Raw genomic sequence first — 56,362 nt, 5'->3', positions numbered from 1 at the left:
GGTGGGCTGCCTGGCGACCGAATCCCTGCGGGCCGGAGGCACACCCCGGCAGGTGCCGCCGCTCGACCCGGACCTGGTGGCGTACTTCGACCGCGGCCAGCGACCCGCCGGGCACCGGTGAACGGCCCGGCGACGCCGGTCGGCCCGGGCGCTGTCCGGCGGCATTTGTCCAAGAGTTCCCCAAGGGCGGGCCTGCCTCCGGCCCACGGGCCCGCAGCGCCCTAGCTTGGGCCCGCATGAGCGTCCTTGCTGAGCGTCACCGGGCCGCCGGGACTCCCGGGCGGCGCGGACTCGTGCGGGGCGCCCTGACCGGTGCCGTGGCCCTGTGCGCCGGGCTGGCGTCCGGGGCCGGCTCCACGGCCGGCGGCGCCCGTACCGGTCTGCACGGCCCGCGGCCCGCCACGCCCGAGGCGGCGCTGCGCGAGCTGTCGGCCGGCAACATCCGCTGGCGCACCTTCCACGAGCGGCATCCCGACGCCACCCGGACCGTACGGCAGGCGCTGGTCGGGGGGCAGCACCCGTTCGCCGTCATCCTGGGCTGCGTCGACTCCCGCGTCCCGCCGGAGCTGGTCTTCGACCAGGGGCTCGGCGATCTGATGACCGTACGGTCGGCCGGTGAGGTCCTGGACGACGCGGTACTCGGAAGCATCGCGTTCGGGGTCGTGGAGCTGGCGATCCCACTGGTCGTGGTGCTGGGGCACCAGTCCTGCGGGGCCGTGACCGCCGCGGTCCGCGCCGCCGAGGGACTGGAGCAGCTGCCCGGACACCTGCGCTACCTGGCGCAGCAGATCCGTCCGGCCGTCGACCGCAGCCTGCGCCGGGAGGCCCGTGTCGACGCGGCGGTCACCGAGAACGTCCGGCTCGTACGCTCCCGGCTGGCGGCGGAGCCCGATCTGGCCGCCCGGGTCGCCGCCGGGAAGCTGGCCGTGGTCGGCGCCCGGTACGAACTCACCAGCCAGCGGGTGCGCCGGATCCGCTGAGGCCCGCTGTCGGCCGGGGTCAGGTCTCCTCGGATTCCGGCAGGGGCTGCTCGGACCAGATGACCTTGCCCTCCGGGGTGTACCGGGCGCCCCAGCGGCGGCTGATCTGGGCCACCAGGAAGAGGCCGCGGCCCCCCTCGTCCGTGGTCTTCGCGTAGTGCAGCCGCGGCGAGCTGCTGCTTCCGTCGAAGACCTCGCAGGTCAGCACCCGGTCGTGCAGGAGCCGTACGCGGACCGGCTCGGCGCCGTGCCGGATCGCGTTGGTGATGAGCTCGCTGAGCACCAGCTCCGTGCCGAAGGCCAGCTCCGACAGGCCCCATTCCGCCAGCTTCTCCACGGCGACGGCCCGCATGGCCCCGACCGCGCTCGGCTCGAACGGGACCTCCCATTCGGCGATGCGGTCCGCCGGCAGCGCCGACGTCCGCGCGACCAGCAGGGCCACGTCGTCGCGCGGGCGCACCGGCAGCAGCTCCGCGAGGACCGCCCGGCAGGTCTCCTCGGGCTTGCGGTCCGCGTGGGCCAGGGCCGAGCGGAGCAGCGCGAGCCCCTCGTCGATGTCGCGGGTGCGCTCCTCGATCAGCCCGTCGGTGTACAGCACCAGCTGGGTGCCCTCGCTCAGGTCCAGCTCCGCCGACTCGAACGGGAACCCGCCGAGCCCCAGCGGCGCCCCCGCGGGCAGCTCCGGGATCTCCACCGTGCCGTCCGGGCGCACCACCGCCGGCGGCATGTGGCCCGCCCGGGCCACCGTGCAGCGCTGGGTCACCGCGTCGTACACGGCGTACAGGCAGGTGGCGCCGATCAGGCCGCCCTCGACCCCGCCGCCGTCCACGCTCTGGTCGATGTACTGGACGAGATCGTCGAGGCGGGCGAGGAGCTCGTCGGGAGGCAGGTCCAGGGACGAGAAGTTCAGCACGGCCGTTCGCAGCCGGCCCATTGCGGCGGCGGCGTGCAGCCCGTGCCCGACGACGTCGCCGACGACGAGGGCGACACGGCTGCCCGGGAGCGGGATCACGTCGAACCAGTCGCCGCCCACCCCGGACTGCGCGGGCAGGTAGTAGTGCGCGACCTCCACGGCGCTCTGCGCGGGCAGATCGCGCGGCAGGAGGCTGCGCTGCAGGGTCACGGCCAGTGCGTGCTCGCGGGTGTAGCGGCGCGCGTTGTCGATGCTGACCCCGGCCCGGGCGACGAGCTCCTCCGCCAGCGACACGTCCTCCTCGTCGAACGGCTCCTTCTCCGACCGCCAGAAGTTGACCACGCCGAGGACGACCCCGCGGGCCTTGAGGGGCGCCGTGATCAGGGAGTGGACGCCGTAGTCGATGATGGCCTGCGCCCGGGGCGGGTCCTGGGCCTGCCAGCCCGGCGCATCGGTCAGATCGGTCACCAGCTCGGCCCGGCCGCTGTTGAGCCCGCGTGCCTGCGGCGTCGAGGGCAGGAAGTCGATCAGCCTGCCCTTCGGGTAGAGCGGGACGTCGTCCCGGATGCCGCTGACCCCGGTGCGGCGCAGGTCGGCCGCGACGGCGGTGGGCTCGTCGCCCAGGAGTACGGGCGCTGCCAGGTCGACGGTCACGAAGTCCGCGAACCGGGGTACGGCGACGTCCGCGAGCTCCTGGGCCGTCCGCTCCACGTCCAGGGTGGTGCCGACGCCCACGCCCGCGTCGTACAGCAGCCTGAGCCGTTTGCGGGCCGCCTCGGCCCGGGTGCTGAGCACCTGCATCTCGGTGGAGTCCCGGATGGTGACCGCCGTGCCCTCGGGCCTGCCGCGGGGGCGGGTCGCGCGCTGGTTGACGACCAGCAGCCGGTCCCCGGCCTCGTGCACCTCGTCGGTGGTCTCCCGGCCGGACAGCAGGAGGTCGGCCATCTGCCGGTCGAGCCCCGACAGCTCCCGGATGTGCTGCCCCTCGGCGTCGGGCGGGAGCCGCAGCAGCCGTTTCGCCTCGTCGTTGGCGAGGAGGAGCCGGCCGCCGCCGTCGGTGATCAGCACCCCCTCGCGTACGGAGTGCAGCACCGCGTCGTGGTGCTCGTACATCCGGGTCATCTCGAGGGGGCCGAGCCCGCGGGTCTGCCGTCGCAGGCGCCGGCTGATCAGCGCCGCGCCGGCGGTGGCGAGGGCGAGCCCGGCCGCGCTGGTGCCGAGGATGAGGGGCAGTTGCCGCTGGAACACGCCGGTGACGTTCTTCACCGTGAGGCCGGCCGACACCAGTGCCACGACCGGGCCGCCGTCCTTGTAGGGGTCGGCGAAGACGGGAACCACGGCCTGGATCTCCTGGCCCAGGGGTCCCTTCACGCTCTCGGTGTACACCTGGCCGGCCAGTGAGGGCGCGATGGTGCCCACGAACTGTTTGCCGATGCGGTCGGGGAGCGGATGGGTGTAGCGGATCCCCTGGTCGTTCATGACGACGATGAAGTCCACTCCGGCATCCTTGCGCGTCACCTCGGTGAGCGGCTGGAGGATCTTGGAGGGGTCGGGGGTGAGGAGCGCCGGACGCAGTCCGAGCGAATGGGCGAAGGTCTGCGCGACCGCCACGGAGCGGGTCCGGGCCTCCCGGTCCACGTCGTGCCGGGACTGGAGTACGAGGGCCAGTACCGCCCCGGCGGCGAGCAGCACCACGATCGCCACCTGAAGGACGAATACCTGTCGGGCGACGCTGCGCGGGCGCTTTTTGCTCAGTGACCGCACCGACGTCCCCGGCACGGGTTGCAAGGATGGGTCACGAACCATTTGTAGCACTGTCGGTGGTCCGCAGCCGGGAGAGCCGCGAGCGCCGTGCGGGCGCGCCGTCAGTCGGTCCGGCTCTCCCGCCAGGTTCTGAGCACCTCGTCGACGTCGAATTCGGTGAGCTGGAGGGGTGGCCCCGGCGGCGGCATGCGCAGGGCAGCGCGGATCTTCTCGTTGATCTCGGCGAGGACCGCCCGCGCCTGGCGCTCCGAGGGGGCCGCCCGGACCGCCTCCAGGGCGTCCTCGGCCTCCTTGCGCAGGGCGAGTGCCGGCGGCAGGGCCGCGAACCCCTCGCGGTGCATCTTGTCCCGGATCCACCACAGCTCGTCGTACGGGGCGTCGATCGAGGCCAGCGGCTTGCCGTAGCCCGGCAGCTTTTCGAACTCGCCGCGCTCGGCGGCCTCCCTGATCTGCCGGTCCACCCAGGACTCGAAACTGACGCCCGGTGGCTTGCGCTCGGTCACGGCTGCCTCCTCGACGGCCTCCTCGGCGGCCTCTGCCGATCAGCGTATCGCCGGGCGGCCAGCAGGCGGCGGGCCACCGGCGATCACCGCAAAAATTATCTTGACGTCAAGATTAACCTCGGGCAGGCTACCGCAAGGTATCTCGATATCGAGATACTTTCGCGGGGGTGCGGAGGGCCGGATGATCTGGCGGGGCGGTGCGGGGAACCGGAAGGACCGGCGGGACGGAGCCGGACTACTGGCGCAGTTGCGCCGCCCGCCCGGCGGCCGGGACGCCCGGATCATGCTGTTCGCCCAGCTGCTGGACCGCACCGGGACCGGGGTCTGGGCCGCCTCCTGCGTCCTCTTCTTCACCTTCGTGGCCGGCCTGGACGCCCGGCAGCTGGGCCTGCTGCTGGGCGCGGCCGGCGTGGCGGGCATCGCCGGCTCCCCGCTGGCCGGCCACTTGGCCGACCGCTTCCCCGTGCGCACGCTGCTGATCGCCAGTCACCTGCTGCGCCTCGGGACGATCTGCGCGATGCTCGTGATCACCCGCTTCGAGGTGCTGCTGCTCGTGGTCGCCGTCACCTCCCTCGGTGAGCGGGCGTCCAAGATGCTGGAGATGCTCTTCGCCACGCGGGCGGCGGGCGAGCAGCGCGCCACGTACCAGGCGCTGTCGCGCAGCGCGGCGAACGCCGGCTACGCGCTCGGCGCGGGCATCGCCGCCATCGGTCTCGCCGTGGGCACCCGCGAGGCGTACCACGCCCTGATCCTCGGCAACGCGCTGTCGTTCCTCGCGGCCGCGGCGCTGGTGTGGCGCACCCGGGAGCAGGACGGGCGCGGCCCCGGCCACGGGAGTGCCCGGGCGTCCGCGGGGACCGAGGACGCGGCCGCCGCGGGCCCGACGGCCGTCGCGAGCCCCTGGCGGGACCGCGGCTACCTCCGGTTCGTCCTGCTGGACATCCCGATGTGCCTGGACGACTCGATCCTGGGGGTGGGGCTGCCGCTCTGGCTGGTCGACCACACCGACGCGCCGCACGCCGTGGTGCCGGCCTTCCTCTTCGTCAACACCGTGCTCGTCGTGGCCCTGCAGCTGACCGTGTCGGCGAGGGTCCGGCGGCCGCGCCAGGCCGCCGGAGCCGTCGGGCTGTACGGGCTGACGACGCTCGCATGCTGCACGCTGCTGGCCCTCACCCCCGAACACGGCGCCTGGGCCGCCTCGATCACCCTGGTGGCCGCGGCCGTGCTGGTCACCGCGGCGGAGCTGATCCGCTCGGTGAGCTCCTGGGAGCTGGCCGTCTCCCTCGCGCCGCAGCAGGCGAGTGCCGCGTACCTGGGGGTGGCGGGCATGTCCCAGTCCATCCAGAAGTCCGCCGGGCCGCTTCTGCTGACCGGCGCGGTGATGACGGCCGGGCCGGCGGGCTGGCTGGTGCTCGGGGCGGCGGTCGCAGGGCTGTCCGTCGTCCAACGGCGGGCCAGCCTGCGGCGGCTGGACGCCCTGCAGGCCGCCGCCCCGGCCGGCTGCCGCTCGGCGGCGGTGTCCTGACCTCCTGGCCCCTCCGCTCCCGCCGGGTCCCCGGCTGACGGGACCCCGTCTTCCCCGTCCCAGATTCCCCAGTCGACGGGACAAGTTCCCCTATCTCTCGGGAACGGCAGAAATCTAGCCTCGCTACTGCCTGTCCGCGACTGGGATCACTGTGATCGAGGGGGAAGTGTGACTGTTCGGGAGGTCGGTGTTCTGGCGATCGGTGCGGGTCCGGCGAATCTGGCGCTGGCGGTGGCCATCGAGGAGTCGGGTTCGGCCGAATTGGCGGACGGCACGCTGCTGTTGGAGCAGAGTCCGGACGTCACATGGCAGCGTGATCTGCTGATGCCGTGGGCGCGCAGCCAGGTGTCCTTCCTGAAGGACCTGGTGACGTTGCGGAATCCCTCGAGCAGGTTCACGTTCCTCAATTTCCTGCACGAGCAGGGGCGGTTGGACGAGTTCGTGAACCTGGGGACGTTCCACCCGTTCCGGTGGGAGTTCTCGGACTACCTGCAGTGGGTCGCGAAGTCCCTGGAGCGGGTCGAGATCCGGTACGGGGCGCGGGCGGCGCAGGTCGATCCGGTGTGCGGGCCGGACGGGGCCGTCTCCGGGTGGAGCGTGCTGCTGACGGACGGGGACGAGATCCGCTGCCGGGACCTCGTCGTCGGCGGCGGCCGCGACCCGCGCGTACCCGAAGTGTTTTCCGGTCTTCCGCACGACCGGCTGATTCACAGTGCGCAGTACCGGACGCGGATTGCGGGGATTCCACGGGACGAGCCGGTCCGGGCGGTGGTGGTCGGCGGGGCGCAGAGTGCGGCGGAGATGTTCTACGCGCTGCACGAAAATCTGCCGCAGAGCCAAGTGACGATGCTGGTGCGGTCGATCGGCCTGCAGACCTACCAGACCAGCAAATTCGTGAACGAGTTGTTCTTCCCTTCCTTCGTGGACGAGTTCTACGAAAGTCCGGCGGAAGTAAGGGCGCAGCTGCTCGACGAAATGCGCTTCACGAATTACGCCGGGCTGGCACCGCCGTTCCTCGACGAGCTGTACACGATGCTCTACCGGCAGAAGACGCTCGGCCCGCAGCGCTCCGAGGTCCGGGCGATGACCGAGGTCGTCGGGGCGCGGCTCGAGGACGGGGAAGTGGTCCTGGACCTGCGGGACCGGATGAGCGGCAAGACGGAGCCCCTGCGCTGCGACCTCGTCCTCCTCGGCACCGGCTACGACCCCCGTAAACCCGCCCTCGTACGGGAGCTGGCGGCCCGCGTCGGGATCGACGAGGTCGCGGTGAGCCGCGCCCACCGGGTGGAACTCGGGGAGTCCGCCTGGGGCGCCGTCTACCTCCAGGGCGTCAACGAGGAGACCCACGGCATCGCCGACTCCCTCATCAGCGTCCTCGCCCACCGCTCCCAGGACATCCTCACCGACCTGCTCTCCCGCCGCGCCGGCGCCGAATCCAGGAGCGCCTGATGCAGCGGACACTCGTGATCGCCCCCGGCCCGACCGCGAACGGCGATCTGCACCTGGGCCACCTGGCCGGACCGTTCCTCGCCGCCGACGTCTGCGCGAGGTACGCCCGCGCCGCGGGCCACGACGTGCTGTTCGGCACGGGCGTGCACTTCACGCAGAACTACATCGTGACCACCGCCCGCAGACTGGGCGTACCACCCGAAGAGCTGCGCGTCCGGTCGGCCGGGCAGGTGGAGCAGACCCTCGCGGCCATGGGCATCCGGCCGGACGGGTTCGTCCGCTTCGGCGACCGGTACGTCAAAACCGTCCGGACCTTCTTCGAGCGCCTGCACAGCAGCGGCGCACTCCGGCTGCAAGGCGTCAGGTTCCCGTACGCACCGCGCACCGGCGAGTACCTCACCGACGCCTACGTCCGCGGCGGCTGCCCGGTGTGCCTCGCCGACGGGTGCGCCGGGCTCTGCGAGAACTGCGGGCACTGGATCGCATCCGGCGACCTGATCGAGCCGCGCTCGACCCTGCACCCCGAGGACCCGGTCGAACTGCGCGAGCAGCAGGTCCTGGTGCTGCCGCTCGAAGACCACCGCGAGGCGCTCGTAACCTACTTCGCCCGGCAGAGCGCGACGATGCGCCCGCGCCTGGCGCAGATGATCGAGGAGATCCTCGCCCGGCCGCTCCCGGACTATCCCGTAACCCTCCCCATCGCGTGGGGCATCCCCGCACCCTTCCCTGAGGTCGCGGACCAGGTGATCTACGCGGATGCCGAGACGATCGCCTGGAGCATGCACTGCACCGCGCTCGCCGCCGAGGAGCGCGGCGAAGTGCTCGCGGCCGACGACGAGTTGTGGTTCTCCGAGGCCGGCAACAAGGTCGTGTACTTCTTCGGCTCGGACGCCGGCTTCGCCTTCGCCGTCGTCGGGGCGGCGATGCTGGAGGCGCTGGGCGGCTACACCCTGCCCGAGCACTTCGTCACCAACGAGTTCTACGAGCTGGACCACGACAAGTTCTCCACCAGCCGCGGCCATGTCGTATCGGGCCGGGAACTGGCCGCCGAGGTGCCCAGGGACGTCATCCGCTTCTACCTCGCCGCGACCAGCCCCGACTTCCAGCGCACCAACTTCACGCGCGAGGCGCTGACCCGGGTGACCGGCGAACGGCTCGTCGGGCCGTGGAACCGGGTCGCGGACAAGGCCGGCAGCTGGGCAGGCCGGGGTCCGTTACCGGTGTCCGGGCGGTCCCGGGAGGCGGCCGCGCGCCTGCTGGAGCGCTTCGCCGCCGCCTACGACGTCCGCCGCTTCAACCTGACCGCGGCCGCGTTCACCCTGTCCGAGCAGCTGGCACGGCTGGACCGGTGGGAGGTGGGACCGGCCGACGCCGGCGACTTCTGCCACGAGGTCGACGTGTTCCTGCGCTGCGCGGCGCCGCTGCTGATCGACCTGGCCGAGGCGGGCCTCCCCGACGGCGCGATCCCCGCCGAGCCGCACGCCACGGAGTTCACCCCCGTACGGCTGCCGCGCCTGGCGGAGCCGGGACGGTGAAGGCGGCGCCTTCCGGCCGGCAGGCCGGGGCCGGGGCCGGGGCCCGGGCCGTGGGCGGGGCCGCGGGCGGGGCCGCCGTCGTGGTCGTCGGAGCCGGCGTCACCGGGCTGCTGACCGCCGTGGAGTGCGCGCTCGCCGGCCACCGCGTGACCGTGCTGGACAGGGGACCGATCCCCAACCCGCACGCCAGCTCCTTCGACCAGCACCGGGTCGTCCGCACCTTCGGCCCGGACGACCCGGACGCCACCCGGCGGATGACGGCCGCCCACCGCCGATGGCAGGACCTGGAGACGCTGCTCGGAACCCGCTTCCACCGCCGGGTCGGAGTGGTCACCGCCTGGCCCCGGGAACGCCTCGCCGCGCTGGCCGCATCGGCCGCCGAGGCGGGGGTCTGCGTACGGACGGTGGAACCGGAGAAGCTGCCGCACCTGGAGTTCCCGCCGGACTCGGCAGGGCTCCTGGACGTGGACGGCGGGGTGTTGCTCGCGGAGCGGGTCCTGCACGCCGCCGCCCGCCGGCTCGACGGGCATCCGGCGGTGACCTTGCGTCCGTACACCGCGGTGACCGGGATCGACACGGACTCCGGGAAGGTACGGCTCGCCGGCGGCGAGCGGCTGGGCGCCGACCTGGTCCTGGTCGCGGCCGGCCCGTGGACGCGCGACCTGGCCGGGCCGCCGGTCGTCCTGCACCGCCAGACCATGGTCTACCTGCATCCGCCGGCCGACGCGGCGCGGTGGTGGGAACGCGCACCCGCGGCCGGCGGACTCGGCGCGGACGGCCGGGCCTGGGCGGTACCGCCCGGTGACGGCACGCTCCTGAAGATCAGCTCCGACGCGGTCTGCCGCACGGTGGACACCACCGAGGACTGCGCCGCCGAGGACCAGGAGCCCTGGGCCGAGCGGCTCGCCGCGGCGGCGCCGCTGACCGGCCTGCACCGCTACACCGTGGCCGCCGTGAAGCCCTGCCACTACGCGGCCGACGCGGACACCGGCGGCGCACTGCTCGTCCGCGTGGGTCCCGCCGTCTGGTCGCGGGCGGCGTGCGGCGGATCCGGATTCAGTGCGGCCCCGCTCGTCGCGGACCGCATCGTCGATGTCTTGAGGGAAGGGGCGGCATGACGGAGGATGCTCCGGTCCGGGTGTTCGACGCGCTGAAGGCGACTCCGACACCGGTCCGATATCTCCTCGGCGGCGTACTGGTCAACCAACTCGGGGCTTTCGTCCAGACGTTCCTCGTGCTGTACCTGACCTTCCGCGGCGCGTCGGTCAGCGTGGCGGGGCTCTCGCTCGTCGCGTACAGCATCGGTTCGGTCTTCGGCACGATGCTGGGCGCCGAGACCACCCACCGGTTCGGCCCGCGGGTCACCATCATGGCGGCGATGGGGGCATCGGCCCCGCTGGTGGCGTCGATCTCCTGGCTGAGCGGGCCCGGGACGCTGTGGGCGCTGCTGGTCGTGGTCGGGCTCGCGGGCCTGTTCACCCAGGCGTACCGGCCGGCGGCCGCCGTGATGCTCAGCGACCTGATGCCGGAGCGGTACCAGGTCATGGCGTTCTCGATGATGCGCATCGCGCTGAACATCGGCGCCGCCCTGGCCCCGCTGGTCGCCGCGCTGGTCATCCTGGTCGACTGGGACCTGCTGTTCTGGATCGACGGCGGGACCGCGCTGGTCTACGCCCTGCTGGCGTTCGCCCTGCTTCCGAGGAAGGCCGTGGAGGGGGAGGCGGAGCCGGAAGCCGAGGCCGCGGGCGGAGCCGCACCCGAAGCCGCGGCGTCCGGACCGGCCGCCGACGGCCGTTCGGCGTACGCCACGATGGCCCGCGACCGGAAGTACCTGCTCTACCTGGGCGCCATCCTGCTCGGCTCGCTCACCTACGCGCAGGGCCACATCGCCCTGCCGCTGGAGCTCGCCGCGGACCACTACCCGACCGGCTTCTACAGCACCGTGCTCACAGTGTCCTCCGTCGTACTGATCACCTGCGAGCTCAAGATCACGGCCTACCTCAGCAGGCTGCCGAAGCACGTACGGGTGATCACCGGCCATCTGGTGGAGGCCGTCGGCCTCGCGGTCTACGGGCTGACCTCCCGGTCCGGTGCGTTCACCATCACCGGTGCGGTGCTGGTCGTCTGCGGGATCATGATCGCCGCGCCGAGCATGTTCGCCCACCCGGCGACGTTCCCCGCGGCGGTCAAGGCCCGCTACATCGGCACCATGCAGGCCGTGGGCGGAGCGGCCTCGGCACTCGCGCCGCTGTTCGGCGTCTTCCTCTGGACCAGGCTCGGCGGCGGGTTCTGGCTGCTGTGCGGCGTCGTGACCGCCCTGGCCGGACTGCTCGCCCTGGCCGGTGTGAAACAGCCGCCCGAGCCCTCTCCTACGAAGGACGCGGACGCCGGCACCGAAGGAAAGCCCGAAGTCGTCGGAGGCACGTCATGAACGAGCAGCAGCCCGGCCCGGCCGCCGGGCCGGTCCTGATCGTCGGGTTCGTCGGCGTCACGCTCGCCGCCATCGGGGAGTTCCAGCCGGACGACTCGGTGATCTACATCGAAGAGCCCGATGTCGTCCGCAAACGGCACGTGCACGAGCAGCTCGACGGGGTGGCGTTCGTCCGCGGCCTGATCGAGTGGGAGTACCACCTCGAGGGCAAGGCCGACGAGTTCCACAACGCCCACCCCGGCCTCGCACCCGCCGCGGTCGTCCCGGCGATCGAGTACGCGACCCCGTTCGCCGCGCGCCTCGCGGAGCGCTACGGTCTGCCCGGAGCCGGCCTCGGAGCCGCCCGGATACTCCGCGACAAGGCCCTGCTGCGGCAGGTCAGCGCCTCGGCCGGGATCGCCAACCCGGCCGGTGTCCGGGTGGACGGGCCCGCCGCCGTACGGGACTTCCTGCGCGGCCAGGCCGGCCCCGTCGTGCTCAAACCCGCCAACCGCCAGGCCGCCGTGGGCACCCGGGTGATCCACGACCCGGCCGAGGTCGAACAGGCCTGGGCGGACTGCCTGGTCCAGGACGAGGGCGTCTTCGTGCCCGACCGGCCCATGGAACTGTCCATGCTCGCCGAACAGTACGTCGAGGGCCCCGAGTTCAGCGTCGAGATGCTCGTACGCGACGGGCACCCGCTGTTCGTCAACGTCACCGGCAAACAGCTCTTCCCCGGACCCCACCCGGTGGAGATGGCGCACACCGTCCCGGCGGACATCCCCGAGGACCTCGCGGAGGCGCTCGGTGCGCAGACGGCGCGCGTCGTCGGGGCCGTCGGCTTCCGCCACGGGATCGTCCACTGCGAATGGATCGTCTCGGACGGAGTCCCGTACCTCGTGGAATGCGCGGGCCGGCTCGCCGGCGGTGGCATCGTCGACACCATCCAGCTCGCCTACCCCGTACAGCTCATGCGCAGCTACTACGCGGTGATGAAGGGCGAGGAGCCGCCGGCCGAACTGCCCCGGCGCGCCAAGGGCGGCGCGGCCGTACGGTTCCTGGCCGCCGGGGCGGGCCGGGTCACGGCCGTGCACGGCGTCGAGGACGCCCGGCAGGTCGACGGCGTGTTCCTGGTCGCGGTCACCGCCGGGCCGGGCGACCGGTTCACCGGGCTGCGCCACTCCTGGGACCGCGCCGGGATCGTCATGGCCACCGCGGACAGCTCCGCCGAGGCACTGCGGCGGGCCGAGGCCGCCGCTGCCGCAGTCCGGATCGACATCGAGGGGGAAGCATGACGGTACGGGAGGTCGGTGTCCTGGCGATCGGCGCCGGTCCGGCGAATCTGGCGCTCGCGGTGGCCATCGAGGAATCGGGCTCGGCCGAACTGGCGGACGGAACCCTGCTGCTGGAGCAGAGTCCGGACGTCAAATGGCAGCGCGACCTGCTGATGCCGTGGGCGCGCAGCCAGGTGTCCTTCCTGAAGGACCTGGTGACGTTGCGGAATCCCTCGAGCAGGTTCACGTTCCTCAACTTCCTGCACGAGCAGGGGCGGTTGGACGAGTTCATCAACCTGGGGACCTTCCACCCGTTCCGGTGGGAGTTCTCCGACTACCTCCAGTGGGTCGCCACCTCTCTGCAGCGGGTCCGGATCCGGTACGGGGCCCGCGCCGCGCAGGTCGACCCGGTCGTGGAAGCGGACGGCTCCCTCTCCGGGTGGAGCGTGCTGCTGACCGACGGGGACGTGATCCGCTGCCGGGACCTCGTCATCGGCGGAGGCCGCGACCCGCGGGTGCCGGACGTCTTCGCCGGCCTGCCGGCCGACCGGCTGATCCACAGCGCCCAGTACCGGACCCGGATCGGGCTGCTCCCGAAGGACGAACCGCTGCGCGCCGTGGTGGTCGGCGGGGCCCAGAGCGCCGCCGAGATGTTCTACGCGCTGCACGAGAACCTTCCGCAGAGCCGCGTGACCATGGTCGTACGCTCGGTCGGGCTGCAGAACTACCAGACGAGCAAGTTCGTGAACGAGCGGTTCTTCCCCTCGTTCGTGGACGAGTTCTACGACAGCCCAGCGGAGGTCCGGGCGCAGGTCCTGGACGAGATGCGGCTGACGAACTACGCCGGGCTGGCACCGCCGTTCCTCGACGAGCTGTACACGATGCTCTACCGGCAGAAGGCCCTCGGCCCGCAGCGCTCCGAGGTCCGGGCGATGACCGAGGTCGTCGGGGCCCGGCTCGAGGACGGGGACGTCGTACTCGACCTGCGGGACCGGATGAGCGGCAAGACGGAGCCGCTGCGCTGCGACCTCGTCCTGCTCGGCACCGGCTACGACCCCCGCAAGCCCGCCCTCGTACGGGAGCTGGCGGCCCGCGTCGGGATCGACGAGGTCGCGGTGAGCCGCGCCCACCGGGTCGAGCTCGGCGAGTCGGCCCGGGGCGCCGTCTACCTCCAGGGCGTCAACGAGGAGACCCACGGCATCGCCGACTCCCTCATCAGCGTCCTCGCCCACCGCTCGCACGACATCCTCACGGACCTGCTCGCCCGCCGCGGCGCCGCGACCGGACCCGGGAGTGCCCGATGACCGCGGGCAGGGGAGTCCTGCTGGTCATCGGCAGCGGGCTGAAGGTGTACCGCGAGTACCTCGTCGCGCCGATCCGGCGCCGCGCCCGCGCGGCCGGCCTGGACATGGTGCTGCTGAACAACCTCAACCCCACCTGGCAGCACGAGTACTTCGACGAGATCATCGTCGCCAACGTCTTCGACTCCGAGGCGATGGGCGCGGCGGCACGCGAGGTCGCCGCACGCCGCCGCATCGTCGGCCTGATGTGCTGGGACGAGCCGCTGGTCCTGGACGCCGGGCTGCTCGCAGCCGAGTTCGGTGTGCCGGGGCTGTCCGTGCCCGGCGTGCGCGGCTGCCGGGACAAGCAGCTCACCCGGGCCGAGCTCACCGCGGCGGGCCTGTACCAGCCGGGGTTCGAGCTGACCACCACCGCCGCGCAGGCCAGGGCGGCGGCGGAGCGGATCGGCTATCCCGTGGTGATCAAGCCGCGCGCGATGGGCGCCAGCATCGGCGTCGTGTTCGCGGCCGACGAGACCGAGCTGGACGCCGCGTTCCGGATAGCCCTGTCCGCGAGCGAGGTCGACCCGGGCCCCTACCGGGCGAGCGCCATCGTCGAGGGGTACGCGCCCGGGCCGGAGATCAGCATCGACGGCGCCGTACACAAGGGCGAGTACCTGCCGATGTTCGTGGCCCGCAAACACAGCAGCGACCAGCCGTACTTCGAGGAGGTCGGGCACCTCGTCGACGCGGCCGACCCGCTGATGGCGGACCACGAGCTGATGCGCACCCTGGCCCGGGCGCACCAGGTGCTCGGCATCGAGGACGGCATCACCCACAGCGAGGTCCGGCTGACCGGCCGCGGGCCGCTGATCATCGAGATCAACGGCCGGCTCGGCGGGGACCTGATCCCCTTCCTCGGCAGGACCGCGACCGGCATCGAGCCCGGCGAGGTGCTGTTCGACGTGGCCACCGGGCAGCGGCCGGACACCCGGCCCAGCCGGCGGGCCGTCGCCGGCATCCGGTTCGGCTACCCGGAACGGGACTGCCTGCTGCGGTCGGTCGCCGTACCGGCCGAGGCCCCGGGCCTGGTCGCCGCCGCGCCGATGGCCGAGCCCGGCACCACCCTGCGGCTGCCCCCGGGCGGCTACCTGGCACGGCACTCCTTCGTGGTGTGCGAGGCCGACGACACGCAGACCTGCCTGGAGCGGCTGGACGCGGCGGCGGCGCTCGTCGCACTGGACGCCGAACCGATCGGCCCGCCGGATCCGGACGCGCCGTTCGAGATGCCGGCCGGCCTGCTCGACGTGGACGAATGACCGTCTGTCCGACGAACGCAGCAACGCAGCAACGCGGCAGCGCAGCACACCATCACCTGAGGGGGAACGCATGAGCACGACCCGGAACCCGGGCACCGAAGCACCCACGACCGCGGCAGAGATCCTGGAGCGGGCCAAGGCACTGGCTCCGCGGTTGCGGGAGCGGTCGGCGGAGATCGAGCAGGCCCGGCAACTCCCGGCGGACGTCGTGGACATGCTGCGCGGCACCGGAGTGTTCCGGATGTGCTTCGGGCCCGAGTGGGGCGGTCCCGAGCTGACGTCGATGCAGCAGGCCGAGGTCGTGGAGACGCTGGCCTACGGGGACGCCTCGGCCGGCTGGTGCGCGGCGATCGGCGCGATGACCGGGGCGATCAGCAACTTCCTGGACCCCGCCGTGGTCAAGGAGGTGTTCCCGAGCCTGGACATGATCACTGCCGGGCTGATCGCGCCGGCCGGGCACGCCGAGCGGGTTCCCGGCGGCTTCCGGCTGACCGGCCGGTGGTCGTTCGGCAGCGGCATCACCCATGCCGACTGGGTGACCTCCGGGGCGTTCATCTACCAGGACGGCAAGCCGTGGGCGAGTCCGGACGGCAGCAACGCGCACGCGTCGCGCCAGTTCCTGGTGCCGGCCCACGAGGTCGGGGTCGTCGGGAACTGGGACACCACCGGCCTGTGCGGCAGCGGGAGCAGCGACTACACGATCACCGACGTGTTCGTGCCGGAGGAACACACCTACACCTTCTACAAGGTGCGGGGCCGCACCGACACCCCGATCGCCCAGCCCGACTCCTTCATGCGCAGCCTGTGCGCCGTGCCGCTCGGGGTGGCCAGGGCCGCGCTGGACCAAGCCCGGGAGACCGCGCTGACCCGGGTGGACAAGATGACCGGCGCGGTGTGGGCGGACACCTTCCGCGTGCAGGTCACCCTCGCCGAGTGCGAGGCGGAGTTCAACGCCGCCCGCAGCGGCGTCTACAGCAGCTCGCAGCGGCACTGGGACGTACTGGCGGGCGGCGGCACCCTGGACGATCTCACCGCCACCGAGCGGGCCGCTTCCTCGCTCGCCTGGGTGCACGCCTTCCGCACCTCGCGGGCGATCGTGAACCGGCTCTACGACCTGCTCCAGGCCTGGTCGATCAACCGGTCCTCGCCGATGGACCGCTGGATGCGGGACACCGCGACCATGTGCCAGCACGTCGCCGCCTCGGACCTGATCCTCGAATCCGGTGGCGCCTACCTGCTGGGCCGGCCGCCCAAGTTCCGGATGAGCCTCGGCATCGTCAAGTAGGGCCAAGTGAAAGGCGATCACATGACCATGACCCGGACCCCGGGGGCCGAGGTGCCCGCCACCGCGGCGGAGCTCCTCGCCCGTGCGAAGGAGCTGGCACCGCTGCTGCGGGAGCGGTCGGCTGAGATCGAAGAGGCGCGGCGGCTGCCGGCGGACGTGGTGGACATGCTGCGCGACGCCGGGATGTTCCGGATGGCCTTCGGCCGTGAGCTGGGCGGCCTGGCGCTGACGACGATGGAGCAGACGCAGGTCGTCGAGACGCTCGCGCACGGGGACGCCTCCGCGGCCTGGTGCACGGTGATGGGCGCGAGCAGCGGCATCTTCAGCGCCTTCCTCGACGAGACGGTGGCCAAGGAGATCTTCCCGACCCCGGACACGATCATGGCCGGGCTGCTGCAGCCGACGGGTCACGCCGAGCGGGTTCCCGGCGGCTTCCGGCTCTCCGGCCGCTGGTCGTTCGGCAGCGGCATCACCCACGCCGACTGGGTGACCTCGGGTGCGTTCGTCTACCAGGACGGCGAGCCGTACGCGAGCCCGGACGGCAGCAATCCGCACGAGTCGCGGCAGTTCCTGGTGCCCCGGGCCCAGGTGGAGGTCATCGACAACTGGCACACCATGGGCATGCGCGGCACCGGCAGTTGCGACTACACGATGGCCGATGTCTTCGTCCCCGAGGAGCACACGTACAGCTTCGGCAAGGTACGCGGCCGGCCCGGCCCGCTCGCCCAGCCGGACGCGTTCACGCGCAGCATGTGCGGCGTGGCGCTCGGGGTGGCCCGGGCCGCCCTGGACCACGCGCGGGAGACCGCCCGGACCCGGGTGGACCGGATGACCGGGGTGGCGTGGAAGGACCACTTCCGGGCCCAGGTCACGCTCGCCGAATGCGAGGCGGACTTCCTCGCCACCCGGGGCGGGGTGTACGGGAGCCAGCGGCGCCAGTGGGAGGTGCTGGCCGCCGGGGGCACCCTGGACGACCTCGATCCCGAGGAGCGCGCCGCGTCGCCGCTCGCCTGGGTGCACGCCTTCCGCACCTCGCGGTCGATCGTCGGCCGTCTCTTCGACCTGCTCCAGACCTGGTCGATCCACCAGTCGTCGCCGATGGACCGCTGGATGCGCGACACCACCACCATGTGCCAGCACGCCACCGCCCAGGACCGCATCCTCCAGTCGGCCGGCGCCTATCTGCTGGGCGGGAAACCCGAGTTCGGGATCTGCCTCGGCATCGTCAGATAACGCAATTCGCCTGCGTGCAGGCCAGGGGGGAGAAAGTCCGATGGGCCGAGGCCTGGTGCTTTTGGTCAATCCCAACAAGGTGCACCCACCGATCGCGCCCTATGCGCTCGATGTGCTCACGACCTCGTTGGAGGCCGCCGACTTCGAGGTCGAGGTGGTCGACCTCACGTTCCACCGGGAGGACTGGAAGTCCTGCCTCTCCGAATACTTCGGAGCGCGCAACCCGGTCCTCGTCGGTGTCACCATCCGCAACACCGACACCGTCTACGCCTTCGAGCAGCGTCCCTTCATCGGGGAGCACAAGGAGATCATCACCGAGATCAAGCGACTGACGGACGCGCCGGTCGTCGGCGGCGGCATCGGCTTCTCCTCCATGCCCTTCGCGCTGGTCGACTACTTCGGCATCGACTTCGGCGTCAAGGGCCCCGGCGAGCAGATCATCTGCGATCTCGCCGACGCGCTGGTCACCGGGCGCGACACGAGCACGGTGTCCGGTCTGCTGCGCAACACGGGGGAGGGGGTCGTCCGGGTACCGCCGCCGGCGCTCTCCCCGGCGCCGCGCAGCGCCGTGGCACCGCGGCCCGCCGGGCAGTTCGAGGACCGCGTGTGGCAGGTGGACCGGGCAGGTACGTATCTGCGCCGCTCCGGCTCGCCGCACAAGGTGGACAACCTGCTCTACTACCAGCGCGGCGGGCTGGCCGGCATCCTCACCAAGAACGGCTGCACCTACCGCTGCTCGCACTGCGTCGAACCGGACGCGAAGGGCATCCGGTTCGGCCGGCGCGACGTCGCCGCCGTGGTCGACGAGATGCAGTCCCTCGCCGCGCAGGGAATCCTCGACCAGCACACCACCGACAGCGAGTTCAACCTGTCCATCTCCCACGCGAAGCAGCTGCTGCGCGAGATCGTCCGCCGCAAGCACGCCGACTCCGGCAATCCGCTGAACGAGCTGCGGCTGTGGGTCTACTGCCAGCCCTCGCCGTTCGACGAGGAGTTCGCCGAGCTGCTCGCGGCAGCGGGCTGCCGCGGGGTGAACGTCGGCTCCGACCACGTACGGGCGGACATGCTGCGCGGCTGGAAGGTCACCGAGAAGGGCACCACGTACTACTCCTTCGCCGACACCGAGAAACTGGTCCGGCTCTGCCACGCCAACGGCATGCTGACCATGGTCGAGGCGCTGTTCGGAATGCCGGGCGAGACGCCGCAGAGCATGCGCGAATGCGTCGAGGCGTTCATGGCGCTGGACGCCACCGTGACCGGGTTCTCGCTGGGGCTGCGGCTCTTCCCCCACACACCGCTGGGCATCGCGATGGCCGAGCAGTGCGACGGGGTGCGCACGGTGCCCGGACTGCAGTCGAATACGGCCACCGAGCCGATCGTGCTGAAGCCGCTGGCCCGGTGCTCGGGCCCGGTCGAGTACGAGCGGCAGTTCATGTTCGACGCGTCGGGCAACTTCCGCCTCGTCTGCTACTTCTCGCCGGATCTCCTGGAGGACGCCGGAACGGTCAGCGATCCGTCCGGGCTGCGGCGGCGGTCCGTGGAACTGCTCTGGGAGCTCGTCGACCCGTCCGACCACCACCGGGTCATGCTGCCGACGCTGGCAGGCATGAGCGAGCACGACAACAACTACGCGGACAATCCGTTCCTGACGAGTCTCAGCGGACTCGGATACACCGGAGCATTCTGGGCGCATTGGCGAGACCGCGAGGCAATTCTCCGTCAGGCGCAAGAGGTAGGAATGGCAGAGTCCGCAGAAAACTGACATGGCCGGATGTCAATGTCGATACCGACATGGTGACCGCGCCGCGCGGATATCCCCCTGACCGTTGCGGTAAGGCTGGCCTGTGCACCATTCTGGTAACGGCCGGTCGGCCTGGGCCGCCGTAAAAGATCGATTCGGGGGGAAGGTAGAAATGCATCAGACGACAAACATCAAGGGGCTGCTCTGGCCGCTCTCGTCACAGGGTGAGGCGCAAAGGGAGTTCGCTGGCCGGCGGCCCGACGGTGATCTCGCGGTCGTCGCCAGACCTCTCGCCACCGTCACCGTCGTGCTCGCCGACGCGCAGCCCGCGATTCGCCACGGAGTCCGTTCCGTCCTGGAACGGTCCGGGGGGATATCCGTCGTCGGCGAGGCCGCCACGGCGGACGAGGTGATCGCGGAGACCTCCCGCTGCCGGCCCCACGTCCTCGTGGTCGACCCGCTCATGGACGAACGGGCCGGTATGCGGGTGATATCCGAAGTGCTGAGATTATGGCCCGAAACGGGCATCCTCGTCTTCAGCTCGGTCGACGACGACCGGGTCATCACCGCCGCGCTCCAGGCCGGTGCGCGCGGCTATCTGTTCAAGCGGGCCGACGCGGACCAGATCCTGCGCGGTATTCAGGCCGTCGCGGCCGGTGAGGGAATCGTCGACAAGTCGATCGCCAACCGGCTCGGAGCCCTGATGTGCCCGGCGTCGACCGGGCAGTATTACTACCCCTTCCCGCAGTTGACCAACCGGGAACGGGACGTTCTGGAACGTATCGCCGCGGGCAAGTCGAATGCCGCCATTGCCCGTGAGCTCGTGCTCGCATCGAAGACCATCAGCAACCGCGTCTCCACGATATTCGGAAAACTCGGCGTGGCCGATCGGTCCCAAGCCATCGTGCTGGCCCGCGACGCGGGTCTGGGGCACGGCTGATCCGCCGATATCACCACATGCGACAGCGTGCGGCAGAGATTCCCTTTCGACAAGGGAACAATTCCCCTGTCGAAAGGGAGTCGCCTTCTTCTAGCCTGATCGATGTCGCCCGCCGCCTCAATGCCGCAATCCCGAAATGCCGCAACACCGCAACGCCGCAACGCAAAGACGTCGATCGGAGCGGAACGTTGACCGACCAGGAACAACCCGACGTGGAGATCCGCACGGCGGAGCCGGACCACCTGCTCCGGGAACACGGCCTGGACCTCAAGCTGCTGTACCCCTGGCCGGGGCTGGAAGCGCCCTTCCGCGGTGCATGGTGCGTCCTGCGCCCCGGCGACGTGTCGGAGGCGCACGCCCACCGCGAGCGCGAGATGTTCATCGCCATGGCCGGCCGCGCCGAGGTGGTCTGCAACGGCCGCCGGTGGGAGCTCGCGGCAGGGGACATCGCGCTCATGAAGGGCGGAGCCGAGCACCACATCGTCAACGAGCACGACACGGACTTCTCCTACTACGCGATCTGGTGGGGCCGGAGCATGTCGGCCGAGTTCCTCGCCGGGCAGCCCGCGCAGAACACCGAAGCGGACACGGTCACGTGATCGACTACGACGGCCGCAGGTTCCGCAAGCCGCAGGGCGACGTGCGCACCGTCGCCGTCTACCACCAGCAGGGCGACCTGGTCTGGGGAGAGGTCGTCGGCGGCGAGGTGCGGCGCGGGTGGACCGTCGGCACCTGCACGCCGGACGGCACCCTGTCCATGGGCTACACCCTCGTGTTCGCCACCGGCGAGGTGGTCTGCGGGCGCACGGTCAACACACCCGAGGTGGCCGAGGACGGCCGCCTGCGGCTGCGCGAGGTCTGGGAACGCTACGGTCCGCACGCCGCTACGGGGATCTCCTACATCGAAGAGGTGCAGTGAACGGCGCATCCGAGGCGGACTGGCAGCGTCTGGAGAAGACGGTGGCGGGCCGCGTACTGCGGCCCGGCGATGCCGGTTTCCGCGAGTCCAGCACCCCGTTCAACACCCGCTACGCCTCGACCACGCCGAGCGGTGTCGTGTCCGCGGCGAACCACGGCGACGTACGGCACGCCATCGAGTGGGCCCGCGACACGGGCGTAGGCCTCGTCGCCCGCAGCGGCGGCCACAGTTACGCGGGCCACTCCGTCAACACCGGCCTCGTCCTCGACCTCAGCGCGCTGAACACCGTCGTCGCCGACGGCTCCACCGGGCTCGTCACGGCCGCCGGCGGGGCCCGCATGGCCGACGTCCACGCGGCGGTCCAACCCCATGAGATGGCGTTCGCGCTGGGCAACGGCGCCTCGGTCGGCATCGCCGGCCTCACGCTCGGCGGCGGCTCCTCCTCCACCTCGCGCAAGCTCGGACTCACCGCGGACGCCCTCGTCCGGACCACCCTCATGACCGCCGAGGGGAAGGTGCTGACCTGCGACGCCCAGGAGAACCCGGACCTGTACTGGGCCTGCCGCGGCGGCGGAGGCGGGAACTTCGGCATCAGCCTGTCCTTCACCTTCCAGGCCACCGCGGTGCCCGACGTCTCCACCTGCCTGCTGCTGTGGGACGGGGCCGATGCCCCGGCGGCCTTCGCGACGGTGCAGGAGGCCGCCCGGCACGCACCGGACGAGTTCTCGGTCCGCCTCGGAGTCGCCGCTGCCGACGGCGACCCCGTGGTGTCGGCCGTCGGTCTGCACCTCGGACCCGCGGGCGAACTGCGGGAGCTGCTCGCCCCTGTTTTCGCGGCGACCCGGCCGGTACGCGAGGACATCGCCGACCGCACGTTCTGGGAAGCCCAGGACTACCTGCTGCACGAGACCTCCGCCGGGGCGTTCGCCGTACGGACGAACTTCGCCGCCGAGCCGCTGCCCCCCGAGGCCGTTGCCGCCGTCATGGCCCGGCTCGCCCGCCGGCCGGGCAGCCGCAACCCGGACGGCTGCGGCCTGGCCCTGTACACCTGGGGCGGCGCCATCAACCGGGTGGCCCCGGCCGACACCGCGTTCGTCCACCGCGACGCACAGTTCCTGGTCAGCATGGACGCCTCCTGGACCGAGCAGGACGGTCCGGACACCGTGGAGGCGAACCTGCGCTGGCTCGCCGGTCTGCAGGAAGAGGTCGCGCCGTACGTGGGCGAGGGCGCGTACCAGAACTTCATCGACCCGGACCTGCCGGACTGGCGGACCGCCTACTACGGCGCCAACTATCCAAGGCTCGTGGAGATCAAGAAGCGCGTGGACCCGGACGGCTTCTTCACCTTCGGGCAGGGCATCGGAACGTGACGGGACCCCGCCGGTCCCGCCGGTAGCCGGGCGCATCCTGCGCATCTTCTGCACCGGCCTGGGTAGGCGGCTTCCATGAGCGAGGAGACCCGCACGCTGCTTCTCGGTGGCGGGACGCACGGAGCCGTCACCCGGTGCCGTGACTTCACGCGCCGCGCGCTCACCGAGTGGCGCTGGATCACCGACGAGCCCACCGGCGGGCCCGGCGCGCAGCAGCACCCGTACGACCCGGACCGGCAGGAGGCCGCCGAGGACGTCCTGCTGCTGGTCTCCGAGCTGGTGAGCAACGCCTGTATCCACGGCGGCGGCCCCCGCGCGCTGGTGCTGCGCCGCAGCGCCGGCCGGCTCAGGATCGAGGTCGGCGACGGGAGCCCCGAGCACCCCCGTCGCCTGCGGACGGCCGGTTCCGCCCTGCCGGGCGGGCACGGCCTGCTGGTCCTCGACCGGCTCGCCCGGAGCTGGGGCTGGGAGCCCTACGCCGACGGGCAGGTCGGCAAGACGGTGTGGGCGGAAGTCCGGGTGCCGCTCACGGCTCCGGCGGCCCGTCCTCGAGGAGGCCCGTCCGCAGAGCGGTCAGCGTCCGGTTGAGCAGCCGCGAGACGTGCATCTGCGACAGCCCCAGCCGCTCGCCGATCTCGGACTGCGTCAGCCCCTGGCCGAAGCGCAGCGACAGCAGGGTGCGCTCCCGCGCGGGCAGTTCGGCCAGCATCGGCTTGAGCGACTCCAGACACTCGATCGTGTCGTACGCCGCCTCCTCCTCCCCGAGCGAGGGCCGGTCGGCGTACGCGTTCCGGTCGCCGTCCTCCTGCACCGGCGCGTCCAGCGAGCGCGCGGAGTACGCGTGCGCCGCCTTCTGCCCCTCCACGAGCTCCTCGGGCGTCACGTGCAGCCGCCCCGCCAGCTCGGCGTCCGTGGGCTCGCGCCCGAGGTCCTGCTCCAGCGCGTCGTGCGCCTTGGCGGCGTCGATCCGCAGCTCCTGGAGCCGCCGGGGCACCTTGACGGCCCAGCTCGTGTCGCGGAAGAACCGCTTGATCTCGCCGACGATGGTCGGCATCGCGAAGGTGGTGAACTCCACCCCGCGCTCCGGGTCGAACCGGTTGATGGCCTTGATCAGGCCGATCGTGCCGACCTGGACGATGTCCTCCATCGGCTCGCTCCGGCCGCGGAACCGGCGGGCGGCGAATTTCACCAGGCTCAGGTTGAGCTCGACGAGGGTGTTGCGTACGTAGGAATACTCGGAGCTGCCCTCGTCGAGGGCCCGCAGCCGGTGGAACAGCGCCCCCGACAGCGTCCGGGCCTCACCGGTGCTCACACTCAGCGTGTCCTGCGGAATGCTTTCGGTGACGTCTGCGTACGGCATCTCGGCTCCTCCGACGGGTGGTCGCGCCGCAGAGGGCTGCAGCACGGCCGTCTCGTGAGCTGTCCTCCGGGATATACCCCCGTCCGGGTGATATGAAGCCGCGCATTCTGGAAACCGCAGATCAGAGCCCTGCCTCAGGGGACCGCAGGGCCTGGCGCACCGACCAGACGACCGAAACCAGCGGCACCGCCACCACCGCGCCCAGCACGCCCGCGGCGATGGCCCCCGCGACCACCGACAGGGCCACGACCACCGGGTGCAGCCGCACCGCCCAGCTCATCAGCATCGGGTGCAGCACATGCCCCTCGATCTGCCCGATGATCACGATCAGGCAGACCACCAGGGCCGCGACCAGCGGCCCCTTGGCAGCCAGCGCGACCACCACGGCCACCGCGAGGGCGACGGGCGAGCCGATCAGCGGGACGAACGCGGCGAAGAACTCCAGCAGCGCGAGCGGCACCGCCAGCGGCACGCCCAAGGCGTAGAGCGCGATCCCCACCAGGATCGCGTTGGTCGCGGCGACGAGCACGATGCCGTGGGTGTACCCGGTGAACGTGCGCCACGCGGCCCGGCCGGCGACCGAGATGCGCTGCTGCGCGCCCTGCGGGAACTGGGAGCACAGCCAGCGCCACTGCCTGTCACCCGAGTAGATGAAGAACACCGAGCAGAACAGCGACAGGGCCACCACGGTCAGGGCCGCCACCAGCCGCCCGGCCCCGGTCACGGCCGTGCTGAGCAGGGTCGCGCGATGGCTGGAGAGGTAGTCGCCGATCCGGTCCCGCAGATCGCCCAGCGCATGCGGGCTCAGCCGCAGGGGCGGCCGCTCCAGCAGGGGCTCGAGCCGGTCCAGCCCCGCCCGGAACTCCGCCACCAGCGAGTTCCACTCCGCCGCCACCGTCTCACCGACGAACGCGAGCGCGCCCAGCCCGAGCACGATGCTGCCGACGAGCGCACAGGCCACGGCCAGGGAGCGGGGGATCCACCGATCCAGCAGATCGGCCACCGGGCGCAGCAGCGCGGTGGCGACCAGGCCGAGGAAGACGGCCACACCGAGCTCGTGGAACCGCCCCAGCACGATGAACACCGTGTACACGACCGCGCCCACCGCCAGCAGCCGCCAGGAGTAGGCCGCGGCCGTCCGCAGCAGGGGCGACACGGAGGCCGCGGACGGCCTGACGGCGGGCCTCCCGCCCGGGCGTCGGCCGCGGGCGCGGGCGCGGCGGGCGGCCACCCGGCCGCGCGGCCCCTCCGTACGCGCCCCGGCCGGGCGGGACTCCGGCCGCCCTGCGGATCGCCTGGTCATGTACCGCCTCTGCCGGTGGCCCGATGGGTGCATTTCCCTGTGAACTGCCACGCTGGATCCGGTACCCCACGCACCAGGAGCCAGATTCGCCCGAAGGAACCGCCGAATGCCCGCGCCCCGTGGCCGGGTCCGCCTCTCCTGCTTGAGGCGCTCCCCGCGGGGCAGGAGCAGGGCCCGCAGGACCGCGGACGACGGGCACCGACCGTGCCGGGGCCATGGGAACCAGAGGAGGTGAAGCTGGTGCGCATCGCTCTTCCGACGGCGTCCACAGACGCCGAGGAGCCCGAAGAGAGCAGGAGTCCCGCGCGACATGATCACGGTCGGGGTTGAGGAAGAGTACGTCCTGCTGGATCCCGTCACCCATCTGCCCGTGGCCCGGGCGGAGGAGGTGCGGGCCGCAGCGGGTCTCGTGTCATGGGTGGGCGAGGGCGAGGTGCAGAACGAGCTGCTCCAGGCCCAGGTCGAGGTCGCCACACCCGTCTGCACGGACCTGGACGAGGTCGCGGGTCACCTGCTGCGCCTGCGGCACGCGGTCGGCTCCGCCGCCGAGGAGTACGGCTGCCGCCTCGCCAGCTCGGCGGCGGCGCCCCTGCGCGACACGGTGCCGGTCCCGGTCACCCAGAACTCGCGGTACCTCAAGATGCGGGACGAGGCCTGCCGGCTGGTCGACGAGCAGCTGATCAACGGCATGCACGTGCACGTGGCGGTGCCCGACCGGGAGATGGGGGTGGCGGCCCTGAACCGGCTGCGGGTCTGGCTTCCGACGCTGCTGGCCATGTCGTCGAACTCGCCGCTGTGGGACGGGTGCGACACCGGATTCGCGAGCTGGCGCACGATCGTCTTCGGCCGCTGGCCGGTCAGCGGCCCGACACCCTTCTTCCGTACGCTCGCCGACTACGAGGAGCGCATCGAGGCGCTGCTGGAGGCGGGGCTGATCGCCGACCGGGGCCAGCTCTACTGGCAGGCCAGGCTGTCCGAGCGCTACCCCACGCTGGAGGTGCGGTGCCTGGACGTGCAGCTGGACGCCAGCGACGCGGTGCTGCTCACCGGGATCGTCCGCGCGCTGGTCAGCACCGCGATTGCCGAGGAGAAGGCCGGAGTGGCACCTCCCGAGTGCTCGCACGAGCTGCTCCAGGCGGCCATGTGGCACGCGGCCCGGCACGGCCTGGACAGCACCCTCATGGACCCGCAGGGTCACCGGCGCAGCGCCGGCGACGTGCTGTGGCTGCTGATGCGGTACATCACGCCCGCACTGGAGGAGGCCGGGGACCAGCGCGAGGTGGGCTCCCTGCTGCACCGGCTCCTCCAGCAGGGCACGCCCGCGGACCGGCAGCGCCGGGCCCTCGCGGACGGGGGCATGGCGGCCCTCGCCGACCTGATCACCGGGCAGGGCGCCGTGACCGGGGGCTGAGCACTGCCGGCCGCCCTCGCCGACGTGCGGGGCCACCGCCCGGACGCGAGGATGAGCGGGACGAAGGACGGAGCGTGCAATGGTGGAGATTTCTACGAGGGAGGTCTTCGGCGCCCCGTGCTGGGTCAGCCTGATGGCCCGCGATCTCCAGGGAGCCCAGCAGTTCTACGGTGCGGTCCTCGGCTGGAAATTCCGGCGGGCGCGGCTCGGCGAGGAGTGGACGGTCGCCGAGCTGGACGGGCTGCCGGTCGCCGGCATCGGGACGCTGACCGCGGACCTGGCGGTCGCCGTGGCGTGGACCCCGTACTTCGCGGTCGACGACGCCGATGTGACCGCGGACCGCATCCGCGAGCGCAGCGGCACCATCGCGGTCGGTCCGGTCTCCTTCCCCTCCGGCGGCCGCGGTGCCCTGGTCGCCGACCGGGACGGCGCGGTCTTCGGCATCTGGGCCGGCGGGGTGTCGGCCGACTGGCGCGTGGGCCGCGGCCCGGCGCCCGCCTGGCTGGAGCTGCGGACGAGGGACGCCTTCGAGGCGGCGATCTTCTACGGCGAGGTACTGGAATGGGCCACCGGCCGCCCCGGGTGCTGCGAGGTCTCCTATGAGAACGACCAGGTCGTCCTGCGGCAGGCGGGCGAGCCCGTCGCCCGCCTGAACGGCGGGATCACCGAGGCCGCGGCGCACGCACCGGAGACCAGGCCCCGCTGGCACGTCTACTTCCGCGTCCCGGACCTCGACGAGGCCATCGAGGCGGCCACCGCCGCAGGCGGGACCACCCTGTCGACCATCGTCTCGAGCACCACCGACCGCTGGGTCACCCTGCGCGACCCCGAAGGGGCGATGTTCACCCTCACGGCCGCCCGCGAGGAGCCCGGGACGGCCTGAGCACGGGCGGCGGGGTGAACCGGGCGGCGGGTCAGACCTGGGCGGCTCCGCCGTCCACGAACAGTTCGATGCCGGTGATGTAGCTGCTCTCCTCCGAGGCGAGGAACAGCGCAGCCGCTGCCACTTCCTCCGGGCGGCCGGTCCGGCCCAGCGGCACCCCGGACGTCACCTCCTCCAGGATGGCGGCGGGCGCCCGCGCCAGGGCGGGCGTGTCGATCGGACCGGGGCTGAGCGCGTTCACCCGGATCCCGCGCCCCGCGAGCTCCAGCGCCAGGCTGCGCGCCATCGACCGTACGGCCGCCTTCGTGGCTCCGTAGACGCCGAACCGGGTGGACCCCGCCGAGCCTGCCGTCGAGCCGAGCAGGATGACCGAACCGCGCTCCCCGAACAGCGGCAGCGCCCGCTGCACGGTGAAGAAGGTCCCGCGGAAGTTCAGGTCAGAGACGGTGTCGAACTGCTCCTGCGTGAACTCTGCGACGCCGCCCGCCTTCCCACCGCCCGCGTTGGCCACCAGGACGTCGATCGACCGGCCTTCGGCCGCGACCGCAGCGAACAGCCGGTCGAGGTCGGCCGCCTTGGTGACGTCACCCGGCACCCCGACGGCGGCGCTTCCCAACTCCTCCACAGCCGAGGTGAGTTCGGCCTCGCGGCGCCCGGATACGAACACCCGGGCACCCTCCCGTACGAACCGGTGGGCCGTCGCCAGTCCGATGCCGGCCGACCCGCCCGTGATCACCGCGACCTTGCCGTCGAGCTGTCCCATGAGCGCAGAGAGTCCGGCAGCCGCCCGGGGAAGTCAAGGGCCGTGCGCCGTGCACGCGGGCCGGGTTCCGCCCGGCCCGCGCGGCTCTGTGGGCCCAATGGCCCACCGCGCTCGCGGGCCGCGGGCGGGCGGTGTCCGCTGGCACGGTGAACCAGGTGTTCCCCCTGCCCGGCCGCCGATGGTGGACGGAACTGCCCCCGGCCGCGGGCGCCGCCGTCATGGCCGCCGGCATCCTCTCCGTCGGCCTGCACCTGATCGGGTCCGACCTGCTGTCCCTGGCGGCGCTGGTCGTCGCCGCCGCCCTGTGGCTCGTACTCGCCGCCGATTTCACCGCCCGGCTCGTGGGCGACCGGGGCCGCTTCCGGGCCGAGGCCTACACCCCGGCAGCCCTGACGGCCGTGGCCGCCACGACCGTGCTCGGATGCCGGTTCTCCCTGCAGGGGTGGCAGGGCCTCGCCGCCGCCCTGCTGGTGCTGGCGGCGGCGCTGTGGCCCTGGCTGCTGCTCGCCGTCGTACGGCACTGGGAGCGGCGGATGCCCGGGGCGGCGTTCCTCGTCTGCGTGGCCACCCAGGGGCTCGCCGTCCTGGCGGCGATCCTGGCCGCCTCCCTCCACCGCGACTGGCTCGCCCGGGCCGCGCTCGCAGCCTTCTGCCTGGGCCTCCTGCTGTACGCGGTGGCCCTCGTCCACTTCGACCTCCGCGAGGTGGTGCGGGGCGCGGGCGACCACTGGGTGGCCGGCGGCGCACTGGCCATCTCGGCGCTGGCGGGATCGAAGCTCACGGCCTCACCCGTATGGACCGGTCCGGCGCACACGGCGCTGCGTACGGTCACGCTGGTGACACTCGCCCTGTCCCTCGGCTGGTACGCGCTCCTCCTCGCCGCCGAGCTGCGCCAGTGGCGGCCGCACTACGACATCCGGCGCTGGGCGACCGTCTTCCCGCTCGGCATGACGGCCACCGCCTGCCTCTCGGCGGCCGACCCCACCGGGGTGGGATGGCTGTTCCCGCTGGGCGAGATCCTGCTCTGGATCGCCGTGGGCGCATGGCTGCTGACCCTCGCCGCCCTCGTGGCCAGCCACTCCGGCCCCCGGCACCGCTAAGGGCTGTCCCGTAATCTCCGGCGGGCGCGCGACGACAGCTACGGCGCCTCGCCGCGTTGTCGGAACACCCGGATACGCCCGGTATGAGGACGTTCCTCCGCCTCGCGATGCACCGCATCTGACGCCGCGCGCTGATCCACCGGGGATTACGGGACAGCCCTCAGGGGCTGTCCGGGCCGGGCCGCTCGGCGGCCGTTGCTGCGCCCGCCACCGCGATCCAGAGGAGCAGGACCACCGCCAGCGCCAGCGCCCAGCGGGATCCGTGGTGGAGCGTCAGCAGCCCGCCCGCCAGGGCCCCTGAGAACAGCACCGCCACCGACACGAGCCGGCGTACGGCGGTCCGGTCCCATGGTCCGGCGGCCAGGCCCGTCAGCGTCCGGGTGACGACGGTGGTGGTCAGGTCGGGCACGGCCAGCCGGAGCACGACGGCGTTCTGCAGACCCATGCCGAGCGCGAGCAGCCCCACCACCGGCATCGGCCCGCCCCCACCCGCCGTCAGAGCGAGCGCCCCGGCCATCAGTACGGCCTGCACCGCCACCAGCGGAGCGAACATCCGCACCGGCTCCCGGCCGCGGCGCAGCCGCCCGGCGGCCGTCGCACCGGCCAGGAAGGCGGCGAGCGCCAGCAGGGAGGCCGTGGCAGACAGTTCGCGGTCCCCGGCGAGCGCGAAGCCGAGGAAGACCACGTTGCCGGTCATGTTGGCGACGAAGACGTGGTCGAGCCCCAGGAAGCTCACCGCGTCGACCACCCCGCTCACGAAGGTCAGCCCGATCAGCAGCGTCGGCAGCACCCCGTGCGGCCCGCTCCCGCCCTCCGGCCCCGGCGGGAACAGCAGCGCGGCCAGCGGCCGCAGGAACCCGCGCCGGGCAGCGGCCCTCACTGCGGCGGACCCTCCGCCCCCGGGCCGGCGGTACGGGCCAGGATCGCGAGCTGCAGCCGGTTCGCGGCGTCCAGCTCGGCCAGCATCCGGCCGACCAGATCCTTCACCGCGTCCTCCGCCAGCTGCAGCCGCTCGCCGATCTCCCGGTTCGCCAGCCCCTCGGCGACCAGGCCCAGCACCCCGGCCTCCCGCGCCGACAGGACGTCCACCCGCTCCCGCGCCTGCCGGCGCTGCCCCGCGGACGGGGTGCGCAGGCCGTCGAGGACGTCCCGCAGCACCTGCGGGGACATCGCGGCATCGCCCTCCTGCACCGCGCGCAGGGCGGCGAGCAGTTCCTCACGGGGGGTGTCCTTGGGGAGGAAGGCGTCCGCGCCGAGGGCCAGGGCCTGCTCCACGTCCGCGTCGAGCCCGAGGCCCGTCGTCACGACGATGTGCGGGGCGGCACCGGAATCGGGTGCGTGCAGCGCCGCCGTCGCCTCCAGCCCGTTCATCCGCGGCATGTGGATGTCCAGCAGCAGGACGTCCGGCAGGTACGCCCGTACGGCCTCGACGGCCTCGTGCCCGTCGGCGGCCTCGGCCACCACACGGAATGCGCCGGTCGACTCGACGGACGTCCGCAGCCCCCTGCGCACCACGGGCTCGTCGTCGGCGATGACCACCCGCCCCACGTGGCCGAATTCCATGCGCGAACCCCGTTCGGAAAGGGACGTCCGGCAGAAACCGTACCCGCCGCAGGAGCGGCACCGACCGAACGACCCGAGTCGAGGAGGCTTGCCGCGTGGCGGCTGTCAGTGGCCGTCAGTAGGGTCCCCTCATGGCATACACGTTCCAGGTGACCATCGATTCGGCCGACCCGCACCCCCTCGCCGACTGGTGGGCCGACGCCCTCGGCTGGGAAGTGGAGCCGACCGACGAAGAGTTCATCCGCAAGATGGTCGCCGCAGGCCACGCCACCGACGACGACACCACCACCCACCGGGGAGCCCTCGTCTGGAAGGCCGGCGCCGCCATCCGCCATCCCGAGGGGCTCGAGCGCGCGCCCCGCGTCCTCTTCCAGCTCGTCCCCGAGCCGAAGGGGGTCAAGAACCGGGTCCACCTGGACGTCCGCACCGGCTCCGACAACCCGCAGGAAGTCGTCGAGCGACTGATCGCCAAGGGCGCCCGGCACCTGCACGAGGGCCGCCAGGGCCCCTACACGTGGACCACGCTCGCCGATCCGGAAGGCAATGAACTCTGCGTCTCGCACTAGGCCGCTTAGGCTGCACCCGTGAACGTCATCCTCTTCGGCGGAACCGGAATGCTCGGCCGGGGTGTTCTGCGCGAGTGCCTGCGCGACGACACCGTCACGGCCGTCCTGTCCGTCGGCCGCACCCCGCTCGGCGTCTCCCACCCCAAACTGCGCGAGCGCATCCAGGACGACCCGTCAGACCTCTCCGCACCGGACCTGGACCTGGCCTCCTACGACGCCTGCTTCTTCTGCCTCGGCGTCTCCGCCGTCGGTATGAAAGAGCAGGACTACCGCCGCGTCACCCACGGCCTCACCCTCGCCGCGGCCCGTCCGCTCGCCGCCGCCAACCCCCGGCTGACCTTCGCCTACGTCTCCGGGGAGGGCACGGACAGCACCGAGCAGAGCCGTTCCATGTGGGCCCGCGTCAAGGGGGAGACGGAGAACGACCTGCTCCAGCTGCCGTTCCAGGCCTACATGTTCCGCCCCGGCCTGGTGCAGCCCGTACGCGGCATGCCCTCCAAGACCCTCCTCTACCGGGCCGCCTACCTGGTCACCGCACCGCTCTTCCCGCTGCTCCGCCGCTTCGCGCCGAACCTCGTCACCACCACCGAGGAGCTCGGCCGCGCGATGATCAACGTCGCGAGACCCGGAGCCGGCGTCCGCACCCGCATCCTGCGGCCACAGGACATCAACCGCCTGGCCCAGAGCCCGCCGGACCAGCGATAATTCAGTACCGGGCACATCCTCCCGCACGTGAGAATGAACCATCTCGAACCGGGAGGAACCCATGGGCCACAACCAGGCCTACCCGACGCTGCACGACCTGCTGCCGCAGCAGGAGCTGGCGGCAGCCATCGACGCCGGGCACGTCACCCGCAAGTCGCACCCCGAACTGCCGCTGTCCATCTACACGTACACGCGGACGGCACAGTACGGGCGCGTCTGGAACCAGGTGACCACGCGCTGCCGCGGACTCGTCGCCGACGACTCCACCGGCGCGATCGTCGCGCTGCCGCTGCCGAAGTTCTTCAACGTCGGCGAGCACGAGTCCGGCCAGCCGTACGCACCGGCCCTGCCCGACGAGCCGTTCGAGGTGTACGACAAGGTCGACGGCAGCCTCGCCGTGGTCTTCCACTACGCGGGCAGCTGGCGCGTCGCGTCCAAGGGATCCTTCATCAGCGCCCAGGCCACCTGGGGCCAGCGCCACCTCGACGGCCGGGACACCTCGGCCCTCGTCCCCGGCGTGACCTACCTCGCGGAGATCCTGTACCCGCAGAACCGTATCGTCGTCGACTACGGCGACCGCCGGGACCTGGTGCTCCTCGCCGCGTTCGCCCTGGACGGCACCGAGGTCCCGCTCGCCGAGGCCGCGGTCCACTGGCAGGGGATCGGATCCGTCGTCACGGTGTGGCCCGCCATGCCGCTCGCCGAGCTGCTGGCGCTGGCCGAGTCGAACACGCTGCCCGGCGGTGAGAGCGCCGCCGGTACCGACGCGGAGGGCTTCGTACTGCGGTTCGCCTCCGGCGTGCGCGCGAAGGCCAAGCTGTCCGAGTACGTACGCCTCCACAAGCTGGTCACCGGCGTCACCGAGCGGGACATCTGGCGCAGCCACGGCATCGAGCGGTTCGCCGGCCTGCCCGTCAAGGAGCTGGCGCAGGGCCTGCACTGCACCGTCGCCGACATCGAGGCCTCGGGCGGCAAGCCGCTCGACGCGCTGCTGGAGCAGGTGCCGGACGAGTTCGACACCTGGGTGCGCGAGGTGGTCGCCCGCCTCGAGGAGGCGGCGGCGCAGCGCGAGCGCGCCATCGACGAGGCGTTCGCACAGCTCGCCCCGCTGGCGGGCGACCGGGGCGCGTTCGCGCGCGCCGTGCAGGCCCTGCCCGACCGCCGGATCCGTCCCGCGATGTTCCTGCGCCTGGACGACCGGCCCACCGAGCTCGTCGTATGGCGGGACGTGCGGCCGGAACCGTCCGACCCCTTCACCACCGATGAGGAGAACTGACCAGTGTCCGAAGACCCCGCGCGCCCCGTCGTCCATGTCATGACGGGGTTGCCGGCCTCGGGGAAGACGACGGCCGCGCGCGCCCTGCAGGCCGAGGCCGCGGGCCGGATGCGCCGCGTCAACCTGGACGACCTGCGGGCCATGCTCGACCTGCCCGACCCGGAGCGCGGCCGCTCGTACCGCCACGAGCAGACCGTCCTGGCCGTCCAGGACGCGGCGGTGCGCGCGGCCGTCGACGACGGCTTCGACGTGGTCGTCGACAACACCCACCTCACCTCCCGCATCCCCAAGCGGCTCAAGGCGGCGGTCGCCGGACGGGCCACCTTCGTCGTGCACGACTTCACCGACGTGCCGGTGGAGGAGTGCCTGCGCCGGGACGCCGCACGGGAGCGGCCGGTCGGCGAGGAGATCATCCGGATACTCAACGACAAGCACATGAGCGCCAAGAGGGGCGGCTGGCGGCTCACCGCCGAGTGGCTGAACGACCAGCCCACGGTCGAGCCGTACGTGGCCGACCCGGCGCTGCCCTCGGCGGTGATGTGCGACATCGACGGGACGCTCGCGCTGACCGGCGACCGCAGCCCGTACGACTTCTCGCGCTGCGAGATCGACGTGCTCAACGAGCCGGTGCGGTACGCGCTGGACGCCTTCCGGCGCGCCGACGGAGACACCATCGTGCTGCTGTCCGGGCGCGGCGAGGAGCACCGGCCGCAGACGGAGGCGTGGCTGCAGCGGCACGAGGTGCCGTACGACGAGCTGTGGATGCGCCCGCTCGGCGACACGCGCCGCGACGACGTGGTGAAGGCGGAGCTGTTCGACGCGCACGTGCGCCACCGGTACGCGGTACGGGTGTCGCTGGACGACCGGGACCGGGTGGTCGCGGTCTGGCGCCGGATGGGCCTGCCCACCTGGCAGGTCAACTACGGCGACTTCTAGGCGCCGGCTGGCACGGGCGGCGAGGGCGAGCGCCGGTCCTGCCCATACTGGGGCCATGAGCGTGTTGATCGTGGACGCCGCGAACGTCGTCGGTTCCGTACCGGACGGCTGGTGGCGGGACCGGCGGGGCGCGGCGGAGCGGCTGCGCGACCGCCTCGCGGAGCGGGACCCGGCCGGCGGCGGGGAGACCGGGCCGATCGAGGAGATCATCCTCGTCGTCGAGGGCGCCGCCCGGGGCGTCGAGTCCGTGCCCGGAGTACGGGTGGACTCGGCGCCGGGGAGCGGTGACGACCGGATCGTGGAACTGGCCGCCTCCTTCGCGGAGCGCGGCTGCGTCGTGGTCACGGCGGACCGGGAACTGCGCGAGCGGGTCCGGGCGTACGGGGCGGAGTGTGTGGGGCCGCGTACCGTACGCCCGGCGGGCTGACCGGAAGGGTCAGTCGCACCACTTCACGTGGTCCAGGTTCTTCACGTAACGGGCGGTGATCCAGGCCTTCTTGTGCCCCTTGCGGTCCTTGTGCTCCTTGCCGTCCTTGCCGTCCTTGCCATCCTTGTCGTCCTTGCCGTCCTTCCCGTTGCGCAGGTCCTCCCCGTCCTCCCCGTCCTGCCCGTCCTGCCGTCCGCCGTCTTCACCGCGCTCGCCGTGCTCACCGCGCCCGCTGTCTTCACCGGACTCGCTGTCTTCAGCGGACTCGCTGTCTTCAGCGGACTCGCTGTCTTCAGCGGACTCGCTGTCTTCGTCGCGCCCGTCCTGCGGCTTGTGGTCCTCCTTGATGTGAAGGCGGTACCAGATGTTGTTGCCGTCGATCGACTCGCCGTACGTCTTGCACACGATGGCGACCTTCTGGTCCGGCTTCACGTGGCCCACTGCGTCGGCACGGGTGTTGGGCTTGCTGCGGATCTTCAGCGGGCCCCGCGAGACGACCTTGCCGACGGTGTACTTCTTGTCTTTGTGGGTGCCGGACTGGTCGTCGTCCGGGTCGAGAAGGACGAGCTTCCGCGACGGCGTGCCGGACACCGGACCGTTGTCCGCGACGGCGGCGCCCGCGCCGACCAAGCCGAGCACCAGGCTTCCGGCGGCGAGAGCGAGGACGGTCCTGGTGGGCTTCTGCATGTGCAGGCTCCTCTACGAAGACATCCGCCCGGCAGCGGCGAGTCGCGGGCCGGGGCGGCAACCAGTCGGTCGCCACGGTCGACTATGGCGAGGGCGGGTCGTACCGACCCGGTGACGCACCGCCGTTTAGCCCGAAATGCTCAATAAATTACCCTTGCGTCCGGAGTTCGACCATTCGGGACGCCGCTCAGCCGAGGCACCCGTTCGAGGGACTCCGGTGTCCCCTACATCTGGCTAGCATTTCTGTCAGTGCTCGTCGTGCGATCCGACACGGGTCCGCACGGTCGTGCGCGTCCGACGAGGAGGGGTCCGATCATGCAGATGGACAACGGCGTGGTGGCGAGCGAGATTCCCGGCGCGGTGTGGGTCAAGAGCAGTGCCAGCGTGGGCAACGGAAACTGCGTGGAGGTCGCCGCACTGGCGGGTGGCGCCGTGGCGATGCGGAACTCGCGCTTCCCCGACGGTCCGGCCCTGGTGTTCACGGCCGCCGAGATCGAGGCGTTCATCGACGGCGCCAAACATGCGGAATTCGACCATCTGACCGGATGACGCCTCAAGCCGGGGCCACGGCTTGAGGGGCAGAGGGAGGCGGCCCATGCTGTGACGGACCATCGCCCCAGTCATAGGGAGTTCTGATGCCCGCCCTCCCTGAGCCGCTGCCCGAGCCCGTCGCTCCCGTCCTGCCGATGGGAAACGATCCGGCCCGGGCGGCGGCCGACCGCCTGCTGGGGCAGGAACTGCGCAGGTGCCGCGAGGCCCGCGGCCTGACCCTGCGCCAGGTCGCACCGGTCATCCGCGGATCGGTCTCGAAGATCAGCCGGCTGGAGCGCGGTGAGAGCCCGCCGAAACCGCGCGACGTACGGGACCTCGCCCGGTACTACGGAGTCGACGCCGAAGAGATGCGGGCGATCGAACGGCTCCTGGAACACGCGCAGGACTCCGAGTGGTACGAGCAGTTCAGCGACGTCACCCCCGACTTCCTCAGGCGACTGATCCAGTTGGAGGGCGACGCCGAGGAAATCTGCGTCTACGAGAACCTCGTCGTCCCCGGCATCCTCCAGACCCGCGACTACGCCCGGTACATGGTCCGGGCGGTCATGCCCAGCGCCGACCCCGAGGAGGTCGAACGGGTCGTCGAGCTGCGCACCGAACGGCAGCTGCGGCTGATGGACGGCCCGCTGCCCCGGGTGACCGCCCTGCTCGAGGAAGGCGTACTGCACCGCCGCTGCGGCAACGCGGCCGTGATGCACGAGCAGCTGAACCACCTGCTGCGCGCCGGCGACACCGACAAGGTGAGTATCCGCATCCTCAGGATGACCCGTGAGTACGGGGCCACACCGCCCTACCCGATCACGCACCTGAAGTTCCGTGACGGGGAGCACGCCGAGCTGGCGTACGTGGAGCACATCAACGGCGCGAACTACGTGACGAGGCCGCGGGGCCTCGACGACTACCGCAACGCCCTGAGCAACCTGCGGAACGCGGCGGCCTCCAAGGACGAGAGCGTCGACCTGATCCTCGAGGCGAAGCACCAGTTCAGCCACGCCGGCGACGACTAGGACGCGCCCGGCGCCGGCAGGGGAGTCGGCCGGCAGGCTCTCAGGCTCTCAGAGGCGGCCGACCCCGCCCCACTCCACCCAGTCCCGCGGCCGGTTCCCCAGGGGCGGCGGCGGGGCGTCGGGCCGCCAGTCGACCACGTCGACGAGCCCGGGCCCGAGGACGTCCAGCCCGTCGAAGTACCGGCGCACCTCGTGGGTCTCCCGCACCCGGCCCCAAGTGCCGTGCGTGGTCACGTCCATGAGCCGCGTCACGTCGCGGCGGACGACCGGATCGTCGCTGACGAGCTGGCAGATCACCATGAAACTGCCCGGCGGCAGCTGCGCGGCGGTGTTCCGTACGACCGCCGCGGGATCGTTCTCGTCGTCCGTGTCCCGCAGGCAGTGCAGCACGGAGACGAACAGGGCCGCGATGGGCCGGTCCCAGTCCAGGAAACCGTCCGTGTCCTGCCGGATCTGCCGGGTCAGGCGCAGGTCCTTGGACAGGACGAGCGTGCGGCCGTCCTCGTGCAGGGAGGTCTGGGCGTGTGCCAGGACCATCGGGTCGTTGTCGATGTACGCGACCTTGCAGCCGGGATCGGCCCGCTGCGCCACCTCGTGCACGTTGTCCTGCGTGGGCAGACCGGAGCCGTGGTCGAGGAACTGCCGGATCCCGTACTCCTCTACCAGGATGCGCACGACGCGCCGCAGGAACGCCCGGTTGTTGCGGGCCAGGAGCTGGGTGCTGGGGGCGATCTCCAGCAGCCGGGCGCAGGCCTCGCGGTCGCTCGCGTAGTTCTCCACCCCGCCCAGCAGCCAGTCGTACATCCGGGCGACGCTCGGGGTGTGCATGTCGATGAGGGGGGTCTGCGGGTGTGCGGGCGGCGGGTGTCCCGACGGGTTCTGCGGCGACTCCATGGGCACTGTCCTCCGGCTGAGGTGACCGCCCATGGTAGGCAGTCGGCCGCAGACCGGCCACCACCCCTACCGGCGTACGCGGGGCCGTGCCCGCCCCCGAACGGGCACGGCCGCGTGGCGGGGCCCCGCGGGGCAGGGCCGGTGCCGGCTTGGTCCGGCTCAGGGAAATCTACGCGCCCGGTCCGCCGGGCTCGCCCATCCACAGGGTGAAATCCGCCTACCCCGCTGGGGGGTCACCCTGTACAACCAGGGGTGTACTCAAGGGGGTTGACGTGCAGTTGTCCGCACATCCGGCGATGGCCCGGCTCCGCGCCGCGCTGCCGGCCGCCGGCGAGATCGTGTACGCCATCGGCTCGCTCTGGATCTCGACCACCATGCTCCGCAACTGGCCCGACCCCAACGGCTACTGGCGGGACACCGACGCCTTGGCCTACGCCCTGCTCGCCGCGGTCTACCTGCCGCTCGTGCTCCGCCGCCGCTTCCCGGTCGCCGTCCTGATCAGCACCGCTCTCAGCACCGGCTGCTACTTCACCCTCGGCTACTACCACGCCGTCGCCGTCTGCGGCCTCGCGCTCGCGCTGTACACCGTCGCCTCGCTCCGCGAGCGGCGAGTTTCGGCCAGATGCGCGGTCGGTGCGCTGCTCGTCCTGCTCTGGGGGACCCGGCTCGCCGAACCCGGCATCGGCCCGCTCAGCGTCGGCTTCGTCACCGTGACCACCATCGTCTGCTGGGTGACCGGCGACGGCGCCCGGCGGCTGCGCGAGCTCACCCGGCAACTGCGCCGGGAACAGGAGGAGAAGGCCCGGCGGGCCGTCATGGAGGAACGCATCCAGATCGCCCGCGAGCTGCACGACGTCATCGCCCACCACGTCTCGGTGATCTCCGTCCAGACCGGCCTCGCCGGGTACGTGTTCGCCTCCGACCCGCCGACCGCCCGCCGGGCCCTGGACACCATCGGGGACAGCGCCCACGAGGCCCTGGCGGAGATGCGCCGGATGCTCCTCGTACTCCGTGAGGACGGCCGCGCGCCCGCAGCGCAGGAGCCACCCAGGGTGTCCGGGCTCGGGCGCCTCGACGAACTGGTCAAGCGGGTCTCCGAGGCCGGCGTGCCCGTCGACGTACGGATCACGGGGACGGCGTACGCGCTGCCGCCCGGGATCGACCTGTGCGCGTACCGCGTCGTACAGGAGGCGCTCACCAATGTGATCAAGCACGCCCCGGCCGCGCAGACCACCGTCCACGTGCACTACGCGCACGACGAGGTCTCGGTACGCGTCAGAGACGACGGAAGCGGCCGCACGCCGGCCGGTGCGGAGGCCCGTACCGGGGTACGTGTTTCGGCCGCCGCCCCGGGATCCGCCGGTCAGGGCTTGATCGGCATGCGCGAGCGGGCCACGATCTACCACGGCACGGTGACCGCCAAACCTGCACCGGAAGGCGGCTTCGAGGTCAGACTCCGGGTCCCCGTCCCCCGGGCCGCCACCGGCGCCCAGGCTTAGGAAAGAGGCGGTCATGCTGCGTGTGCTCGTCGTCGACGACCAGTTCCTGATCCGGTCCGGGCTGTGCGCGCTCCTGGGCGCCGCGCCCGGCATCGAGGTCGTCGGCGAGGCGGCGGGCGGCGAGGAGGCCGTCCGGCTCGCCGCCGAGACCCGGCCCGACGTCATCCTGATGGACATCCGGATGCCGGGCACCGACGGCATCGCCGCCACCGAGCGGATCCTCGCCGGGGCACGGGCCGCGACCGAGTCGGGGGCGGAGGCGGAGGCAGAGGCGGGGGCCGATGCACCGGCCGGTACCGGGTCCGGTACCGCTACCGGGGCCGAACCCGTGCGCCCCAAGGTGCTCGTGCTCACCACCTTCGACTCCGACGCGTACGTCTTCCGGGCCCTGCAGGTCGGGGCGAGCGGCTTCCTGCTGAAGGACACCCCGCCCGAACGGCTGCTCGCCGCCATCGCCACCGTCCACGCGGGCGAGATGCTGTTCAGCCCCCGAGCGCTGCAGGGGATCATCGCCGCGTACGCCGTCCCGGTCGCCCGGGACCCGCACCCCGGTCTGGCCGCCCTGACCCCGCGCGAGCGCGAGGTGCTCGGCCTGGTCGGAGCCGGCCTGTCCAACACCGGCATCGCCGAGCGGCTCGTCCTCAGCGCCGCCACCGTCAAGACGCACGTGCACCGCTGCATGAGCAAGCTGGGCGTGTCCAGCCGCGCCCAGGCCGTGGTCCTGGCCCACGAGTCCGGCCTCGTCGCCCGCCTGACCTGACCCCGGGTCCCAACGGCCGGATCGGACCCCCTCCGGATGCGCGGGCCCGGGCCCGCCGCCACAGTGGGTCCCATGGGTATCGATGACTACAGCGGCGGCCCGGCGGCCCAGCAGACCGGCGTCATGGTCGTGACGACCAACGACGTCCCCGGCTACCGGGTCGAGCAGGTCATCGGTGAGGTCTTCGGCCTCACCGTCCGCTCCCGCCACCTCGGCAGCCAGATCGGCGCAGGCCTGAAGTCGATGATCGGCGGCGAACTCAAGGGCCTGACCAAGACCCTGGTGGAGACCCGCAACCAGGCCATGGAGCGGCTCATCGAGGCAGCGAAGGCCCGCGGCGCGAACGCGATCCTGATGATGCGCTTCGACGTGACCGAAGCCGCCGACGTCGGGACCGAAGTGTGTGCGTACGGCACGGCCGTCGTGATCGTCCCCGCCACCACCTGATCCGCTCATCCGCCACGTAAGTCCAGGACGGGGCTCTGCTTTGTCCATGGGCCTGCGGCGGTGCGGTCCGCAAGCTGACTGGTCAGTGAGCGGACCGCGGGCCTCCGGGCCGTGCGGTCTTCCGCCAAGGAAGCGCCGACTCCCGGAGGCCCGATGCGCACCCCCTTCCGGCCGACCGCAGCAGCCGCGGTCGCCGCTCTCCTCGCGACCCTGGTGGTCTCCGTGCCCGCCCCGGCCGCGGCGGCCGCCGCACCCGTGACGATCAGCTCGGCCGAGCTGTCCGTCGCCGTGGACAGCGGCTTCCCCCGGGTCGTCAGCTACACCCGGCGGGCCACCGGGGACGTGCTGAACGGCAACGAGGACGCCCTGTCCGCGATCGTCGTCAACGGGACCGCGTACACCCCCGCCGTGACCTCCACCCCGTCCGCCTCCGCGGTGGACTACGCGCTGTCCTTCTCCGGGGTGACCGTCAGGGCCCGGCTCTCGGTGACCGGTTCGGTCGTCGACTTCAAGGTCACCGCGATCGAGGACACCCCCGCCCTGCGCGTCCGCAGCCTCGCCATCCCCGACCACAACCTCGTCAGCGTCCGCAGCGACCAGCCCGGCGCCGCGCTGGCCACGGCGAACATGCACACCGCCACCACCGGCACCGGGGACACTTTCACCCCCGTCACCGCGAGCACCCCCGTGGACCCCGCCGCGACGACCGTGATGTACGGGCTCGCCAACACCGCCAAGCTCGCCGCGGCCATCGACTCCAACTCCCTGTACGACACCCCCTCCGGCGGCACCGCCCGGGAGAACGGCCGGATCAGCAAGCGGGTCACCGACCGGGGTGCCTACCGCCGCGCCGGCCTGTGGAGCGGAGCCTGGCTCTACCGGGCCGCGGGCGCCGCCGACACCGACACCGAGCCGCTCCCGTACGCGCGGATCGCGATCACCGGGGACCGCAACGGCGACGGGGCCGTCGACTGGCAGGACGCCGCCGTCGCCTACCGCGACATCTGGACCCCGCCCACCGGATGGCAGCGGACCGCCGACCGGGTCGTGCAGCGCATCCCCTTCAACTTCGCCTCCCAGGCCACACACCCCTTCGCCGAGACCCTCGACGAGACCAAGCGCGTCAGCCTCGCCACCGACGGCCTCGGCCAGTTCGTCCTCCTCAAGGGGTACGCCTCCGAAGGCCACGACTCCGCACACATGGACTACAAGAACATCGGCTCCAAACCGGGCGGCGCCGCCGGCCTGAACGCCCTCACCACCGCCGGCCACGCCTACAACGCCGACTTCGGCGTCCACATCAACGCCACCGAGGAGTACCCGGTCTCCGCGACCTTCGACCCAGCACACCAGAGCGGCGGACTCGGCTGGGACTGGCTCGACCAGTCGTACTACGTGGACACGCGCAAGGACGGCCAGTCCGGCGAGCGGCTGAAGCGGCTCCAGGACCTCAAGACGGCCGCGCCCGGGCTCGACTTCCTGTACGTGGACGTCTGGTACGGGGACGGGTACGTATCGCGCAAACTCCAGCGCGAGATCGGCGGCCTCGGTTTCCAGCTCGCCACCGAGTTCCCCAACACCCTGACCGAGCAGTCCCTCTGGCACCACTGGGCGGCCGACGTCAACTACGGCGGCAGCGATCTCAAGGGCATCAACTCCACCATCGCCCGGTTCATCGCCAACCACGCCAAGGACGACTGGATCGCCGGAAACCCGCTGCTCGGCGGCGCCGAACTCACCGCGTACGAGGGCTGGCAGGGCAAGAAGGACTACACCGCCTTCCTGAACACGACCTTCGCCGTCAATCTGCCGACCAAGTACCTCCAGGAATCCCCGATCGTGAAGTGGACCGCCAACTCGGTCACCCTCGCGAACGGCACGACCGCCACCACCACGGGCAACACCCGGAAGATCACCACCGGCGGACGCACCGTGCTCAGCGGCGGCAGCTACCTGCTCCCGCGCGACGGCAAGCTGTACCACTGGAACGACAAAGGCGGCTCCACGACCTGGACCCTGCCCGCAGGCTGGTCCGCGCCCAAGCTCTACCAGCTGACCGACACCGGTCGCCGGCTGGTCGGTGACCTCCCCGTCACCGGCGGCCGGATCACCGTCAACGCCACCGCGAAGACCCCCTACCTCGTCACCAACGGCGCCGCGCCCGCCCAGGCCGACCCGAAGTGGGGCGAGGGCACCCCGGTCAAGGACCCCTCCTTCTACGCGGGCAACCTCGACGCGTGGACCGTCACCGGGGCCGGCGCAGCCGTCGCCCGCAACGCCCAGGGCCAGAACGAGCTCACCCTCGCCGCCGGGACCGCCCCCGCCGTCTCCCAGCAGCTCACGGGCCTGACGCCGGGCACCTACGCCGCCTCCGTCTGGGTCTCGACCGCGGCCGGCCGGGCCGCCACTCTCACCGTCACCCCCGCAGGGGGCAGTGCGGCCTCCGTGTACGCCGACTCCTCGCCCCTGACCGACAACCTGGGCGGCAGCGAGAAGAACGGCACCAGGATGCAGCGCATGAAGGTGCTCTTCGACGTCCCGGCAGGCCAGTCCACCGCCACCCTGAAGCTCTCCGCCGCGGCCGGGTCCGGCGCCGTCCACCTGGACGACGTACGCGTGGTCCGCTCCGCCCGCACCCCGCTCGGCGGCCACACCTTCGCCGAGGACTTCGAGAACGTCGACGCCGGCTGGGGCCCGTTCGCGTTCGGCGGCGCAGGCGGGTCCGCCACCGATCCGCGCACCCACCTGGCCCAGCGCAACGCCCCGTACACGCAGGCCGGCTGGAACGGGAAGCTCGTCGACGACGTGATCGGCGGGCAGAACTCCCTCAAGTCGCACGAGGAGCGCACCGGACTCGTCTACCGCACCCTGCCCCAGACGTTGCGGCTGACCCCCGGGCACGCGTACAAGGTCGCCTTCCGCTACGAGAGCGGCTTCGGCGGGGACTACCGGTTCATCACCGGCTCCGGCGCCGCCGAGACCGCCACCGCGCTGGACCAGGCCCGTACGCCCACCGCCTTCGGCACCACCTTCACCGCCGGGGCCGACGCCTGGATCGGCGTACGGAAGGTGACCCCGGAGGACTCGCACAACGAGGCCGACCTGATCCTCGACGACCTGACCGTGGACGACCTCGGGCCGACGGGCGGCGGTGAACTCCTCGTACCGCAAGGGCAGATGAGCGTCCGGGTCGTCGACAGCCAGGAGACCACCGGCGAGAACGGCGCCGCCGCCAACGTCCTGGACGGCGACGCCTCCACCATCTGGCACACCGAGTGGTACGCCGCCACCGCGCCGATGCCCCACGAGATCACCCTCGACCTGGGCGCCCCGTACGACGTCTCGGCGCTGCACTGCCTGCCCCGGCAGACCCAGAGCAACGGCCGCATCGCCGACTACCAGGTGTTCACCTCCACGGACGGGGTCACCTGGGGGACGGCGGCCGCCGCCGGGACCTTCCCGGACACGACGGCCCAGCAGGACGTCACCTTCACGCCCCGCACCGCGCGCTACCTGAGGCTCAAGGCCACGAGCGAGGTGGCCGGCAACCCGTGGAGCTCGGTCGCGGAACTCAACGTCGGTTACCGGCCCGGGTCTGCTACCGCTTCCAGAGGGTCACTTCGGTGAGGTAGGTCGGGACCTTGTACTGCGTGTCGGTCGAGTCTTCGATACTGACGATCTTGACCATGGCGAGGTTGCCCTTGGAGGTGACGGTGCACAGCAGGTCGCCCGCGACGATGGCGCGGTCCGCGCCGATGAGGTCCGCCTCCCGCAGCTTGTCGGGCATCGGGTTGGTGGCGGCCCCGGTCTCGCACTGTTCGGGGGTGGGACCCTTGCTCTTGCCGAACGAGGTCGAGAGCTGGACATTCGAGTAGCCCATGTCCAGCTCCCGGTCGCTCCCGCTGATCTCTCCGGTCAGAAAGCCGGCCACCTTGGGGAAGTCGAGGTCGACGTCGTTGACCTTGCCGAACTCCCTGGGAGCCAGGAGCTTCAGCGGCTTGTCCTTGTACACCGCGGTGTAGGTGCGGCCGGAGGCCGAGGCCGAGGCCGAGGGGCTCGGGCCGCCGGACTGCGCCGCCGCAGGCGCCGCCGCCTCCTTCGGGGCGTCCGCCGTCTTCCCCTTGTCCTCGCCCGCGGTCTGCCGGGTGCCGTCGTCCTCGTTGCGCGTGAGGTACCAGGTGCCGCCGGCGGCGAGGGCGAGTACCAGGACTCCCGCGCCGACGATCAGGGGCATCCGGCTGCGCGCGGGGGCGGGGGCGGGGGCCGCCGCCGGTGCAGCGTAGGCGGGGGCGGGGGGCGCGCCGTACACCGAGGCCTGGGGGCCAACCGCCGGGGCCTGGGTCGGCGCGTACGCCACCGGGACCGGTCCGGACGCCTGGGTGGGCGCGTACGCGGGCTGCGCGGGCTGCGCGGGCTGCGCGGGCTCGGGGGTCCGGATCGGCGCGTACGCGGGCGGGGGCGGGGCCTGTGCCGGAGCCTGCACCGGGGCCGGCGCCTGAGCCTGCGCCTGCGCCGACTGCTCGCGCCGCGCGATCTCCGCGGTCAGCGGCGCGGGCAGCCAGCCGCCGAAGTCGCGCAGGTCCCGCCCCGCCGTCTGGCTGCACCACTCGGCGAGCTCGGCCGGCTGGGGCCGCTTGTCGGCGTCGGAGTGCAGGCAGCGCTCCAGCAGCTGGCGCAGCGGGTCCGGGTAGCCGCTGAGATCCGGCGCCTGCTGGGGGGTGTTGGCTATCGCGGCGGCGATCGAGAGTCCCGCGCCGTCGCCGTACGGGTGGCGGCCGGTGGCCACGACCGCGGCGATCAGCCCCAGCGCGAACACGTCGGTCGCCGGAGTGACCGTCCGGCCGAGGGCGTGCTCGGGAGACATGTACTGCGGCGTCCCGATGAACCCGCCGCTGCGCGTGAGCTGGGTGGTGTCGGTGGCCCGCGCGATGCCGAAGTCGATGACCCAGGGGCCGTTCGAGCCGAGCAGGATGTTGCTCGGCTTGAGGTCGCGGTGCACCACCGAGGCGGCGTGGATGGAGTGCAGGGCCTGCGCCGTGCAGCCGATCAGCTGGAAGACCGCGGGCAGCGGCAGCGGTCCGTGGGTCGCGAGAGCGTCGTCGAGCGCCAGGCCCGGCACGAACGCGGTGGCCAGCCACGGCTGTTCACCGCTGGTGTCGTGGTCGAGTACCGGCACGATGTGGTAGCCCTGCACGCGGCGGGCCGCCTGCACCTCACGTTCGAAGCGGACCCGGAAGTCCTGCTCCCGGGCGAACTCGCGGCGGATGACTTTCAGGGCGACCGGCTGGTTCCCGCGGGTCCGCGAGAGGTAAACGGAACCCATGCCGCCTTCGCCGATCTTCGCGAGCAGCCGGTAACCGGCTATCTCCTGAGGATCGTCCGGCCCGAGCGGTCGCAGTACGGCTTGGTCGGTGTTGGACATGCGGAATCCCCCTTGATGATCACAGGGTTGAGATCCTAACGGGGGTGCCGCCCACGACCGCACCGCGTCAGCGGACCGGGCCCCGTACGGACTGCTGGGCGCGGAAGCGGACCGGAGCCATGCCCACCCGGCGGCTGAACAGCCTGCTGAAATACGCCGGATCCTCGTAACCGACCCGCCGGGCGACCCCGGCGACCGGCAGGTCGGTACGGGCCAGGAGCTCCTTCGCCCGGCTCAGCCTGATCCCGAGGAGGTACTCCTTGACCCCCTCCCCGGTGCTGCGCCGTACGGCCCCGCGCAGTTCGGGCAGCGGTATCCCGAGCCGGGCCGCGTGCTCGGCCACCGAGATGGGCAGCAGTGCGTCCCGGGCCAGGGCGTCCATCACCGCGTCCCCGTGCCGCGACACTTCGGCGCGGGCGTAGCGCAGCGACACGAGCAGTCCGTGCACGGCCGCGGCGGCCTCCACCTCCAGCAGCGGGCCGCCGCGCCGGGCCGCCCGGACGATCCCGTCGACCACGTGCCGCACTCCCTCCGTGCCGCTCAGCGGCACCAGCGGGCGATCGGGGGTGACGTAGCCGAGGTCGGTGTACGCCGCCACGCTGCGGCCCGCGAAGTCCACGAAGCACTCGTCCCAGCCGGTCTCCGGATCGGGGCCGTAGTGATGCTCCACCCCCGGCACCAGCCAGAGCAGTGCGGGCGCGGACACCGGTTGCGGCGGGCGCCCGCCGTGGCTGAACCAGCCCCGCCCCCGGGTGACGACGACGGCGACGTGGTGGTCCAGGGCCCGTGGTCCGACGACCGGCAGCAGGCCCTGCTGGATCCCGACGCCGAGGCAGACCAGGCCGAGCCGCCGGTGGTTGGCGGTGGGGGAGAAGTACCGCATCCAACTGCTGTACGGGGGGCTGCTGGAGGGGACACTGGGGTGCGGGGGCGTCGGCATCTGCGGATTGTGATCCACCGGGCCGCGGACCCTCAAGGGGACGTGGGCGCCCGGTCCTTCGGCTGCCGGGGCTCCTTCCGCTGCCGCGGATCCCTCCGTACGGGCGGCCCCGGCTGCGGACTCCGGAGCCCGCCCACCAGCCCGGCGACCACCACGACGAGGCCGGTCCAGACCGGCAGACCCGGCATCCCGCCGCCCGAGAGGGCGCCGATGGCGGCCGCGGCGAGGGGCGCGACCCCGGTCAGCAGGCCGGCCCGGCCGGCGCCGACGGCGGCCACCGTGCGGTACCAGAGGAGGAACGCCACTGCGGTCACCATGACGGCGAGGTACCCGGCGGCCGCCCACTGGGCCGGACCGACGGCCGACAGGTCGGACGGGCGCTCGGTGAGCAGCGTCAGCACCCCCAGCATCACGGCGCCCAGCCATACCGCGTGCACCGACACTCCCCACGGCCCGTGCCGCCGCAGCACAGGTACGGCGAGCAGGGTGAAAGCGGCCTCACAGGCGAGTGCGAGCGCGGCCCAGGCCACCCCGGCGGCGTCGGCCCGGCCCGTGCCCTCCACGAGGACGGCCCCGGCCACGACCACGGGGGCGGCGAGGAGGATCCTGCGGCTGGGGCTGCGGCCCTCCAGCAGCGGGCCGAGCACCCCGAGGAGGACCGGTACGGAGGCCACCGCGACGGCTATCACGGCCGGTTCGGCATGCGCGACGCCGCGTACGACGGCCACGTTGAACAGCACGAGCCCGGTGGCCGCGATCCCGGCCAGCCACAGCCACTCCCGGCCGCGAGGCCGCAGGACCGGCACCCGGGCGGCCCGGGCGAACGCGAGCAGGAGCAGGGTGGCGGCCGCATAGCGGACGGCCTGCGTGGCGAACAGCGGGGCATGGACCAGGGAACGGGAGACGGTGACGCTGCTGCCGACCAGCACCATGCCGAGGGTGCCGGGGGCGAGGTCGCGCAGCGCGCCGGGGGAGGTGTTCATACGGCCCAGGCTCTGCCAGCATTGGACCCATGGACAGTGCCGAAGAGCATCGTTCCAAGGGGTCCAAAAGCGCTGGGGCCGTCAGCGGCTCGGACTTCCTGCAGCTCGACATCGGCCAGGCCCCGCCGGGCGGCCGTACCGAGTGGCTGACGGCCCGCATCCGCGCCGCCATCGCCGACGGCACGCTGCCGGTGGGCAGCAGGCTCCCGGCGGGCCGGGTGCTCGCGGCGGAGCTCGGCGTCTCCCGCGGGCTGGTCACCGAGGCCTACCAGCGACTGGCCGACGCCGGCCAGGTGCTCGGCCGCGGCCGCGCGGGCACGATCGTGGTCGCCGCGCCCCTGCCCGCAACCGTGCCGCGCGTACCGGCGCCAGCCGCCCCGGACCGACAGCTCGGACCGCTCCGTTCCGGGGGATCGCAAGCTCCGGCCGGGCCGTTCGACCCGGCCGGGGCGCTCGCCCCCGCCGGCCGGCCCGGGCCCGGCGGGCCGCTCGGACCGTTCGGGTCGCAGGCCGGCGGGCCGCTCGTGGACGTCCTGCGTGCCGTGCCTGCCCGGATCGACCTCTCGCCGGGGGTGCCCGACCTCACCGCCTTCCCGCGTACGGCCTGGCTCCAGGCCGAGCGCCGCGTCCTGGCCGGGCTCACCGCCGCCGACTTCGGCTACGGCAACCCGCAGGGCACGCCCGCCCTCCGGGCGGCGGTCACCGGCTGGCTGGCCCGCAACCGCGGGATCCGCGCCGACCCCGACGAGGTCGTCGTCGTCGCGGGCGTCGCCCAGGCGCTGGGCCTGCTGGCGCACGTGCTGCGCGAGGACGGCGTACGGCGGGTCGCGGTGGAGGACCCCGGCTCGCTCGGAGCCCGGCAGCAGCTGGAGTACGGGCGGCTGGAGACGGTGCCCGTACCGGTGGACGGGAGCGGGCTCGACACCGCCGCGCTCCGGGCGAGCGGAGCCGCGGCGGTGCTGCTGACCCCGGCGCACCAGTTCCCGACCGGGGTCGTGCTCGACGGGGAGCGCCGCCGGGAGCTGCTGGGCTGGGCAGCGGCCGGGGGACTGGTCATCGAGGACGACTACGACGCCGAGCACCGCTACGACCGTGCGCCGGTCCCCGCGCTGCGCGCCCTGCTCCCCGAGGGCGTCTGCTACGCCGGGAGCGTGTCCAAACTGCTCGCCCCCGCGCTGCGCCTGGGCTGGCTGCTGGTCCCGCCGCGCCTGCGCGGCGCGGTGGTCGCCGCGAAACGCTACGCCGACCTCGGCAATCCGGTCCTCGCCCAGCTGGTGCTGGCCCGGCTGATGGACTCCGGCGAGCTGGAGCGCCACCTGCGCTTCGTCCGGCGCCGCCACCGCCGCCGGCGTGACGCCATGCTCCGGGCGATCGCCGCGCACCTGCCGGGCGCCCGGGTCCACGGAGCGGCGGCGGGCCTGCACCTGATGGTCACCTTCGACGGCGCGGCCTTCGAGGACACCGCCCTCGCGGCGGCGGCCCTGGCCCTCGGGGTCAAGGCCCACCCGCTGTCCTGGCACCGCATCCGGCCGGGCTCCCCGGGGCTGGTCCTCGGCTATGCGGCAGGGCCGCCGGGCGAGCTGGAGGAGGGGATCGCCCTCATCGGCCGGGCCGTAAGCGGCCTCGACCGGCTCCGCTGATCACCCCGCACCCCTGGGCCGGCCTCCCGCGGACACCGCCTCTGGAGGCGCCGGGGGCGAACTTTATGCTCGGGTGCATGCACCACGCGTCCGCCCCCGACATATCCGTGATCATCGCCGTCTACAACGCGATGCCTTACCTGAACGAGTGCCTCGACTCGGTGCTCGGGCAGACCCTGGGGGCCGACCGCCTGGAGGTCGTCGCGGTCGACGACGGTTCCACGGACGGCAGCGGCGCCGAACTGGACCGCTACGCCGCCCGGTACCCGCAGCTGCGCGTCGTGCACCAGCCGAATTCCGGCGGCCCCGGCGGGCCCCGCAACCGGGCCTTGGACCTGGCCCGCGGCCGGTACGTATTCGTCCTCGACGCCGACGACTACCTGGGCCCCGAGGCACTCGAGCGGCTGCTGGACATGGCCGAGTCCCAGGGCAGCGACGTCGTACTCGCCAAGCAGGTCGGACTCGGCCGGACGGTGTCGGACAAGGCCCACCGGCACGCCGAGGAGGCCGACCTCTACACCTCGGAGGTCTACCGCTCGCTCCACTCGGCCAAGCTGATACGCCGCCGGGTCGTCGAGGACGCGCACCTGCGCTACCCGGACGACCTCTGGTACGGCGAGGACCAGGTCTTCGTGACGGGGGTGTTCCTGGCCGCCGGGAAGATCTCGGTCGTCGGCGACTACGACTGCTACTTCCTGCGCCTGCGCGAGGACGGGCAGAACATCACCGCCCGCGTCCGCACCGCCGGCGAGACGGTGGCGCACATCGAGCGCGTCATGGCCCTGGTGGCCGAGCGGGTGCAGGACCCGGTGGGACGGCGCCGCATGCTCGGCCGGCACTTCCGCAGCCTGCTGCGCACGGCGCTGCGGCCGGCCGTCGACGCCCGCCACGGGAACCCCGGTTTCACGGCCGAGGTGTACGAGCGGGCGCGGGCGCTGGTGCAGACGTACTGGAAGCCGGACATGGGCGGCGAACTGCCGCGGATCGACTGGATCCGGCTCTATGCGTTCGCCTGCGGCCCGCTGCCCGCCTTCGAGCAGCTGATGGAGTACGACCCGGCGAAGGAGCCGGCGCCGCAGGAGATCGTCGACAACGGCCGCGTCTACCGCTGCTACCCGCTGTTCCGGGACCCGGCGGCGGGCCTGCCGGACGTGCTCTTCGACGTGACCGAGAAGCTCAGGACGCTGCACCGGCTGGCGTCGCTGACCTGGCAGGGCGGCCGCGTACGGCTGACCGGCCACGCGTACATCCAGACGCTCGGGACCGGCCGCATGGAGAGCGAGCTCGTACTGCGGGCGCGGGAGACGGGCAGCGAGCACCTCGTACCGGTCCAGGCCCGCCCCGCGCCGGAGCTCACCGAGCTGGACCCGGAGCTGACGATGGCCGGCTTCCTGGCGGAGCTCGACCTGACCACGGTGGCCGGGGGCGGGCCGATCCCACCGGGCACCTGGGACTGCTTCCTGAACGTCCGGGCCGACGGGGTCACGCGCACCGTCCGGCTGGGCCGCCGGCACGCGCCGGAGCTGGACAGGACGGCCCGCCGTGCCAAGGTCGTCGCCCGCGACCCGGGCGGTGCCACCGAACTCGCGGCCGCCGCCTTCTTCACCGCGTACGGGAATCTGAGCTTCGAGGTGGTCCGCAGGATCCCGCTGCCCACGGCCTGACAGAGCTTTTCGCCGGAAAGTTTTTCGCAATCGGCGGCAACCTCGTGGCGGGTCGCGCGTCGTGCGGGGGTGAAGGGCGGCATTCCGCGTCCTCGCACCGACCGTGACCCGACCGTGGAGAACCACTGTGATGAACCTGAAGCGCGTCCCCCTGACCGTCCGCCGGGCAGCCGTCACCGCTGCCGCCGCCGGGGCGGCCCTCGCGCTCGCCGGGCCCGCCTTCGCCGCACAGGGGGCCTCGGCCACCCCGTCGCCCGCCCCCAGCGCGCCGTCGAGCGCGACGCCGAGCGCCGCGCCCACCCCCTCGCGCAGCGTCCCGCCGACGGTGGCGCCGAGCGCCCGGCCGACGCCGTCGCGCAGCGTCCCGCCGACGTCCGCGCCGAGCGTCCAGCCCACCGCCCAGCCCAGCGCGGCGCCCACGGCGGCCCCGTCGCCGGCCGGGGACGAGCTCGCGCACACCGGCTCCTCCGCCACCACCGCCGCCATCGGAGCCGGGGCCGCCACGCTCATCGTCGCCGGTGCCGGCACCCTCTACGCCGTACGCCGCCGCGCCAACGGCTGAGAACCCGGGAACCCCGTGCTGCACCTCGCTCAACCCGCACCCTCCGCACGCCCCTTCACGCTCGGCCTCGGCCGGGCGTGGCGGGGCTTGTGGTCGTCGGTGCTGCGCCGCGAACGCGTCAACCCGCCGGCGCCGGCGCAGCCGTACGGCTCCGGGTACCCCGGGCCCGGGCCGGCGTACGACGCCGCCCTGCGCGGGGATGCGCCGCAGCCCACCGTCTCCGAGCTCTACCACGCACACCGGCTGCGCATGGTCCGGCTGGCCGTGCTGCTCGTCGACGACCTGGCCACCGCCGAGGACGTGGTCCAGGACGCCTTCACGGCCCTGTACCGGCGCCACGGGGAGCAGATCAGCGAGGTCGACAACGCGCTGGGCTATCTGCGCACCGCCGTCGTCAACACCTCCCGGTCCGTTCTGCGCCGCAGACGCACGGCCCGCGCGTGGACCCCGCCCGCGGCGGCCGACATCCCGTCCGCAGAGGATCACGTCGTCCTCGACGAGGCACACCGCGAGGTCCTTGCCGCACTCGGCCGGCTGACCCCGCGCCGCCGGCAGGTCCTCGTACTGCGCTACTGGGCCGAGCTCAGCGAGGCGGAGATAGCGACCGCCCTCGGGATCAGCCGGGGCGCGGTGAAGTCGAACGCGAGCCGCGCCCTGGACGCGCTGGAACGGATTCTGGAGGGACGGATATGACGCACGGCGAACGCCCCGTCGAACGCAGGCTGCGCCAGGCCCTCGACGCCCGCGCGGCCGGGATCACCGTCCGCGAGCTGCGCCCCGCGGATCCGCCGGGCCCGCACCTGCGGCGGCTGCCGGCCGTGCGGCTGCTGAACCCGCGCCGGTTCGCGCTGCCGCTGGCGGGACTGGCCGCGGCTGCCGCCGCCGTGGCCGGGTACCTCGTACTGGCCCCGGACTCCTCCCCGCCCCGTCCGGTGCCGCCCGCCTCACCGCCCGAGATCACCGGACCGGGGCCGACACCGGATTCCCGCACCGGCACCGGTTCCCCGCACCCCTCGGTGGCGCCGTCCCGGCTGCCGTCCAGGGCCCCCGGGACCCGTTCGGCGCAGACGCCCGAGCCGACGCCGACCCCGTCGGGTGTGCCTTCGGCATCGCCGTCGAGGTCCGTTCCCCCGTCCGCGGTGCCGTCGTCCTCGCCCGCGTCGTCCTCGCGGCCCCCGAGCGCGGGACCCTCCAAGAGCTAGGCCGTCTCTTTCGGATCTTGCCGGTCAAGCCCGACGCGGGTCAGGCGAGTTCCGGAAGAGACGGCCTGGACCGGGTGTTCTCCACCGCCGCGACCAGCGGGGCGAGTTCCGGGTTGCGTGCGGCCTCGTCCAGGGCCTCGCGCAGCGCGGTGTCGTTGGTCGGCCGGGCGGCGGCCAGCAGGGCCAGGCCCGCCTCGCTCACGTCGGTGTAGATGCCCCGCCGGTCCGTGTCGCAGATGTAGCGGTTCAGCAGCCCGCGGTCCTCGAGCCGGGTGACCAGCCGGGTCGTCGCGCTCTGGCTGAGCACCACAGAGTCGGCCACCTGGTGCATCCGCAGGTGGCCGCCCGGGCCGCTGTGCTGGCGGCTCAGGACGTCCAGCAGCGAGTACTCGCGCACGCTCAGGCCGTGCCCGGCCTGCAGGGCCCGCTCGATGTGCGCCTCGATCCGCCCGTGCAGGAGGGAGAGGGCGCACCAGCCCTGGGCCAGGCCGGTCAGTGCGCTGTCGGTGGCCGTCATGGGCTGCTCCTTCGACCGTGTCCCCGTTGCCGGCTTCCCTGTGTCCCCACAGGTGCCCTCCCAGGATAGGCCACTTCCGCAATAGCCCGCGTTTGCAAATATCCCGCGTCTGCAATTAATGTGGACGCACGTAAGCGGCGATGGCAAGTGCCGCGACAGCGCCACCGCACCACCACCTCCCCCCTTGAAGGGCACCCCTCATGCCTCTCGCACTCCTCGCCCTGGCCATCGGGGCCTTCGGGATCGGCACCACCGAATTCGTGATCATGGGCCTGCTCCCCGAGGTCGCCGCCGACTACGGCGTCTCGATCCCCGCCGCCGGCTTCCTGGTCACCGGATACGCCCTCGGCGTCGTCCTCGGCGCCCCGCTCATGACCGTCCTCGGCACCCGTATCCCCCGCAAGCGCATGCTGATGCTGCTCATGGGCCTGTTCATCGCGGGCAACGTGCTCTCCGCGCTCGCCCCCGTCTTCGGCGTCATGCTCGCCGGGCGCGTCGTCGCCTCCCTCGCCCACGGCGCCTTCTTCGGCATCGGCTCGGTGGTCGCCGCCGGGCTGGTCGCCCCCGAGAAGAAGGCCGGCGCGATCGCCATGATGTTCACCGGCCTGACCGTGGCCAACGTCGTCGGCGTCCCGCTCGGCACCCTCGTCGGCCAGACCCTCGGCTGGCGCGTCACCTTCCTGATCGTCGCGGCCCTCGGCGTCCTCGGCCTGCTCGGCATCGCCAGGCTGGTCCCCGAGCTGCCCCGGCCCGAGGGCGTCCGGATCCGCCACGAGCTGGCCGCCTTCCGCAACGTCCAGGTGCTGCTCGCCATGGCGATGACCGTCCTCGGCTTCGGCGGCGTCTTCGCCGCGATCACCTACATCACCCCGATGATGACCAACGTCGGCGGCTTCGCCGACACCTCCGTGACCTGGCTCCTCGTCCTGTTCGGCCTCGGCATGGTCGCCGGGAACCTCGTCGGAGGCCGGTTCGCCGACCGCGCGCTGATGCCGATGCTCTACGTGTCCCTGGGCGCCCTGGCCGTCGTCCTGGCCGCCTTCACCCTCACCGCCCACACCAAGATCGCCGCCGCCGTCACCATCGTGCTGATCGGGGCGCTGGGCTTCGCGACCGTGCCGCCGCTGCAGAAGCGGGTCCTCGACCAGGCCGCCGGCGCCCCCACACTGGCCTCCGCCGTCAACATCGGCGCCTTCAACCTCGGCAACGCGCTCGCCGCCTGGCTCGGCGGGCTCGTCATCGCCGCCGGGCTCGGCTGGACGGCCCCGAACTGGGTCGGCGCCGCCCTGGCCGCCTCCGCCCTGGTCCTCGCCCTCCTCTCCGGCGCGCTGGAGCGGCGTACGGCCGCCCGCCCGGGCGGCGGCCGGATCGTCGCGGCCGGAGCCCCGGCCGCCGTACCCCTCCCCGCCCGCCACTGATCCACGACACCTCGTACACCTCGTACGACTCCCACGACTCCCACGACTCGTACGACCCGTACGAGCGCACCACGATTCAGGAGAACCCCGCATGTCCGGCGTCACCACCCCCGCCCGTACCGCCGTCGCGCCGCTGACCACCGAGGACGCCGAACTCCTCGTCTCCGCCGCCCGAAGCGCCGCCGAGCAGGCCGGGGTGACGGTCAGCGTCACCGTCCTCGACGCCGGCGGCCACCTGCTCGCCTTCCGCCGCGACGACCGCGCCGTACTGATCTCCGGCGAGACCAGCACCCGCAAGGCCTTCACCGCCCTCCAGCTCGACGCCCCGACCGCCGACCTCGTCGACGCCGTCCAGCCGGGCGGGCTCTTCCACACCCTGCCCACCGCCCTCGACCGGCCGCTGCTGTTCATCGCGGGCGGGCTGCCCGTCCACCGCGACGGCCGGCTCATCGGCGCCATCGGCGTGGGCGGCGGCGCCCCCGGCCAGGACCATGCCTTCGCCGCGGCCGCCCTCGACGCGCTGGTCTGACGCTCCCGACCGGGCCTCCGGGTCGCGCGCCCGGGTCGCGCGCCCGTGTCCCCCGTGCCACGTTGGTACGGGGACAGGGGAGCATGATGCGACAGTCCAGGCAGATCCGGTCCAGGCAGCTCAGGAGAGGCCACGTCATCGCGACGGCAGCCGTCGCCGCGCTGGTCTCCCTGGCCGTTCCCGGCTGCACGGCCGCCTCCGAGGAGGCCCGCAGCCCCGGCGGCGCCAGCACCACGGGCTCCGCCGCCCCCGCCTCCGCGCCGGCCACCTCGGCCCCCGTCCCCTCGCCGACCCCCTCGTACGCGCTGTCCACCGCCCCGCGCACCATCCCGGCCGTACGGGAGCACACCCCGGCCCGCGGCCCCGGCTGGAAACCGGCCGCCGCCGCGCGGGTCGTCGTACCGCCGGGGAACGCCGCCGCCCTCACCGACGAGGGCAAGCTGCTCGCCGGTGAACTGCACATGGGCTTCGCCGAGACCGCCGCCCCGCGCCCCGGCGACGTGGAACTCGCCCTCGGCGCCAAGAACTCCGGACCGCCCGAGTCGTACACCCTCACCGTCCAGGGAGGCCGGGTCCGGGTCACCGGACCGGACGAGGCGGGGGTCTTCTACGGCACCCGCACCCTCAAACAGGCGGTGAAGTCCGCCGGTTCGGCTCCCGAGGGCACCGTGCGGGACGGCCCGGCCAAGGCCCAGCGCGGCCTGAACCTCGACATAGCCCGCAAGAACTTCACCGTGGGCTGGATCGAGGACCAACTGCGCCGGATGGCCGACCTCAAGCTCAACCAGCTCGGCCTGCACTTCTCCGACGACCAGGCCTTCCGGATCCAGTCCGACACCCACCCCGAGATCGTCTCCACGCCCCACCTCACCAAGGCCGAGGTCCGGCAGATCATCGCCCTCGCCG

General features: G+C 72.6%; 53 protein-coding genes (2 of these 53 only partly in view). 40 read left to right on the top strand and 13 right to left on the bottom strand.

The features are described 5' to 3' along the window. Both ACZ5WG_RS16660 and ACZ5WG_RS16655 read left to right on the top strand, forming a co-directional pair. Window positions 1-121 carry the 3' portion of a Gfo/Idh/MocA family protein gene (locus tag ACZ5WG_RS16660; protein WP_468723785.1) on the top strand. 1,076 nt of this gene lie to the left of the window's left edge, so 121 of the gene's 1,197 nt are visible here — the last part of the coding sequence; its start codon lies off the left edge, out of view; the stop codon is at window positions 119-121. 115 nt (window positions 122-236) lie between these two features. Beyond that, window positions 237-980 carry a carbonic anhydrase gene (locus ACZ5WG_RS16655; RefSeq protein WP_468723783.1) on the top strand — a complete coding sequence of 248 codons (744 nt, stop codon included), beginning with the start codon at window positions 237-239 and terminating at the stop codon, window positions 978-980. A gap of 19 nt (window positions 981-999) precedes the next feature. On the opposite strand, the gene ACZ5WG_RS16650 is transcribed toward ACZ5WG_RS16655, so the two are convergent. Together ACZ5WG_RS16650 and ACZ5WG_RS16645 are read right to left on the bottom strand one after the other, a co-directional pair. Beyond that, window positions 1,000-3,699 carry a SpoIIE family protein phosphatase gene (locus ACZ5WG_RS16650; protein WP_468723782.1) on the bottom strand — a complete coding sequence of 900 codons (2,700 nt, stop codon included), beginning with the start codon at window positions 3,697-3,699 and terminating at the stop codon, window positions 1,000-1,002. A gap of 59 nt (window positions 3,700-3,758) precedes the next feature. Continuing rightward, window positions 3,759-4,160 (bottom strand): DnaJ family domain-containing protein, encoded by a 402-nt coding sequence (locus ACZ5WG_RS16645; RefSeq protein WP_468723781.1) that lies wholly within the window; start codon window positions 4,158-4,160, stop codon window positions 3,759-3,761. A gap of 181 nt (window positions 4,161-4,341) precedes the next feature. On the opposite strand from ACZ5WG_RS16645, the gene ACZ5WG_RS16640 reads away from it, so the two are divergent. The 16 genes from ACZ5WG_RS16640 to ACZ5WG_RS16565 all read left to right on the top strand — a co-directional run bounded on the left by ACZ5WG_RS16640 (window position 4,342) and on the right by ACZ5WG_RS16565 (window position 23,028). Beyond that, entirely contained in the window at window positions 4,342-5,685 is a 1,344-nt protein-coding gene (locus tag ACZ5WG_RS16640) for an MFS transporter (protein WP_468723780.1), read from the top strand. A gap of 168 nt (window positions 5,686-5,853) precedes the next feature. Next, a complete protein-coding gene (locus ACZ5WG_RS16635) occupies window positions 5,854-7,134 on the top strand; it encodes a lysine N(6)-hydroxylase/L-ornithine N(5)-oxygenase family protein (RefSeq protein WP_468723778.1) in 1,281 nt (426 codons plus the stop codon). Then, entirely contained in the window at window positions 7,134-8,669 is a 1,536-nt protein-coding gene (locus ACZ5WG_RS16630; RefSeq protein WP_468723777.1) for a class I tRNA ligase family protein, read from the top strand. Before ACZ5WG_RS16635 ends, ACZ5WG_RS16630 begins: the two co-directional genes overlap by 1 nt. After that, window positions 8,666-9,787, top strand: coding sequence for an NAD(P)/FAD-dependent oxidoreductase (locus ACZ5WG_RS16625; RefSeq protein ID WP_468723775.1), 1,122 nt, complete (start codon window positions 8,666-8,668; stop codon window positions 9,785-9,787). Before ACZ5WG_RS16630 ends, ACZ5WG_RS16625 begins: the two co-directional genes overlap by 4 nt. Further along, on the top strand, window positions 9,784-11,100 hold the full coding sequence (locus tag ACZ5WG_RS16620; protein WP_468723774.1) for an MFS transporter: 1,317 nt from the start codon (window positions 9,784-9,786) through the stop codon (window positions 11,098-11,100). Before ACZ5WG_RS16625 ends, ACZ5WG_RS16620 begins: the two co-directional genes overlap by 4 nt. After that, window positions 11,097-12,374, top strand: coding sequence for an ATP-grasp domain-containing protein (locus ACZ5WG_RS16615; RefSeq protein ID WP_468723772.1), 1,278 nt, complete (start codon window positions 11,097-11,099; stop codon window positions 12,372-12,374). Before ACZ5WG_RS16620 ends, ACZ5WG_RS16615 begins: the two co-directional genes overlap by 4 nt. Then, a complete protein-coding gene (locus tag ACZ5WG_RS16610) occupies window positions 12,371-13,657 on the top strand; it encodes a lysine N(6)-hydroxylase/L-ornithine N(5)-oxygenase family protein (protein ID WP_468723771.1) in 1,287 nt (428 codons plus the stop codon). The genes ACZ5WG_RS16615 and ACZ5WG_RS16610 overlap by 4 nt, the downstream gene beginning before the upstream one ends. After that, entirely contained in the window at window positions 13,654-14,952 is a 1,299-nt protein-coding gene (locus ACZ5WG_RS16605; protein ID WP_468723769.1) for an ATP-grasp domain-containing protein, read from the top strand. The genes ACZ5WG_RS16610 and ACZ5WG_RS16605 overlap by 4 nt, the downstream gene beginning before the upstream one ends. A gap of 70 nt (window positions 14,953-15,022) precedes the next feature. Beyond that, window positions 15,023-16,237, top strand: coding sequence for an acyl-CoA dehydrogenase family protein (locus ACZ5WG_RS16600; RefSeq protein WP_468723768.1), 1,215 nt, complete (start codon window positions 15,023-15,025; stop codon window positions 16,235-16,237). A gap of 21 nt (window positions 16,238-16,258) precedes the next feature. Beyond that, the gene (locus ACZ5WG_RS16595; RefSeq protein WP_468723766.1) at window positions 16,259-17,470 is read left to right on the top strand and encodes an acyl-CoA dehydrogenase family protein; all 1,212 of its coding nucleotides are present in this window, start codon (window positions 16,259-16,261) and stop codon (window positions 17,468-17,470) included. Between the two features lie 40 nt (window positions 17,471-17,510). Next, window positions 17,511-19,232, top strand: coding sequence for a tryptophan 2-C-methyltransferase (tsrT, locus tag ACZ5WG_RS16590; protein WP_468723764.1), 1,722 nt, complete (start codon window positions 17,511-17,513; stop codon window positions 19,230-19,232). 151 nt (window positions 19,233-19,383) lie between these two features. Further along, complete coding sequence (locus tag ACZ5WG_RS16585) at window positions 19,384-20,151, top strand: response regulator transcription factor (protein WP_468723763.1); 768 nt, start codon at window positions 19,384-19,386, stop codon at window positions 20,149-20,151. Between the two features lie 188 nt (window positions 20,152-20,339). Beyond that, entirely contained in the window at window positions 20,340-20,750 is a 411-nt protein-coding gene (locus ACZ5WG_RS16580; protein WP_468723761.1) for a cupin domain-containing protein, read from the top strand. Beyond that, window positions 20,747-21,070 carry an avidin-fold protein gene (locus ACZ5WG_RS16575; protein ID WP_266661206.1) on the top strand — a complete coding sequence of 108 codons (324 nt, stop codon included), beginning with the start codon at window positions 20,747-20,749 and terminating at the stop codon, window positions 21,068-21,070. The genes ACZ5WG_RS16580 and ACZ5WG_RS16575 overlap by 4 nt, the downstream gene beginning before the upstream one ends. Further along, window positions 21,067-22,440, top strand: coding sequence for an FAD-binding oxidoreductase (locus ACZ5WG_RS16570; protein ID WP_468723759.1), 1,374 nt, complete (start codon window positions 21,067-21,069; stop codon window positions 22,438-22,440). The genes ACZ5WG_RS16575 and ACZ5WG_RS16570 overlap by 4 nt, the downstream gene beginning before the upstream one ends. Before the next feature lie 75 nt (window positions 22,441-22,515). Next, a complete protein-coding gene (locus ACZ5WG_RS16565) occupies window positions 22,516-23,028 on the top strand; it encodes an ATP-binding protein (RefSeq protein ID WP_468723757.1) in 513 nt (170 codons plus the stop codon). On the opposite strand, the gene ACZ5WG_RS16560 is transcribed toward ACZ5WG_RS16565, so the two are convergent. Both ACZ5WG_RS16560 and ACZ5WG_RS16555 read right to left on the bottom strand, forming a co-directional pair. Beyond that, entirely contained in the window at window positions 22,967-23,800 is an 834-nt protein-coding gene (locus ACZ5WG_RS16560) for an RNA polymerase sigma factor SigF (RefSeq protein WP_468723756.1), read from the bottom strand. The two genes, ACZ5WG_RS16565 and ACZ5WG_RS16560, sit on opposite strands and share 62 nt — an antisense overlap. 121 nt (window positions 23,801-23,921) lie before the next feature. Next, on the bottom strand, window positions 23,922-25,103 hold the full coding sequence (locus ACZ5WG_RS16555; RefSeq protein WP_468723754.1) for an AI-2E family transporter: 1,182 nt from the start codon (window positions 25,101-25,103) through the stop codon (window positions 23,922-23,924). A gap of 310 nt (window positions 25,104-25,413) precedes the next feature. Between ACZ5WG_RS16555 and ACZ5WG_RS16550 the strand changes: the two genes are divergently transcribed. Continuing rightward, window positions 25,414-26,514, top strand: coding sequence for a carboxylate-amine ligase (locus tag ACZ5WG_RS16550; protein WP_468723753.1), 1,101 nt, complete (start codon window positions 25,414-25,416; stop codon window positions 26,512-26,514). Window positions 26,515-26,593: 79 nt separating this feature from the next. Continuing rightward, window positions 26,594-27,397, top strand: coding sequence for a VOC family protein (locus ACZ5WG_RS16545; protein WP_468723751.1), 804 nt, complete (start codon window positions 26,594-26,596; stop codon window positions 27,395-27,397). Between the two features lie 31 nt (window positions 27,398-27,428). On the opposite strand, the gene ACZ5WG_RS16540 is transcribed toward ACZ5WG_RS16545, so the two are convergent. Further along, window positions 27,429-28,160: an SDR family NAD(P)-dependent oxidoreductase gene (locus ACZ5WG_RS16540; protein ID WP_468723750.1), complete on the bottom strand. Its 732-nt coding sequence runs from the start codon at window positions 28,158-28,160 to the stop codon at window positions 27,429-27,431. Window positions 28,161-28,306: 146 nt separating this feature from the next. Here ACZ5WG_RS16540 and ACZ5WG_RS16535 point away from each other — a divergent pair, with 146 nt between their 5' ends. Continuing rightward, window positions 28,307-29,260, top strand: a complete 954-nt coding sequence (locus tag ACZ5WG_RS16535) for a tellurite resistance/C4-dicarboxylate transporter family protein (RefSeq protein ID WP_468723748.1) — start codon at window positions 28,307-28,309, stop codon at window positions 29,258-29,260. 160 nt (window positions 29,261-29,420) lie between these two features. On the opposite strand, the gene ACZ5WG_RS16530 is transcribed toward ACZ5WG_RS16535, so the two are convergent. Next, on the bottom strand, window positions 29,421-30,140 hold the full coding sequence (locus tag ACZ5WG_RS16530; RefSeq protein ID WP_468723746.1) for a YoaK family protein: 720 nt from the start codon (window positions 30,138-30,140) through the stop codon (window positions 29,421-29,423). Beyond that, window positions 30,137-30,823, bottom strand: coding sequence for a response regulator transcription factor (locus tag ACZ5WG_RS16525; RefSeq protein WP_468723744.1), 687 nt, complete (start codon window positions 30,821-30,823; stop codon window positions 30,137-30,139). The genes ACZ5WG_RS16530 and ACZ5WG_RS16525 overlap by 4 nt, the downstream gene beginning before the upstream one ends. 131 nt (window positions 30,824-30,954) lie before the next feature. Here ACZ5WG_RS16525 and ACZ5WG_RS16520 point away from each other — a divergent pair, with 131 nt between their 5' ends. The 5 genes from ACZ5WG_RS16520 to ACZ5WG_RS16500 all read left to right on the top strand — a co-directional run bounded on the left by ACZ5WG_RS16520 (window position 30,955) and on the right by ACZ5WG_RS16500 (window position 34,733). After that, window positions 30,955-31,389, top strand: coding sequence for a VOC family protein (locus ACZ5WG_RS16520; RefSeq protein ID WP_468723742.1), 435 nt, complete (start codon window positions 30,955-30,957; stop codon window positions 31,387-31,389). A gap of 18 nt (window positions 31,390-31,407) precedes the next feature. Then, window positions 31,408-32,094, top strand: coding sequence for a Rossmann-fold NAD(P)-binding domain-containing protein (locus ACZ5WG_RS16515; protein WP_468723740.1), 687 nt, complete (start codon window positions 31,408-31,410; stop codon window positions 32,092-32,094). Window positions 32,095-32,155: 61 nt separating this feature from the next. Next, window positions 32,156-33,370, top strand: a complete 1,215-nt coding sequence (locus ACZ5WG_RS16510) for a T4 RnlA family RNA ligase (protein WP_468723738.1) — start codon at window positions 32,156-32,158, stop codon at window positions 33,368-33,370. Window positions 33,371-33,373: 3 nt separating this feature from the next. Continuing rightward, the gene (locus ACZ5WG_RS16505) at window positions 33,374-34,306 is read left to right on the top strand and encodes a phosphatase domain-containing protein (protein WP_468723736.1); all 933 of its coding nucleotides are present in this window, start codon (window positions 33,374-33,376) and stop codon (window positions 34,304-34,306) included. 55 nt (window positions 34,307-34,361) lie between these two features. Next, the gene (locus tag ACZ5WG_RS16500) at window positions 34,362-34,733 is read left to right on the top strand and encodes an NYN domain-containing protein (RefSeq protein ID WP_468723734.1); all 372 of its coding nucleotides are present in this window, start codon (window positions 34,362-34,364) and stop codon (window positions 34,731-34,733) included. A gap of 9 nt (window positions 34,734-34,742) precedes the next feature. Here the strand turns inward: ACZ5WG_RS16500 and ACZ5WG_RS16495 are convergent, their stop codons facing one another. Next, the gene (locus tag ACZ5WG_RS16495) at window positions 34,743-35,420 is read right to left on the bottom strand and encodes a hypothetical protein (protein WP_468723733.1); all 678 of its coding nucleotides are present in this window, start codon (window positions 35,418-35,420) and stop codon (window positions 34,743-34,745) included. A 315-nt stretch (window positions 35,421-35,735) separates the two neighbouring features. Here ACZ5WG_RS16495 and ACZ5WG_RS16490 point away from each other — a divergent pair, with 315 nt between their 5' ends. Further along, window positions 35,736-35,969, top strand: a complete 234-nt coding sequence (locus tag ACZ5WG_RS16490; protein WP_468723731.1) for a DUF397 domain-containing protein — start codon at window positions 35,736-35,738, stop codon at window positions 35,967-35,969. 86 nt (window positions 35,970-36,055) lie between these two features. Next, entirely contained in the window at window positions 36,056-36,979 is a 924-nt protein-coding gene (locus ACZ5WG_RS16485) for a helix-turn-helix domain-containing protein (RefSeq protein ID WP_468723729.1), read from the top strand. Window positions 36,980-37,027: 48 nt separating this feature from the next. Here the strand turns inward: ACZ5WG_RS16485 and ACZ5WG_RS16480 are convergent, their stop codons facing one another. Continuing rightward, window positions 37,028-37,873, bottom strand: coding sequence for an SAM-dependent methyltransferase (locus ACZ5WG_RS16480; protein WP_468723727.1), 846 nt, complete (start codon window positions 37,871-37,873; stop codon window positions 37,028-37,030). A 272-nt stretch (window positions 37,874-38,145) separates the two neighbouring features. Here ACZ5WG_RS16480 and ACZ5WG_RS16475 point away from each other — a divergent pair, with 272 nt between their 5' ends. From ACZ5WG_RS16475 to ACZ5WG_RS16460, 4 genes are all read left to right on the top strand, one after another. After that, the gene (locus ACZ5WG_RS16475) at window positions 38,146-39,372 is read left to right on the top strand and encodes a sensor histidine kinase (protein WP_468723726.1); all 1,227 of its coding nucleotides are present in this window, start codon (window positions 38,146-38,148) and stop codon (window positions 39,370-39,372) included. Window positions 39,373-39,385: 13 nt separating this feature from the next. Next, on the top strand, window positions 39,386-40,132 hold the full coding sequence (locus ACZ5WG_RS16470; protein ID WP_468723724.1) for a response regulator: 747 nt from the start codon (window positions 39,386-39,388) through the stop codon (window positions 40,130-40,132). Window positions 40,133-40,204: 72 nt separating this feature from the next. After that, window positions 40,205-40,579, top strand: a complete 375-nt coding sequence (locus tag ACZ5WG_RS16465) for a YbjQ family protein (protein ID WP_468723723.1) — start codon at window positions 40,205-40,207, stop codon at window positions 40,577-40,579. 153 nt (window positions 40,580-40,732) lie between these two features. Then, window positions 40,733-44,206 carry an endo-alpha-N-acetylgalactosaminidase family protein gene (locus tag ACZ5WG_RS16460; protein WP_468723722.1) on the top strand — a complete coding sequence of 1,158 codons (3,474 nt, stop codon included), beginning with the start codon at window positions 40,733-40,735 and terminating at the stop codon, window positions 44,204-44,206. On the opposite strand, the gene ACZ5WG_RS16455 is transcribed toward ACZ5WG_RS16460, so the two are convergent. From ACZ5WG_RS16455 to ACZ5WG_RS16445, 3 genes are all read right to left on the bottom strand, one after another. Beyond that, window positions 44,178-46,001, bottom strand: coding sequence for a serine/threonine-protein kinase (locus tag ACZ5WG_RS16455; protein ID WP_468723720.1), 1,824 nt, complete (start codon window positions 45,999-46,001; stop codon window positions 44,178-44,180). The genes ACZ5WG_RS16460 and ACZ5WG_RS16455 overlap by 29 nt on opposite strands. Window positions 46,002-46,068: 67 nt before the next feature. After that, on the bottom strand, window positions 46,069-46,884 hold the full coding sequence (locus ACZ5WG_RS16450) for a helix-turn-helix domain-containing protein (protein ID WP_468723719.1): 816 nt from the start codon (window positions 46,882-46,884) through the stop codon (window positions 46,069-46,071). Window positions 46,885-46,973: 89 nt separating this feature from the next. Then, entirely contained in the window at window positions 46,974-47,924 is a 951-nt protein-coding gene (locus ACZ5WG_RS16445) for an EamA family transporter (protein WP_468723717.1), read from the bottom strand. Between the two features lie 29 nt (window positions 47,925-47,953). Between ACZ5WG_RS16445 and pdxR the strand changes: the two genes are divergently transcribed. The 5 genes from pdxR to ACZ5WG_RS16420 all read left to right on the top strand — a co-directional run bounded on the left by pdxR (window position 47,954) and on the right by ACZ5WG_RS16420 (window position 52,992). After that, a complete protein-coding gene (pdxR, locus tag ACZ5WG_RS16440) occupies window positions 47,954-49,564 on the top strand; it encodes a MocR-like pyridoxine biosynthesis transcription factor PdxR (protein WP_468723715.1) in 1,611 nt (536 codons plus the stop codon). Between the two features lie 77 nt (window positions 49,565-49,641). Further along, window positions 49,642-51,228, top strand: coding sequence for a glycosyltransferase family 2 protein (locus tag ACZ5WG_RS16435; protein WP_468723713.1), 1,587 nt, complete (start codon window positions 49,642-49,644; stop codon window positions 51,226-51,228). A gap of 130 nt (window positions 51,229-51,358) precedes the next feature. After that, window positions 51,359-51,790 carry an LAETG motif-containing sortase-dependent surface protein gene (locus ACZ5WG_RS16430; protein WP_468723711.1) on the top strand — a complete coding sequence of 144 codons (432 nt, stop codon included), beginning with the start codon at window positions 51,359-51,361 and terminating at the stop codon, window positions 51,788-51,790. A gap of 15 nt (window positions 51,791-51,805) precedes the next feature. Further along, entirely contained in the window at window positions 51,806-52,483 is a 678-nt protein-coding gene (locus ACZ5WG_RS16425; RefSeq protein WP_468723710.1) for an RNA polymerase sigma factor, read from the top strand. Further along, the gene (locus tag ACZ5WG_RS16420) at window positions 52,480-52,992 is read left to right on the top strand and encodes a hypothetical protein (protein ID WP_468723708.1); all 513 of its coding nucleotides are present in this window, start codon (window positions 52,480-52,482) and stop codon (window positions 52,990-52,992) included. The genes ACZ5WG_RS16425 and ACZ5WG_RS16420 overlap by 4 nt, the downstream gene beginning before the upstream one ends. 40 nt (window positions 52,993-53,032) lie before the next feature. Here the strand turns inward: ACZ5WG_RS16420 and ACZ5WG_RS16415 are convergent, their stop codons facing one another. Further along, the gene (locus ACZ5WG_RS16415; protein ID WP_468723707.1) at window positions 53,033-53,509 is read right to left on the bottom strand and encodes a MarR family winged helix-turn-helix transcriptional regulator; all 477 of its coding nucleotides are present in this window, start codon (window positions 53,507-53,509) and stop codon (window positions 53,033-53,035) included. 200 nt (window positions 53,510-53,709) lie between these two features. Between ACZ5WG_RS16415 and ACZ5WG_RS16410 the strand changes: the two genes are divergently transcribed. The 3 genes from ACZ5WG_RS16410 to ACZ5WG_RS16400 all read left to right on the top strand — a co-directional run. After that, window positions 53,710-54,927, top strand: a complete 1,218-nt coding sequence (locus ACZ5WG_RS16410; protein WP_468723705.1) for an MFS transporter — start codon at window positions 53,710-53,712, stop codon at window positions 54,925-54,927. Between the two features lie 91 nt (window positions 54,928-55,018). Then, complete coding sequence (locus tag ACZ5WG_RS16405; RefSeq protein WP_468723703.1) at window positions 55,019-55,456, top strand: GlcG/HbpS family heme-binding protein; 438 nt, start codon at window positions 55,019-55,021, stop codon at window positions 55,454-55,456. 83 nt (window positions 55,457-55,539) lie between these two features. Then, a protein-coding gene (locus tag ACZ5WG_RS16400; protein ID WP_468723701.1) for a beta-N-acetylhexosaminidase crosses the window boundary here: on the top strand, window positions 55,540-56,362 show its beginning. The gene runs 836 nt beyond the window's last position; 823 of the gene's 1,659 nt are visible here — the first part of the coding sequence; its start codon is at window positions 55,540-55,542; the stop codon falls past the right edge of the window.

The organism is Streptomyces sp. NPDC032745, assembly GCF_055579465.1.
Note: the sequence above shows the minus strand (reverse complement) of the source record. Positions and strands in the feature narration are given on the sequence as shown.

Coding starts and splice junctions, on each gene's coding strand:
- ACZ5WG_RS16655 (WP_468723783.1), top strand. CDS start 237: ATGAGCGTCCTTGCTGAGCGTCACCGGGCCGCCGGGACTCCCGGGCGG.
- ACZ5WG_RS16650 (WP_468723782.1), bottom strand. CDS start 3,699: ATGGTTCGTGACCCATCCTTGCAACCCGTGCCGGGGACGTCGGTGCGG.
- ACZ5WG_RS16640 (WP_468723780.1), top strand. CDS start 4,342: ATGATCTGGCGGGGCGGTGCGGGGAACCGGAAGGACCGGCGGGACGGA.
- ACZ5WG_RS16630 (WP_468723777.1), top strand. CDS start 7,134: ATGCAGCGGACACTCGTGATCGCCCCCGGCCCGACCGCGAACGGCGAT.
- ACZ5WG_RS16620 (WP_468723774.1), top strand. CDS start 9,784: ATGACGGAGGATGCTCCGGTCCGGGTGTTCGACGCGCTGAAGGCGACT.
- ACZ5WG_RS16615 (WP_468723772.1), top strand. CDS start 11,097: ATGAACGAGCAGCAGCCCGGCCCGGCCGCCGGGCCGGTCCTGATCGTC.
- ACZ5WG_RS16610 (WP_468723771.1), top strand. CDS start 12,371: ATGACGGTACGGGAGGTCGGTGTCCTGGCGATCGGCGCCGGTCCGGCG.
- ACZ5WG_RS16605 (WP_468723769.1), top strand. CDS start 13,654: ATGACCGCGGGCAGGGGAGTCCTGCTGGTCATCGGCAGCGGGCTGAAG.
- ACZ5WG_RS16600 (WP_468723768.1), top strand. CDS start 15,023: ATGAGCACGACCCGGAACCCGGGCACCGAAGCACCCACGACCGCGGCA.
- ACZ5WG_RS16595 (WP_468723766.1), top strand. CDS start 16,259: ATGACCATGACCCGGACCCCGGGGGCCGAGGTGCCCGCCACCGCGGCG.
- tsrT (WP_468723764.1), top strand. CDS start 17,511: ATGGGCCGAGGCCTGGTGCTTTTGGTCAATCCCAACAAGGTGCACCCA.
- ACZ5WG_RS16585 (WP_468723763.1), top strand. CDS start 19,384: ATGCATCAGACGACAAACATCAAGGGGCTGCTCTGGCCGCTCTCGTCA.
- ACZ5WG_RS16565 (WP_468723757.1), top strand. CDS start 22,516: ATGAGCGAGGAGACCCGCACGCTGCTTCTCGGTGGCGGGACGCACGGA.
- ACZ5WG_RS16560 (WP_468723756.1), bottom strand. CDS start 23,800: ATGCCGTACGCAGACGTCACCGAAAGCATTCCGCAGGACACGCTGAGT.
- ACZ5WG_RS16555 (WP_468723754.1), bottom strand. CDS start 25,103: ATGACCAGGCGATCCGCAGGGCGGCCGGAGTCCCGCCCGGCCGGGGCG.
- ACZ5WG_RS16550 (WP_468723753.1), top strand. CDS start 25,414: ATGATCACGGTCGGGGTTGAGGAAGAGTACGTCCTGCTGGATCCCGTC.
- ACZ5WG_RS16545 (WP_468723751.1), top strand. CDS start 26,594: ATGGTGGAGATTTCTACGAGGGAGGTCTTCGGCGCCCCGTGCTGGGTC.
- ACZ5WG_RS16540 (WP_468723750.1), bottom strand. CDS start 28,160: ATGGGACAGCTCGACGGCAAGGTCGCGGTGATCACGGGCGGGTCGGCC.
- ACZ5WG_RS16525 (WP_468723744.1), bottom strand. CDS start 30,823: ATGGAATTCGGCCACGTGGGGCGGGTGGTCATCGCCGACGACGAGCCC.
- ACZ5WG_RS16520 (WP_468723742.1), top strand. CDS start 30,955: ATGGCATACACGTTCCAGGTGACCATCGATTCGGCCGACCCGCACCCC.
- ACZ5WG_RS16510 (WP_468723738.1), top strand. CDS start 32,156: ATGGGCCACAACCAGGCCTACCCGACGCTGCACGACCTGCTGCCGCAG.
- ACZ5WG_RS16500 (WP_468723734.1), top strand. CDS start 34,362: ATGAGCGTGTTGATCGTGGACGCCGCGAACGTCGTCGGTTCCGTACCG.
- ACZ5WG_RS16495 (WP_468723733.1), bottom strand. CDS start 35,420: ATGCAGAAGCCCACCAGGACCGTCCTCGCTCTCGCCGCCGGAAGCCTG.
- ACZ5WG_RS16490 (WP_468723731.1), top strand. CDS start 35,736: ATGCAGATGGACAACGGCGTGGTGGCGAGCGAGATTCCCGGCGCGGTG.
- ACZ5WG_RS16485 (WP_468723729.1), top strand. CDS start 36,056: ATGCCCGCCCTCCCTGAGCCGCTGCCCGAGCCCGTCGCTCCCGTCCTG.
- ACZ5WG_RS16480 (WP_468723727.1), bottom strand. CDS start 37,873: ATGGAGTCGCCGCAGAACCCGTCGGGACACCCGCCGCCCGCACACCCG.
- ACZ5WG_RS16470 (WP_468723724.1), top strand. CDS start 39,386: ATGCTGCGTGTGCTCGTCGTCGACGACCAGTTCCTGATCCGGTCCGGG.
- ACZ5WG_RS16465 (WP_468723723.1), top strand. CDS start 40,205: ATGGGTATCGATGACTACAGCGGCGGCCCGGCGGCCCAGCAGACCGGC.
- ACZ5WG_RS16460 (WP_468723722.1), top strand. CDS start 40,733: ATGCGCACCCCCTTCCGGCCGACCGCAGCAGCCGCGGTCGCCGCTCTC.
- ACZ5WG_RS16455 (WP_468723720.1), bottom strand. CDS start 46,001: ATGTCCAACACCGACCAAGCCGTACTGCGACCGCTCGGGCCGGACGAT.
- ACZ5WG_RS16450 (WP_468723719.1), bottom strand. CDS start 46,884: ATGCGGTACTTCTCCCCCACCGCCAACCACCGGCGGCTCGGCCTGGTC.
- ACZ5WG_RS16445 (WP_468723717.1), bottom strand. CDS start 47,924: ATGAACACCTCCCCCGGCGCGCTGCGCGACCTCGCCCCCGGCACCCTC.
- pdxR (WP_468723715.1), top strand. CDS start 47,954: ATGGACAGTGCCGAAGAGCATCGTTCCAAGGGGTCCAAAAGCGCTGGG.
- ACZ5WG_RS16435 (WP_468723713.1), top strand. CDS start 49,642: ATGCACCACGCGTCCGCCCCCGACATATCCGTGATCATCGCCGTCTAC.
- ACZ5WG_RS16430 (WP_468723711.1), top strand. CDS start 51,359: ATGAACCTGAAGCGCGTCCCCCTGACCGTCCGCCGGGCAGCCGTCACC.
- ACZ5WG_RS16420 (WP_468723708.1), top strand. CDS start 52,480: ATGACGCACGGCGAACGCCCCGTCGAACGCAGGCTGCGCCAGGCCCTC.
- ACZ5WG_RS16415 (WP_468723707.1), bottom strand. CDS start 53,509: ATGACGGCCACCGACAGCGCACTGACCGGCCTGGCCCAGGGCTGGTGC.
- ACZ5WG_RS16410 (WP_468723705.1), top strand. CDS start 53,710: ATGCCTCTCGCACTCCTCGCCCTGGCCATCGGGGCCTTCGGGATCGGC.
- ACZ5WG_RS16405 (WP_468723703.1), top strand. CDS start 55,019: ATGTCCGGCGTCACCACCCCCGCCCGTACCGCCGTCGCGCCGCTGACC.